This window comes from Pseudokineococcus sp. 5B2Z-1, assembly GCF_037482305.1.
In the GTDB taxonomy this organism is placed as follows: domain Bacteria; phylum Actinomycetota; class Actinomycetes; order Actinomycetales; family Quadrisphaeraceae; genus Pseudokineococcus.
The window spans coordinates 126,207-181,010 of record NZ_JBBHZG010000006.1 but is presented as its reverse complement, the minus strand read 5'-3'; the positions used below and the strand labels follow the sequence as shown (position 1 = coordinate 181,010).

Here is a 54,804-nt window from a genome sequence, read left to right as displayed (position 1 = left end):
CCGCCGCGGCGGAGCTGGCGGTCGCGCTGGTGGTGCCGCTGCGGCGGGCGCAGGACCTGGTCGCCGAGGCCCTGGCGGTGACGACCCGGCTGCCGGTGACCCTGGCGGCGCTGGAGGCGGGGCGGATCGACCCGCAGCGCTCCCGCCTGGTCGCCGACGAGACCGTCGCCCTGTCCCCGGTGCACGCCGCGAAGGTCGACGCGGCCCTGGCCGGCGACCTGGGCCCCCTCACCCTCCCCNCTGGAGGCGGGGCGGATCGACCCGCAGCGCTCCCGCCTGGTCGCCGACGAGACCGTCGCCCTGTCCCCGGTGCACGCCGCGAAGGTCGACGCGGCCCTGGCCGGCGACCTGGGCCCCCTCACCCTCCCCGCGCTGCGGGCGCGGGTGCGTCACCTCGTCGCGACGACCGACCCCGAGGCGGTGCGCCGGCGGGTGCGGCGCGCGACCTGCGCCCGCGGGGTGCGCCTGCTCCCCGTCGAGGACGGCATGGCCCAGCTGGTCGCGACGGGCCCGGTGCTGGACCTCGCGTGCGTGTTCGAGCGGCTGACCACCACCGCCCGCGCCCGCGCCGGGGAGCACGGGCGCACCGACCCGCACGCCGCGACCACCGCCGGCCTGGACCCCCTCGCCCTGGGTGACGGTGCCACCGCGGGGCTGCCGGACCGGCGCGGGATCGACGCGCGCCGCTTCGACGCCCTCGTCGACCTCGCCACCACCACCGACCTCACCGCCACCGACCTGCCCGCCGGCGCTCACGCCGCTGCCGGTGCTGCCGCCCGCGCGGACGCGAACGCCAGTGCGGGGACGGCTCCGGCCTCGACGACGGGGGTGGCGCGGGCGCGCAGCCCTCACGGCCCGCAGGTCACCGTGGCCCTGACCAGCCTCCTCGGCCTGGACGACGACCCCGCCCAGCACCCCACCCTCGGACCCGTCCCGACCGTGGCCGTCGCCGAGCTCCTCGCCGCCGGGCACCGCTTCCGCCGCGCCCTGACCGCACCGGTCACCGGCTACCTCGTCGGCCTCGACGGCCACCTGATGACCCTCGACCCCACCACCACGGCCGCGCCGCTACCCGGTCTGTCGGGCAAGGGCCCCCGGAGCACACCCGCCCGACGGGGCCGCACGACGGCGATCACCGTGCGCGTCGACACCCCCGACGCCCTCGATGACCATGCGTCGTCGCTACGGGGAGTCACCGGCGTCGGCGCCGCCACCCACCGACCCCGCCGAGACCGCACCCGCACGCGCGGCCGCGGCCGCAGCCGCAGCCGCAGCCGCAGCCGCGGTCGCGCCTGCAGACGCGGTCGCGGCCGCGACGGCAGAGGCGCGGGCAGCCGGGGACTCGCCGCCGCTCCCGCCGCCGCCCTCCCCGTCCGGGCTGGTGACGGGCTTCTCGCCGACCTCGCGGCACACCTCGCTGCGCCGCGCCGCCCGATGCTCCGGCTGCTCCTACGCCGCCGCCACCGGCGGACCCGGCCCCTACACGCCCACCGAGGCCTGCGCTCGCTGGGTCCGCACCCGCTCACCCCGCTGCCAGGCCCCCGGCTGCCGCACGCCCGCCACCCGCTGCGACCTCGACCACCGCACCCCCCACGCCACCGGCGGACCGACCTGCCCCTGCAACCTCGACGTCCTCTGCCGCCGCCACCACCTCGCCGAGCACCACCACGGATGGACCGCCGTCCCGACCTCCGACGACCCCACCGACCCGTCCCTCACCTGGACCACCCCGCTCGGCCAGGTCGTCCACGTCCCCGCCCAGCCCCTCCTGCCCCGACCCGCACCCCGCACCACCGACGACGACACCCGGAAGCAGACGCCGGCCGACGACGCGGCCGCCGCCGCCCTCGAGGACCACCTCCTCGGCGGACCCCGCTACCCCACCCGCGACAGCGCCGCCCACGACCTCGAGCGCCTCCACGCCGAGCTCGCCCGCCAGCTGCACGAGCTCGACCGAGACGACGCGGGGCACGTCCAGCCAGGCGACGGTCGGTCCGTCGACGGCCGGGGAGGTCCCGCCGGCGTCTCGGACGCCCCCGCTGACGGCTCAGGAGGCGCCGCCGACGGGGCGGGCGGGAGCGGGGGCTGGGACGACGACGGCGCCCCGCCCTTCTGACCAGGGGCGCGGGGCCGCCCCGGGTGCTGGCCCGACCCGGGTACTGGGCGGCGCCCCGGGTGCTGGGCCGACTCGCGTGCTGGCCCGACCTGGGTGCTGGGCCGCCCCGGCGCCGGGCTGACCAGGCCTGCCGCCTCGGAGGGGCGCGACGAGGTCGGCGTCCGAGCCTGGGGTCAGACCTTGCGGAGCCGCACCCGCCGCACGGTGTGGTCGGCGTCCTTGGTGAGGACGAGCGAAGCGCGCCCGCGCGTCGGGAGCACGTTCTCGACGAGGTTCGGCTCGTTGACGGCGCCCCAGATCTCCAGGGCGAGGGCCTCCGCCTGCTCGTCGGAGAGCCCGGCGAAGCGGCGGAAGTAGGACTCGGGCCGGCTGAAGGCCGTCTCCCGCAGACGCAGGAAGCGCTGGACGTACCAGCTGCGGACGTCGGTGGTGCGGGCGTCGACGTAGATGGTGAAGTCGAAGAAGTCGCTGACGGCGAGCCCCTGCCGGCCGTCGGCGCGGGGCCGGGCCGGCTGCAGGACGTTGAGCCCCTCGACGAGGAGCACGTCCGGCCGGCGGACGACGACCTCGGCGCCGGGCACGATGTCGTAGACGAGGTGGCTGTAGAGCGGGGCCCGGACCTCCTCCGCCCCCGACTTCACGGCCTGGACGAAGCGCAGGAGCGCCCGCCGGTCGTAGGACTCCGGGAAGCCCTTGCGCTGCAAGAGCCCTCGCCGCTCGAGCTCGGCGTTGGGGTGCAGGAAGCCGTCGGTGGTGACGAGCTCGACGCGCGGGGTCCCCGGCCACCGGGCGAGGAGCTCGCGCAGGACGCGCGCCGTCGTCGACTTCCCGACCGCCACCGAGCCGGCGACCCCCACGACGAAGGGCGTCGGGGCCGTGCGCTCGCCGAGGAACTCGGCCCGCGCCGCGTGCAGCGAGCGCGCCGCGCCCACGTACAGCTGCACGAGCCGCGAGAGCGGCAGGTAGACCTCCTCCACCTCGGCGAGGTCGATCGGCTCGCCGAGCCCCCGCAGGCTCTCGAGGTCCTCCTGCGTCAGCCGCAGGGGGGTGGCCGGCGCGAGGGCGCTCCAGGCGTCCCGGTCGAGCTCGACGTAGGGGGAGGAGTCGGCGGCCACGGGCGCCGATGGTGCCAGCCGGGGCCGGCGCTCCCCGCACGCGCACCGGTCACCCGGGTGCGTCGGGCGCCGGGGCGACGGGCGGTCGCACCTACGCTGGCGGCCATGTGCGGGATCGTGGGCTACGTCGGAGCGCCGGGCAGCGGGGGGGCGCTGGACGTCGTCGTCGACGGTCTCGCCCGGCTGGAGTACCGCGGCTACGACTCGGCGGGCGTCGCGCTGGCCGGGCCGGGCGGGCTCGCCACGCGCAAGAAGGCCGGCAAGCTGGCCAACCTCCGGGCCCTGCTCGAGGCCGCCCCGCTGGAGCCGGCGTCCACGGGCATCGGCCACACCCGGTGGGCCACCCACGGCGGTCCCACCGACGCCAACGCCCACCCCCACCTCGCGGGCAGCGGCGACGACGAGGTCGCCGTCATCCACAACGGCATCATCGAGAACTTCGCCGCGCTGCGCGCCGAGCTCGAGGCGAAGGGCGTCGAGCTGGCCTCCGAGACCGACACCGAGGTCGCCGCCCACGTCCTCGCCGGTCACGTCGCGGCCGTCCGCGGCGAAGGCCTCGACGGCGGGGACGCCCTCGCGGAGGCGCTGCGCCGCACGTGCCGCCGCCTCGAGGGGGCCTTCACCCTCCTCGCCGTCCGCTCCGGCGACCCGAGCACCGTCGTGGGCGCCCGACGGAGCTCCCCGCTCGTCGTCGGCCTCGGCGAGGGCGAGACCTTCCTCGGCTCCGACGTCGCCGCCTTCATCGGCCGCACGCGCGACGCCCTCGCCCTCGGGCAGGACGAGGTCGTCACCATCACGGCGGACGGGGCCACGATCACGACCTTCGACGGCGAGCCCGTCGAGGGCTCGCCCTTCCACGTCGACTGGGACGTGGAGGCCGCCGAGAAGGGCGGCTACCCGTCCTTCATGGCCAAGGAGATCGACGAGCAGCCCCGTGCGGTCGCCGACACCCTCCTCGGCCGCAGCGACGCCGAGGGCCGGCTCGTCCTCGACGAGGTCCGCATCCCGACCGAGGAGCTCGCCGCGGTCGACAAGGTCGTCGTCATCTCCTGCGGCACGTCCTCGTACGCGGGGCAGGTGGCCAAGTACGCCGTCGAGCACTGGTGCCGGATCCCCGTGGAGGTCGAGTACGCCCACGAGTTCCGCTACCGCGACCCCGTCGTGGACGAGCGGACCCTCGTCGTCTCCATCTCCCAGTCGGGCGAGACGATGGACACGCTCATGGCCGTGCGCCACGCCCGCGAGCTCGGTGCGCGCACGGTGTCGATCTGCAACACCAACGGCGCGACCATCCCGCGCGAGTCCGACGCCGTCCTCTACACGCACGCGGGCCCGGAGATCGCCGTCGCCTCGACGAAGGCCTTCCTCGCGCAGATCACGGCGTGCTACCTGCTCGGCCTCTACCTCGGCGCGCTGCGGGGCACGGCGTCGCCCGAGCTCGTCAAGGAGGTCCTGGAGGACCTCCACGCCATGCCCGCGAAGGTGCAGGAGGTCCTCGACGGGCTCGAGCGCGTCCGCGAGATCGCCCGCTTCATGGCCGACTCCCGGTCCGTCCTCTTCCTCGGGCGCCACGTCGGCTACCCGGTGGCGCTCGAGGGCGCCCTCAAGCTCAAGGAGCTGGCCTACATCCACGCCGAGGGCTTCGCCGCGGGAGAGCTCAAGCACGGCCCCATCGCGCTCATCGACGCCGGGCAGCCCGTCTTCGTCGTCGTCCCGCCGCCGAGCAGCCCGCACGGCCTCCACGGCAAGGTCGTCTCCAACATCCAGGAGATCCGGGCGCGCGGCGCCCGCACCCTCGTCATCGCCGAGGAGGGCGACGAGGGCGTCGTCCCCTTCGCGGAGGAGGTCATCCGCGTCCCGGCGTGCCCGCCGCTGCTCATGCCGCTGCTGACCGTCGTGCCGCTGCAGGTCTTCGCCGCCGAGCTGGCCGCGGCCAAGGGCCTCGACGTCGACCAGCCGCGCAACCTGGCCAAGTCCGTCACCGTCGAGTGAGCCGGTCGTGACGGCGGGCGGCCTCCCCCTCGGCGGTGCACCCGGCGCCGGACCGGGTGGCGGGGGCGTCGTCGGCGGCGGGGGTGTCGTGGGGGTGGGCGTCGACGTCGTCGGCGTCGAGCGCTTCACCGCGGTGATGGACCGCGGGGGGGCCGCGCTGCGCGCGCGCCTCTTCGACCCCGACGAGGCCGACCTGCCCGCGCGCTCGCTGGCCGCGCGCTTCGCCGCCAAGGAGGCCCTCGCCAAGGCCCTCGGCGCGCCGCCGGGGATGCGGTGGCGGGACGCGCGCGTGCACCGTGGCGAGCACGGCGCGCCGTGGGTGGAGATGCGCGGCACCGTCGCCGAGCGGGCGGCCGCCCTGGGGGTCGGGGCCGTGCACGTGTCCCTCTCCCACGACGCCGGCATCGCGACGGCCTTCGTCGTCGCCGAGCGCGTCCTCGGCGCCCCGCCGCGCCTCCCCTCGACGCCGGCGCCCTCGACGCCCGACGTCCCTCCGGGCCGCCCGGACCCGACGCGCGCCGACCCGACGCGCGCTCACCCGGCCCCCCCGGACCCGAGCCACCCGGACCCGACGCACCCGTCCTGAGCGGCGGGGCCCGGCGGCAGTGGGCCCTCGCCCCGCCCTCGCCCGCCCCCTCCTCACCCCTCCGCCGTCGACCCGCAGGAGCCCCGATGACCAGCGCCCACGACGTCGAGGCGGTCCGTGCCGCCGAGCAGGCGGCCGCCGCCGGCCTCCCCGGAGGGCTCGCGACCCTCGTCGAGCGCGCCTCCGCGGCGCTGGCCGGCGTCGTCGGCTCCGAGCTGCGCGCCGCGGCCGGGCGGGTCTACGGCTCCCGCGCGGTGCTCCTCGTCGGCTCGGGGACCAACGGCGGCGACGCGCTGCACGCGGGGGCCCTGCTGGCGCGCCGCGGCGCTTCCGTGACGGCGCTGCTCGCCGCGGACTCGTCCCATGAACCGCGCGCCCACGGGCCCGGCCTCGCCGCCCTGCGCGCCGCGGGCGGGCGCGTCGTCGAGGACGGCGCGGGCGAGGCGGGCCTGGCCGCCGTCGCGGCGGCGGACGTCGTCGTCGACGGCCTGCTCGGCGTCGGCGGCCGTCCCGGCCTGCGCGGGGCCGCGGCGGCGCTCGCGGGAGCGGCGGCCCGCTCCTCCGCGCGCGTCGTCGCGGTCGACGTGCCCAGCGGCGTCGACGTCACCACCGGCGCCCTGCCGCCCGCGCCGACGTCCGCGTCCGCGTCCGCGCCCGCGTCCGGGTCTGGGTCTGCGCCTGGGGATGGGTCTGCGTCTGGGGCTGCGACCGGGGGCGAGGGGAGCGGGACGGCCGCGGCGGTCCGCGCCGACGTCACCGTCACCTTCGGCACGGCCAAGCCCGCCCTCCTGCTGCCCCCGGCGTCGGCGCTCGCCGGGCGCGTCGTGGTGGTGCCGATCGGCCTCGGCGACCTGGGCGACCCGGTCGTCGAGCGCCTGGGGGCGCGCGAGCTCGCCGACCTCTGGCCGCGCCCGGACGGGGAGAGCGACAAGTACTCCCGCGGCGTGCTCGGCGTCGTCGCGGGCGGCGCCACCTTCACCGGCGCGGCGGTGCTCTCGACGGGCGCCGCCGTGCGCGCCGGCGCGGGCATGGTGCGCTACCTCGGCCCGACACCTCCGACCGACCTCGTGCGCGCCCGCTGGCCCGAGGTCGTGCCCGGTCCCGGCCGCGTGCAGGCCTGGCTGCTCGGCCCGGGCGTCGACCCCGACGACGAGGGCCAGGGCGAGCACGTCCGCGAGGCGCTCGCCCAGGACGTGCCGTGCGTCGTCGACGCCGGTGCGCTGCCCGCGCTCGTCACCGCCCTCGACGAGGGGGAGCGGGGGAGCGGGGGCACGCTCGTCGTCCCGCACGCCGGAGAGCTCGCCCGCCTCCTCGGCCTCCTGGGGCACGACTGCACCCGGGCGGACGTGCAGGAGCGCCCCCTCGAGCACGCCCGGCGCGCGGCGGACGCGTCCGGCGTCGTGGTGCTGCTCAAGGGCTCCACGACGCTCGTCGTCGACCCGGAGGGGGAGGGCGGGGGCCCGCGCCCGCCGGTGCGGGCGCAGGCCGACGGCACGCCGTGGCTCGCGACGGCCGGCAGCGGCGACGTGCTGGCGGGCGTCGTCGGCGCGCTCGCCGCGCTCGGGCTGGCGCCCCGCGACGCCGGGGCCGTCGGCGCCGCCGTCCACGGGCTCGCGGCGCACGCCGCGTCCGGGGGCGGCCCCCTGCACGCCGAGGCGGTGCTGCACGCGCTGCCCGAGGTCCTCACCGCGCTCCTCGTCGACGTGCCGCGGGGCTGAGGCCCAGGTGCCCGGCTCTCGGCGCCTGCTGGGGGCTGCCGGCCCCGGGTGCCTGCCGGGCGGGCGGGCCGCGCGGTGCGAGACTGGCCGGTGATGACGACCCCCGCTGCCGCTGCGACCGCGCCGGCCGACGACCTCGGCGACGCCCTGCCCGCGCGCGCGGTCGTCGACCTCGACGCCGTCGCCGCCAACGCGGACGTCCTGCGGGAGCGCGCCGCGGGGGCGGCCGTCATGGCCGTCGTCAAGGCCGACGGCTACGGGCACGGGATGGTGGCGTGCGCCCGCGCCGCCCTGGCCGGGGGCGCCACGTGGCTCGGCGTCGCCCACCTGGCGGAGGCCCTCGAGCTGCGCGCCGCCGGTGTCACCGCCCCCGTCCTCGCCTGGCTCGTCGTGCCCGGGCAGGACCTCGCGCCCGCGGTCGCGGCCGACGTCGACCTCTCGGCCTCGGCCGTCTGGGCGGTGGAGGCCGTCGTCGACGCGGCGCGCCGCACCGGGCGGACCGCGCGGGTCCACCTCAAGGTCGACACCGGGCTGTCCCGGGGCGGGGCGACGGCGCGGGACTGGCCCGACGTCGTGCGCGCCGCCGCGGCCGCCCAGGCCGAGGGCGCCCTCGAGGTCGTCGCCGTGTGGTCCCACCTGGCCTCCGCCGACGACGAGGCCTCCGACGCGCTGACGCTCGCGCAGGTGGATCGCCTCCACGACGCGGCCCGAGTGGCGGCGCGCCTCGGCGTCCGCCCCCCGCTGCGCCACCTCGCGGCGTCCTCGGGGCTGCTCGCCCACCCCGCCGCGCGCCTCGACCTCGTCCGCCCCGGCGTCGCCGTCTACGGCGTCTCGCCCGCCCCGGAGCGCTTCTCGTCCACCGACCTCGGGCTCGTGCCCGCGATGTCGCTGCGCGCGCGCCTCGCCCTGGTCAAGGAGGTCGGCCCGGGCGAGGGCGTCTCCTACGGCCACCACCACGTGACGGCGGGCCGCACGCGCCTCGCGCTCGTGCCGCTCGGCTACGGCGACGGGCTGCCCCGCCACGCCAGCGGGCGGGGCCCGGTGGCCCTGCGCGGGCGCCGGTACGCCGTCGCGGGCCGCGTCTGCATGGACCAGGTCGTCCTCGACCTCGGCGACGACGCCGCCGCCCGGGCGGCCCGCGCCGGCGACGAGGTCGAGGTCTTCGGCACGGGCGCGGACGGCGGCCCCACCGCCCAGGACTGGGCTGACGCCGCCGGCACCATCGCCTACGAGGTCGTCACCCGCATCGGCGCCCGGGTGCCGCGGGTCCACGTGGGCACCGCCGGCGTCGTCGGGCGCGGGGGCCGCTCGTGAGCCCCCTCGGCCTGCCCGGCGCCGCCGGTGCGGCGGGAGGGCTGCGCCTGCTCGCCCTCGGGGCCGGCCTCGCGGCCGCGGGCGCCGGCGCCGCCCTCGGGCTCGGCGCCGAGCGCCTCGTCGTCGGGCGCCCCCTCCTGCCCCTGCCCGGCGCCCGGCCCCCGCGGCGCGAGGTGCCGCTCGGCTCGTTGAGCGGCCGCCCCCTCGTCGTCCGCGCCGGTGACGGCACCGAGCTGCACGTCGAGGTCGACGAGCTCCCCGAGGAGGAGCGCGCCGCCGCCGCCGCCGAGCACCGGCCCACCGTCGTCCTCAGCCACGGGTACGGGCTCAACCTCGACTTCTGGCACGTGCAGCGCCTCGCCCTGCGCGGCCGGTACCGGCTCGTCCTGTGGGACCAGCGCGGCCACGGGCGCTCCGAGCGCGGCCCCCGCGGCTCCGCGACGATCGACCAGGTCGGCGAGGACCTCGCCGACGTCCTCGCCGCCACCTGCCCCGAGGGGCCGCTCGTGCTGCTCGGGCACTCGATGGGCGGCATGGCCGTCATGGCGCTCGCCGCCCGGTCGCCCGAGCTCGTCGCGGAGCGCGTCGTCGGGACGGCGCTCGTCAGCACGAGCGCGGGCGGCATGTCCGCCAACGACTACGGGTTCGCGGCCCTCGCCCCGGCCCTGCGCCGCGTCGCGCCCACGGCGCTCGGGCTGCTGGCGCGGCGGTCCGGCCTCGTCGAGCGGACCCGCACCCTCGGCGGCGACCTCGAGACGCTGCTGGTGCGGCACTGGTCCTACGCCTCGGACGTGCCCCAGGACGTCGTCGACTTCACCGCGCAGATGATCGCCGGCACGAGCGTCGAGGTCATCGACGACTTCTTCCCCGCCTTCGACCGCCACGACAAGGCCGAGGCGCTCAGCGCGCTGGCCGGCGGGGAGGTGCTCGTCCTCGTCGGCGACCACGACCTGCTGACGCCGCCCTCCCACAGCGAGGAGATCGTCCGGCGGCTGCCCGGCGCCGAGCACGTCGTCGTCCGCGACGCCGGGCACCTCGTGCCGCTCGAGCACCCCGAGCTGGTGCAGGACGCCGTCGAGCACCTGCTGGCGCGCGCCGCCCGCGTCGTCGCGCACGACCGGGCGCAGCCGGCGGGCCTCGTGCCGCCGGCGGCGGAGGGCGCGTGAGCGAGGTCCGCGTCGAGCTGGGAACGGCGGAGGAGACGCGCGCCCTCGGCCGCCGGCTCGGCGCGCTCGTGCGCGGCGGCGACCTCCTCGTGCTCTCCGGCGACCTCGGGGCGGGCAAGACGACGCTCACCCAGGCGCTCGCCGAGGGCCTCGGCGTCCGGGGGCCCGTGACGTCGCCGACCTTCGTCATCGCCCGCGTCCACCCCTCGCTCGTCGGCGGTCCCGCGCTCGTCCACGTCGACGCCTACCGCCTCGGCGACGCCCTCGAGCTCGACGACCTCGACCTCGACGCCGACCTCGAGGCGTCCGTCGTCGTCGTCGAGTGGGGGCGCGGCCTCGTCGAGCACCTCGCCGGGGACCGGCTCGAGGTCGACCTGCACCGCGAGGACGCCGACGCGGCGGCCGGGGTCGACGGGGCCAGGGTCGACGGGGCCGGGGAGGTCGACGAGCACCGCACCGCCGTGCTGCGCGGGGTCGGGCCGCGCTGGGGCGCGCTCGCCGACCAGCTCAGCCACCGCTGAGCGGCCGGGCGGCCCACACGGTGCCCTGACGGTCGTCGTCCGTCAGCCGCCGGCGCGCCCGCGCCGCTCCAGCGCCGCGACGTCCCGCCCGAACGAGACGGCGAGCAGCGCCAGCGCCGCGGCGCACGCCGCCGCCGCCGGCGGCACGGGCACGACGGGCACGAGCGCGGTGACGAGCACCGCCGCCTGCGCGGCCGCCACGGCGCGGCGGAAGAGGCTGTAGGAGAGCGGCCGCCGCAGGCGGGGCCGCAGCCGCCCGGCGACGACGAACGCGTAGCGCATCAGGCCGACACCGAGGACCCACCACCCCACGACCGGGCCGAGCGCCACGGACAGCACGAGCAGCAGCGCGGCGTCGACCTCCATGTCGAGCCGGGCGCCCGCGGCGGTGGCCGTCCCCGTGCGGCGGGCGACCGCGCCGTCGACGGCGTCGAGCAGCACCGCCGGGGCGGCCAGCGCCAGCAGCCACCACGACCGCGGCGGCAGGTCGCCGAGCAGCGCCAGGACGACGACGGTCGCGCTCCCGCCGACGAGGACGGTGCGGCCGAGGGTGACCCGGTCCGCCGGCCCGCTCCAGCGGTCGTGCCGCGAGCCGACCGCCACCGCCGCGGCGCCCACCAGGCCCACGCCCGCCAGCACGGCGAGGTGGGCGCTCGCGGCCATGCCGCCGAGCACCACGAGCCCGGTGCACAGCACGACCGAGACCGCCGCGGCCAGGGCGCCGTCGCGCACCGCGGTCGCCGGGGCGCCGCCCCGTCCGCGAGGGTCGTCGCGCCGTGCCGTCCCGCGGCCCTGGGCGCCGGGGGAGCTCCCGCGTAGGGTCACCGCACCATGGTCACGTCCGGTCACGCCCCGGCGCCAGACCCCGGCCGGGCCGGGGCGGCACCACCCTCCGTGCCCGCCGCCGGTGAGGCGCCGGCCCGGGCGGGCGGGCGCGCGACCGGGCCGCCGTCCGCGTCCCCGCCGCCCGGTGCGCGGGGTGTCGCGACGGCGTACTGGACCACCGGCCCGGGCGCGGGCGAGCTCCGCAGCGAGCCGCTGCGCGCCCCGGGCGACGGCGAGGCGCTCGTGGAGACGCTGCACACGGGCGTCAGCCGGGGCAGCGAGCTGCTCGTCCACCGCGGCGGGGTGCCCGCGCGGGTGGCGGACCTCATGCGTGCGCCGTTCGGCGTCGGCGACCTGCGGGCACCGACGCCCGAGGCGCCCGTCAAGTACGGGTACCTCGCCGTCGGCGTCGTCGCCGAGGGGCCGCCGGACCTGCTGGGGCGCACCGTCTTCTGCCTCCACCCGCACCAGGACCGCTTCGTGGTGCCGGCCGCCGCGCTCGTGCCGGTGCCGGGCGGCGTCCCTGCCCGCCGCGCCGTCCTCGCCGGTGCGGTCGAGACCGCCCTCAACGCCCTCTGGGACGCCGCCCCGCGCCTCGGGGACCGCGTCGCCGTCGTCGGCGCCGGGATGATCGGCTGCTCGGTGGCGGCGCTGCTGCGCTCCTTCCCCCTCGGGCGGCTGCAGGTGCTCGAGCCCGACCCCGCGCGCGCCGCGGTGGCCGCCTCGCTCGGCGTCGAGGTCGTCGCGCCCGCGGACGCCGCCGACGGCTGCGACCTCGTCGTGCACTGCTCGGCCACCGGCGCCGGGCTGTCGCGCGGCCTCGAGCTGCTCGGCGACGAGGGCGAGCTCGTGGAGCTCTCCTGGTACGGCGACCGGGACGTCTCCGTCGCCCTCGGCGCCGACTTCCACGCCCGCCGCCTCGTCGTCCGCGCCAGCCAGGTCGGCGCCGTCTCGGCGTCCCGCCGCGCGCGCCGCACCACCCGCGAGCGGCTGGCGCTGGCCCTCGAGCTGCTGCGCGACGACGCGCTCGACGCCCTCGTGCCGGTCTCGGTGCCGCTCGCGGACCTGCCGGCCGCCCTCGTCGCCCTGGCGACCGGGGAGCTGGACGCGCCGTGCCTCGTCGTCGACCACCCCCTCGCCGACCCGGAGGACCGACCGGCATGACCCCGCCCCCGCAGAGCCCCGGGACGACGTTCTCGGTCGTCGTCGAGGACCACGTGATGGTCGCCCACTCCCTGCCGCACCCGGCCTTCGGCCCGGCGCAGGGCAAGCACGGCGCGACGTACGACGTCGCCGCCACCTTCTGGCGCGACGGGCTCGACGCCACCGGCGTCGTCCTCGACATCGGGGCCGCGACGGCGGCGCTGCGCGCCGTCCTCGCCGACCTCGACTACCGCGACCTCGACGAGCACCCGGCCTTCGCGGGCCTCCTCACGACCACCGAGGTGGTGGCCCGCCACGTCGCCGAGGCGCTCCTGGCGGCGCCGGCCCTGGCGCCGCACGTCGAGGACCTCCTGCGGCTCGACGTCGTCCTGCGCGAGACGCCCCGGGCGGCCGCGGGCGTCAGCGTCGACCTCGTGGCCCGGCGCGCCGGGGGAGCGGCGTGACGGGCCTGCGGCTCGTCGCCCCCGCTCCCGCACCCGGGGGCGGCGCGGGACGCGGAGCCGCGGCCGAGAGCGGCGGCAGCGCCTACGACCGCCGGCTCGTCGACGCCCTCGGCGACCTCGGCGTCGACGCGCGCCTCGTCCCGGTGCCGGGGGACTGGCCCGAGGGCGGCGCGGAGGACCGCGAGCGCCTCCTCGCGGCGGTGCTCGACGCCTCGGCGGAGAGCGTCGTCCTCGTCGACGGGCTCGTGGGCTCCGGCGCCCCCGACGTGCTCGAGCGGGCGCGGGACGCCGGGGTGCGCGCGCACCTGCTCGTGCACCTGCCCCTGCACGAGGAGACGGGCCTCGCGCCCGCCCGCGCCGAGCACCTCGCGGAGCTGGAGGCGCGGGCGCTCGCGGCCGTCGCCGGCGTCGTCGCGCCCAGCGCCTGGCTCGCCGCCCGCCTGCCGCGGGCGGCGGGCGGCGCCGCACCGCCCGTCGTCGTCGCCCGCCCGGGGACGGACCCCGCCACGCCCGCCGCCGGGTCGAGCCCGCCGTTCCTGCTCCACCTGGCGGCGGTGGTGCCGCGCAAGGCCCAGGACGTCGTCGTCGCCGCGCTGGCCCGCCTCACCGACCTCCCGTGGACCGCCGGGCTCGTCGGCGACGACCGGCGCGACCCGGCGTACACGGCCCGCGTGCAGGCCGCCGTCGAGGCGCACGGGCTGGCCGACCGGGTCGCCGTCACGGGGGCCGTGGGCGGCGCGGCCCTGGACGCGGTGCGGCACGCCGCCGACCTCCTCCTCCTGCCCAGCCGGGCCGAGCCCTGGGGCATGGCCGTCGCGGAGGGGCTGGCCCGCGGCGTGCCGGCCGTCGTCGCCGCGGGCACGGGCGCCGCCGAGGTGCTGGGCGTCGGCGAGGGGGGCGTCGGCGAGGGGGACGCCCGCGAGGGGGGCGCCGAGGAGGACGCGGACCTGCCCGGCGCCCTCGTCCCGGCGGGCGACGCCGTCGCCCTCGAGCACGCCCTGCGGCGCCTGCTCACCGGAGCCGACGACCCGGCGGGACCTCTGGGGCGCGCCCGCGCGGCGGCTCGTCGACGCGGGGCCGAGCTGCCGGGCTGGGAGGCGACGGCCCGCGCCGTCGTCGACGGGCTGGGGCTGGCGCCGTGACGAGCGACGACGACGACGACGACGGCGACGGCGCGAGCGACGACGACGTCCCGCACGGCGACGACGTCGCGGCGGGCGGCGCGCCGCTCGAGCGGCCCGTGCCCGCGGACTGGCTGGCGCTGCGGGAACCCGCGGACGCCCGCGCGCGCGACGAGGCCGCCGAGGCGCTGCTCGGACCGCTCGCCGAGGCGCTGACAGGATCCCTCGCCGCGGCGCCGGCCGAGCGCGCCGGACCGGAGGGCGCCGGCCGTGACGGCGGGGCGGAGGCGGGCCGGGCGCCGGGCGCGGGCGGGCCGCACGTGCTCGACGTCGGGGCGGGCACCGGCGCGGGCGCCCGCTGGCTCGCGTCCCGCCTGCGCGCACGCCTGGGCCGGGGCGCGCGGTGGACGCTCCTCGACCACGACGCGGACCTCCTCGCGCGCGCGGGCGCCGCGCCGGGCGCGACCGGCCACGGGGCGCGCCGCGTGCTGGGCGACCTGCACCGCGCCGCCGACCTCCTGCGCGGGACGGGCGCGCCGGGCGAGGGCGCGACCGACGGCGCCGGACGGCCGGACCTCGTCACGGCGACGGCGCTGCTGGACCTCCTGCGCCCCGTCGAGGTCGAGGTGCTCGCGGGAGCGGTCGTCGACGCCGGCGTCCCGCTGCTCGTGGCGCTGACCGTCACCGGCGAGGTGCAGCTCGACCCCCCGGACCCGCTGGACGCCGAGCTGGCCGCGGCCTTCGACGCGCACCAGCGCCGGGGCGGGCGCCTCGGCCCGGACGCCGTCGCGCCCGTCGTCGAGCGGCTGCGGTCCGCGGGCCTGGAGGTCCTCACCGCGTCCTCGCCGTGGCGCCTCGGGACGGCTTCGCCGTCGGGCGGCGGCGGCGACGCCGACCTGCTCGCCGCCTGGGCGCGCGGGCGGGCCGAGGCCGCCGTCGAGCACGACGGCGCCCTCGCCGCCCCGGCGGCGCGGTGGTCGCGCGCCCGGGAGGAGCAGGCGCGCGCGGGCGCGCTCGGCGCCGTCGTCGGCCACGTGGACCTCCTCGCGCTGCCCGGCGCCGCGCGCGGCGGCTGACGTGGCGGCCGCGCCCGGGTCCTCCCCGCGCGACCGACCGGTCGGCGTCCCCCCGGGCGTTCCCGGGGGAGGAGCCGTCCGCCGTCCGCACGGCCGCCCGGTGCTCCGGGCGCTCGCGCGGCCGGCGCTCCGGGCGCTCGCACGGGTCGTGCTCGGCGCCGCCCTCCTCGTGGCGGTCCTGCTCGTCGTCGGCCGCGAGCCCGCCGCGGACGCCGCCGGCGTGCTGCGGCCACCGCTCGTGCTGGCCGCGCTCGCCCTGGGCCTCGCCGCCACGACGGCGCAGGCCCTGCGCTGGCGCGCCGTGGTCCGCGCCTTCCCCGGCGCGGCCGTCCTGGCGCGCCGCCGCGCGGTCGCCGAGTACCTCCGGGCGCAGGCGCTCGACGTCCTCGTGCCGGGCGGCGTCGCCGGCAGCGCCGCCCGCGCGGTGCGCGGGCGCGGGGGCGGTCCCGGGGGGACGCGGGCCAGCGCCGCGGCCGTCGTCAGCGAGCGGGCGGTCGGCGTCGGGGTGCTCCTGGCCGCGGGCGCCGCGGTGCTGGCGACCCGGGACGCCGCCGCCGCGGTCCTGGCCGCCGTCGTCGCCGTCGTGGCCCTCGCCGTCGCCGCGCCGGCGCTGCGACGGCTGGGCCCGCGCGCCGGGACGGCCGTCGTTGGGTGGTCCGTGCTGGGCCTGGCCCCGCTGCTGCTGCTGTTCGTCCTCGCCGCGGACGAGGTGCTGCCGCACCTGCGGCCGGGGGCGCTGCTCCTGCTCGCCACCGCGGCGCTCGCCGGCATGGCCGTGCCCGCGGGCGTCGGCGGCTTCGGCCCGCGGGAGGCGGCGACGGCGTCGGCGGCCGCGCTCGCCGGCCTGCCCGCCGCCGACGGCGCGACGGCGGCCCTCGCCTACGGCCTCCTCGTCCTCGTCGCGGCCGCGCCCGGCGCCGTCCTCCTCGGCGTGGACGTCGTCACCGCCGGGCGTGCGACCCGCGGACGCCCGGAGCCGTCCCCGGGTCCTCAGCAGTCCCGGGGCCCTGAGGCGTCGTCGGGGGCCGGGCCGGCCTAGGCGTCCCGGGCCGGGGGCGTCGGGCCGGACCGCACCGCCGCCAGGTCGAGCTCGAGGCAGGAGTCCTCGCCCAGCGCGTAGCGGCGGGCGGGCGGGCGCAGGGCGTCCGCGAGCCGGTCCGCGCCGGCGAAGCGCAGCCCCGGCACGCCGTCGCCCACGAGCAGGGGCGCCGTCGTCACGAGGAGGCGGTCGAGGACGCCCGCGGCGAGGAACGCGGACACCGTGCGTCCTCCGCCCTCGACGAGGACGCGGCCCAGGCCGCGGGAGGCGAGGGCCGCCAGCACCGCCGCGGGGGCGAAGGCGCCGCCCGGGGCGGGCAGGCGGACCACCTCCACGTGCGGGCGCAGCGCCGACGCGTCGGCGCCCCCGGCGGGCGGGGTCGCGGGGGGATGGTGCGCGGGGGGCCGGTGCGCGGGGGGCCGGTGCGAGGGGGGCCGGGACGGGGCCTCGCCGGGCTGGAGGTCCTCGGCGACGCACCACAGGACGGGCGGCCCCTCCGCGAGCAGGCGGGCCGTGCGCGGCACGCGGGCCCGCGGGTCGAGGAGGACGCGCACGGGCGAGGGCCCCCTGACGCTCCGGACGGTGAGCCGGCAGTCGTCGGCCGCCACGGTCGAGGCGCCCACGACGACGGCGTCGACGAGCGCCCGCAGCCGGTGCAGGTGGCGCCGGTCCTCCTCCCCGGTGACGTGCCGGGCGTCCCCGGTGCGCGCCGCGACGAAGCCGTCGAGGCTCTGCCCGAGCTGGGCCAGCACCAGCCGCGGGCCGGCCGCGACGAGCGGGCCGTAGCGCGCCAGCAGCTCGGCGTCCTCCCCGCCGCGGGCGACCTCCGCGGGAGGCACGCGGCCGTCCAGCAGGGCGCGCCACACGGTCCCGTCGTCGTCCTCGTCGGGCGCGGGCGCGGCGTCGTCCTCGTCGGGCACGGCGTCGCCGACGCGGGTCGTCGGGCGGGAGCTCTGGGCACCGGCGGTGGTCTCCACCGGCGTCGTCGCCTCGGGCACGGCCCGGACCCTAGCCGCCGAGCCCACCACCCCCTCGGCGCCGACGCCGCGTCCCTCGCGGTCGTCGCCGCGCCCGAGCCGGCGGTCCCCGGGCGCGAGGTCCGGTCCTCCCGGCCCGGCCACCTACCCTGGTGGGGTGCTGCTGGCCCTCGACACCTCCGCCGTCGCGAGCGCGGCGGTGCTGGCGGACGGGCGGGTGCTGGCGGCCCGCACCTCCGGCGACGCACGGCGGCACGCCGAGCTCCTCCAGCCGATGGTCGAGGAGGTCCTCGCCGAGGCCGGTGCGTCGCGGCGCGACCTCGCGGGCGTGGCCGTCGGCGTGGGGCCCGGCCCCTACACGGGGCTCCGCGTCGGCCTGGCCGCCGCCCAGGTGCTCGGTCTCGCCCTCGGCCTGCCCGTGCACGGCGTCCGCAGTCCCGACGCCCTGGCCCGGGCCTGCGCCGACGCCCTCGTCGCGGCCGGTCGCCCCCTGCCCGCGCGCTTCGGCGTCGCGACGGACGCCCGCCGCCGCGAGGTCCACTGGGCCGTCTACGAGACGACCGGCGGGGACGGGGAGCAGGGCGCCGGGAGGGGCGCGACGGCGCTGCGCCTCGTGGACGGCCCGGGCGTCGCCGCCGCGGCCGACGTCGCCGGGCGCGCCCCCGCCTGGGCGGGACGCGGCGTCCACCTCTACGGCGAGCACCTGCCGGCCCTGCCGGGGGTCGAGGACCTCCTCGACCCGGCGGCCGCGGCCCTCGGCCTCGTGGCCGCCGACGCGCTCGCCGGGCGCGGCCACCTCGGCCTCGTGCCCGTGGAGCCGCTCTACCTGCGCCGCCCCGACGCCGTCGCCACGGCCGACCGTCCGGCGCCGTCCCCGCGCCGTCCGCCGACCGCCGCCGGCGCGGTGCGGTGAGCCCGTCCACGGCGCCCGCCGCCGTCGACCTCGCCGCCGTCGCGCCCGAGTCGGGTGCCAGCGACCCGGTCCGCCTCGCGCGCCTGCGCTGGTGGGACGTCGCGGACGTCGCGGCCCTCGAGGCCGACCTCTTCGGGCCGACGGCCTGGAGCGCGGAGCTCTTCTGGTCCGAGCTGGCGGCCCCCGGCCGCGGCGCCTGGGTGGCCCGCACGGCCGACGGGGCGCTCGCCGGCTACGCGGTCGCGGCCGCCGCCGGCGCCGACGCGGACGTGCAGACCATCGCCACCGCCCCGTGGGCGCGCGGCCGCGGGCTCGGGGACGCCCTCCTCGCGGCGTGCGAGCAGCACGCGGCCGCCCTCGGCGCGACCGCGCTGCTGCTCGAGGTCGACGCCGGGAACGCCCCGGCGCGGCGCCTGTACGCCCGCCACGGCTTCGAGCAGCTGGCCCGGCGCCGCGACTACTACGGCCCCGGCGCCGACGCCCTCGTGCTGCGCCGCCGCACGACCCCGCCGCCCACCCCCTCCACCGACGAGCCCGACGCCGCCGACGACACCGATCCCGGAGCCCGCCCCGCATGAGCCCCGCCCTCCTCGACGCGGCCCCCGCCGTCCTGGCCGCCACGTCGGTCGACGACGCCGTCGGCGGTCTCACCGGTCTGTCCGGCGCGCTGGCGCGCTTCATCGCCGCCATCGGCGAGCCCGGCGTCTTCGTCGCGACCGTCCTCGAGACGGTCGTGCCCCCCGTGCCGAGCGAGGTCACCCTGCCGCTGGCCGGCTTCATCGCCGCGCAGGGCGGCATGGACCTCGTGCTCGCGCTGGCGGCCGCCACGCTCGGCTCCCTCGTCGGGGCCCTCGCGCTCTACGCCGCCGGCCGGGCGCTCGGCGAGCGGCGCGCCGTCGCCGTCATGGCGCGCATCCCCCTCGTCGACCGCGAGGAGGTCGAGCACGCCGTCGGCTGGTTCCACCGCCACGGCGGCGCGTCGGTGTTCTTCGGCCGCCTCGTGCCGGGCGTGCGCAGCCTCGTCTCCATCCCTGCGGGGACCACGCGCATGCCGCTGCTGCGCTTCTGCCTCCTCACGGCCGCGGGCTCCCTGCTCTGGAACGCCCTGCTCGTCGGCGGGGGGTACGCCCTCGGGTCGCAGTTCGAGCGCGTCGAGGAGTACGCCCAGTACCTCGACTACGCGTTCATCGCCGTGCTGGCCGTGCTCCTCGCCCTGTTCGTCCGCAGCCGCGTGCGGCGGGCCCGCGCCCGCGGCGACGTGAAGGAGGCCCTGTGAGCGGAGGGAGGACGGTGGGCGAGGAGGCTCCTGCGAGCGCCGAGGTCGTGGGGACCGCGTCCCGGGCCCGTCTGCTGCAGCCCGGCCGCCCACCGGCGCCCGGGGTGGAGCCGCTCGTCCTCGGGATCGAGACGTCCTGCGACGAGACGGGTGTCGGCCTCGTGCGCGGCACGACCCTGCTCGCCGACGCCGTCGCGAGCAGCGTCGAGGAGCACGCCCGCTTCGGCGGCGTCGTGCCCGAGGTCGCGAGCCGGGCGCACCTCGAGGCGATGGTCCCGACGCTCCGCCGCGCCTGCGAGGACGCCGGCGTCACGCTCGCCGACGTGGACGCCGTCGCGGTGACCGCCGGGCCCGGGCTCGCCGGCGCCCTCCTCGTCGGCGTCGGCGCCGCCAAGGCCCTCGCCTGGGCGCTCGACGTGCCGCTCTACGGCGTCAACCACCTCGACGCCCACGTCGCGGTGTGCGCCCTCGACGGCGGGCCGCTGCCGACGCCGTGCGGCGCGCTGCTCGTCTCCGGCGGGCACACCTCCCTGCTCCACGTCGTCGACGTCGCGAGCGACGTGCGCCTGCTCGGCGAGACGGTCGACGACGCGGCGGGGGAGGCCTTCGACAAGACCGCCCGCCTGCTGGGGCTGCCCTACCCGGGCGGGCCGGCCATCAGCGCCGCCGCGGCGGACGGGGACCCGCGGGCCGTCGCCTTCCCGCGGGGCCTGACGTCGGCCCGCGACCTCGAGCGCCACCGCTTCGACTTCTCCTTCTCCGGCCTCAAGACGGCCGTCGCCCGCTGGGTGCGGGCCTGCGAGGCGTCGGGCCGCCCGGTGCCGGTGGCCGACGTCGCGGCCTCCTTCCAGGAGGCCGTCTGCGACGTCCTCACCCGCAAGGCCGTCGACGCGTGCCGCGCGCACGGCCTCGAGACGCTCCTGCTGGGCGGCGGGGTGTCGGCCAACGGGCGGCTGCGCGAGCTGCTCGCCGAGCGGTGCGCGGAGGCCGGCGTCGCGCTGCGCGTGCCCCGGCTGCGGCTGTGCACCGACAACGGCGCGATGGTCGCCGCTCTCGGGGCGCAGGTCGTCGCGCGCGGGCTCCCGCCGTCGGGGCCGGGGCTGGGCGGGGACTCCTCGCTGCCGGTCGGGACGGTGCTCGTCGCGGGCTGAGCGCACCCGGGGGCCAGGCCCTCTCAGGCGGCGGGGCGGGGCAGCGCCCGGCACAGCAGCGCGCTCTGGCGCCCCGCGACCCGGGTGAGCACGACGACGGCCTCGTGCGGGCCCTCGAGCCGGCCGAGGCGGCGGCGCAGCTCCTCGGGCTCCACGGCGGTGCCGCGCTTCTTGACGACGAGGCGGCCGACGCCCCGCTCGCGCAGGCGCGCGCGCAGCGGCTTGAGGCCGAAGGGGAGCACCTCGTCGACGGCGTAGCCCGTCGCCGACGGCAGCTCGAGGTGCCGGTCGGCCGTGACGTAGGCGATCGAGGGGTCGACGAGCCGGCCGTCGAGGGCCGCCACGACGGCGCCGACGAGCCCGGCCCGCACGACGGCGCCGTCGGGCTCGTAGAGGTACCCGCCCACGGGGCCGACGGGCGGGGCGCCGCCGGCGAAGGGGTCGTGCGCGTCGTCGACGACGGCCGCGGCGCCGCCGCGGACGACGACGGCGCTGCGCCGCACGCCCGGGCGGGCCAGCGCCGGCGACCACAGCGCCGCCTCGACGACGTCGCCGTCGACCGACGTCCACTGGCACTCCCAGGGCGTCGCCGCGCCAGCGTCACCGACCGGGCCACCGAGAGGGCCGCCGCCCGGGCCGCCGACCGGACCGGGGACGAGGTCGTGGTCGATGCCCGGCGCCGTCTTCACCCCCACGGGCAGGCGCTGCGCCAGGTCGACGGCGAAGGACAGCGGCGGGCTCGCCCGCCGCGGGTCGAGGACCCGGCGCCCGCCGGCGTCGCGGCGCGCCGGGTCGAGCCAGGCGCCGTCGACGCCCGTGAGGTCGGTGGCCGCGACGTCCTCGCAGCGCACCTCGCTGCCGGGGAAGCGCCGCAGGTTCGCCGCCGCCACCGCGGCCGTGGGCTCGTCGCGGTCGACGGCGAGGACGTCGACGCCGAGCCCGGCCAGCGCCAGGGCGTCCCCGCCGAGGCCGCACCCGAGGTCCGCCACCCGGCCCAGCCCCGCGGCGGCGAAGCGGCGCGCGTGCCGGGCGGCCACCTCGAGCCGGGTGGCCTGCTCGAGACCGGCCGCCGTGAAGAGCATGTCGTCGGCGAAGGGCCCGAACTTGGCGCGCGCCCGGGCGCGCAGGCGGCTCTGGGTGAGGGCGCCCGCCACGAGCACGGGGTCGTGGCCGGCCGCGCGCAGCCGCTGCCCGAGCGCGAGGGCGCCCTCGTCGTCGTAGGGCGGCAGGGAGGCCAGCAGGGCCTGGCCGGCGGGGGAGAGCACCGCCGCGAGGCCGGCGACGGCGGGGTCGTCCACGGCGGCGATGGTGGCACGGGCGGCGACCTCGGGACCCGCCGCCGCGGCCGCCTCCCGGGAGCGGGTGCAGGGCTGGCACTCGGATTGACCGAGTGCTAACCCCGCCCTAGAGTCGCGGTCGGCGAGACGGCAGGACCGGCCGACCCCCGCGACGGCGGACGGCTCCAGCCCGCACCGCCTGCCCCCGTCACGTGAACCACCACGAAGGAGAGGTCCGCACAGTGTCGGTCTCCATCAAGCCGCTCGAGGACCGCATCGTCGTCAAGGCCGTCGAGGCCGAGCAGACGACCGCGTCGGGTCTGGTCATCCCGGACACCGCGAAGGAGAAGCCCCAGGAGGGCGAGGTCCTCGCGGTGGGCCCGGGCCGCGTCGACGACAACGGCCAGCGCGTGCCGGTCGACGTCAAGGTCGGCGAGAAGGTCATCTACTCCAAGTACGGCGGCACCGAGGTCAAGTACGGCGGTGAGGACCTGCTCATCCTCTCCGCGCGCGACGTCCTCGCCGTCGTCGGCTGACACCAGCCCCCGGCACGACGGCGCACCGCGGCCCCGCTCGGGCCGCGCGCCCGCACGACCGCCCCGGCGGACCGGTCCGCCGGTCCCCGGGGCGACGTGCGTCCGGGGCCCCGCACGACAGCCGACGGGCGACGGGCCCCGAGCGCGACCGCGCCGCACCGCACGACTCTCCCGCGGGCTCCAGCGCGAGCCCCGACCAGGACGGAGCACCATGGCCAAGACCCTGCAGTTCGACGACGAGGCCCGCCGCGCGCTCGAGCGCGGCGTCGACGCCCTCGCCGACGCCGTGAAGGTGACGCTCGGCCCCCGCGGCCGCAACGTCGTCATCGACAAGCAGTGGGGCGCACCCACCATCACCAACGACGGCGTGACGATCGCCCGCGAGGTGGAGCTCGAGGACCCGTACGAGAACCTCGGCGCCCAGCTCGCCAAGGAGGTCGCCACCAAGACCAACGACATCGCGGGCGACGGCACGACGACCGCGACCGTCCTCGCCCAGGCGCTCGTCCACGAGGGCCTGCGCAACGTCGCCGCCGGCGCCGCCCCGGGCGCCCTCAAGCGGGGCATGGACGCGGCCGTCACGGCCGTCGGCGACGCGCTGCGCGGCGCCGCCCGCGACGTCGAGGGCAAGGACGAGATCGCCCACGTCGCCGCGATCTCCAGCCAGGACCGCACCATCGGCGAGCTCATCGCCGAGGCGTTCGACAAGGTCGGCAAGGACGGCGTCATCACCGTCGAGGAGTCGACGACGGCGGCCATGGACCTCGAGTTCACCGAGGGCATGCAGCTCGACAAGGGCTACATCTCGCCGTACTTCGTCACGGACAACGAGCGCATGGAGGCCGTCCTCGAGGACGCCCACGTGCTCGTCCACACCGGCAAGATCAGCGCCGTGCAGGACCTCCTGCCGCTGCTGGAGAAGGTGCTGGAGACCTCCAAGCCGCTCTTCGTCGTGGCCGAGGACGTCGACGGCGAGGCCCTCTCGACCCTCGTCGTCAACAAGATCCGCGGCACCTTCACGGCCGCCGCGATCAAGGCTCCCGGCTTCGGCGACCGCCGCAAGGCGATGCTCGAGGACCTCGCCGTCCTCACCGGCGCCCAGGTCGTCACCCCCGACGTCGGCCTCAAGCTCGACCAGGTCGGCCTCGAGGTGCTCGGCACGGCCCGCCGCGTCGTCGTCACGAAGGACGACACGACGATCGTCGACGGCGGAGGCTCGCGCGAGGACATCGACGCGCGCGCCGGCCAGATCCGCTCCGAGATCGAGCGCACCGACTCCGACTGGGACCGCGAGAAGCTGCAGGAGCGGCTCGCCAAGCTCGGCGGCGGCGTCTGCGTCATCAAGGTCGGCGCGGCCACCGAGGTCGAGCTCAAGGAGAAGAAGCACCGCATCGAGGACGCCGTCTCGGCGACCCGCGCGGCCATCGAGGAGGGCATCGTCGCCGGCGGCGGCTCCGCCCTCGTCCAGGCGGCGTCCGTGCTCGAGGGCGACCTCGGCCGCACGGGCGACGAGGCCGTGGGCGTCGGCATCGTCCGGCGCGCCGTCGACCAGCCGCTGCGCTGGATCGCCGAGAACGCCGGCATGAACGGCTACGTCGTCGTCGACCGCGTCCGCACCCTCGGGGGCGGGCAGGGCCTCAACGCGGCGACGGGCGAGTACGAGGACCTCGTGCCCGCCGGCGTCATCGACCCGGTGAAGGTGACCCGCTCGGCGCTCGTCAACGCCGCGTCGATCGCCTCGATGGTCCTCACCACCGAGACGCTCGTCGTGGAGAAGAAGGAGCCCGTCGAGGAGGCCGTCGGGCACGGCCACGGACACGGCCACTGACCGGCTCGACGTGAGCAGCCGGCGCTGACGAGCGCCACCCCGTCCGCCCGCCGGCGGACGCACTGCGAGCGCGGCGCACGAGGGCCCCGGGCGATCCCGCCCGGGGCCCTCGTGCGTCTGCTGCCCGTGCGTCTGCCGCCCGTGGGTCCGCTGCCCGCGGGTCTGCCGCGGGGACACGGCGCTGCCGCCCCGCGTCGACAGCGTCCCCGGACGCGCGAGAGCGCCCCCGGACGCGCGAGAGCCCCGCACCCGGTGGGTGCGGGGCTCTCGTCGCGTCGCGCCGGGGGCCGGGCTGGGATCAGCTGGCGAGGGGCAGGACCCGCGTGGCGCCGCGGCGGCGCGCGTACTCGGCCTCGCGCTCGTCCTCGGTCATGCCGCCCCACACGCCGTAGGGCTCGCGGACGGCGAGGGCGTGCTCCTTGCACTGCTGCACCACGGGGCAGGCGGCGCAGATCGCCTTGGCGGCGTTGTCGCGGTTGCGGCGGCTCGGGCCGCGCTCGCCCTCGGGGTGGAAGAAGAGGGTGTCGTCCGCCTCGCGGCACGCGCCCTGCATCTGCCACTCCCAGAGGTCGGCGACGGGGCCGGGGAGGCGCGAGATCTCAGCCATGGGAGCTCCTGGGGTGTCGTGCCCCCGAGGGGGCTGCCGTGGTGGCTCCGTGCTGGGCCGACCGTGGCGCGATGTCGATGGCGTGGACGCTACAACCGATCCAGAAGTTGTTCAAGGACCTGTTCGAGGCGCACGGGAGTTGTTCACCCGACGGCCAGCGGTCGTCCAGGAGCGCGTCGGGAGGGCGCGCCGACTGGCTCGGCGGGGCGCGCGCGGCCAGAGTGAGCACGTGCCCTCCCACGCCCCCGTCCCGGCCCGCGACCGGCGGGCGCCCGGTGACGACGGCGCGGGCGGCGGGGGCGCGCCCGCACCGGCCCGACGGGAGGGGGTCCCGGCGGTGCCTGCCCGCGACGACGAGGGACCGGTGGACCGGCGCCCCGGGCACGACGAGCAGGACGAGCCCTCGACGGGCGCGGGGACGGACCCAGCAGCGGACCCGGCAGCGGTCGCGGCCCCGACGCTCAAGGTCGCCGCCGTGGCGCGCCGCCTCGGGGTCGCCCCCGCGACCCTGCGCACCTGGGCCCGTCGCTACGACCTCGGGCCCTCCGCGCACACGGCGGGCGCCCACCGCCAGTACAGCCTCGAGGACCTCGAGCGGCTCATGGTCATGCGGCGCATGACGCTGGAGGGCTACTCGCCGGCGGAGGCCGCCCGCGTGGCCGTCCAGAGCGCCCGCGCGACGTCGGCCGCGCCGTCCGCGCACGACCCGTCGTCCTCCGCCCCCGCGCAGGCCCCCTCGCAGACCTCCGCACAGGCTGATCCGCGCCCACCTGGCGGGTCCCGCGTCCACGACCCCTCGGGCACCCCGGTGGCCCCTGCTCGCGGCGAGGCGCCGGCCCCGCGGGGCGCCACCCCGTCGGTGCGCTCCCTGGCGCGCGCGGCGATGGCGCTGCAGGCGGGGGAGTGCCAGCGGCTCCTCGAGGCGCACATGGCCGTGGGGGGCGTCGTCGAGGCCTGGACGGCGCTCGTGCGCCCGGTGCTCGAGGCCCTGTCCGACCGGGTCGGCGCCGTGGCCCCGGGCCGCTCGCCCGTCGCGCTGCTGGAGGCGGCCCTCCTCGCCGCCCTGCGCGCCGCCGTCGAGGCGGAGCCGGCGGGAGGCCCCGCGGTGCTCGTCCTGCGGCCGTGCGCCCCCGGGGGCGGCGGCGGGGCCTCCGCGGGCGGCGCCACGGGCGACCTGCTGTCGCACGTCGTCGCCGCCGCCCTCCGCGAGGAGGGCGCCGCGGCGGCGGTGCTGCCGGGCGCCCACGCCGCCGAGCGCGTCGCCGCCGTGGGCGAGCAGCTCGACGCGGCCGTCCTCGTGGTGGTGGCGGACGCCGCCGTCGACGCGGCCGCCGCCGAGGAGACGGCCCGCCTCGTCGACCCCGCGGGCGCGCGCGTCGTCCTGGCCGGGCGCGGGTGGGCCGCCCCGCTGCCCGCGCCCGTCGTGGCGGACCTCGGCGACGTCGCCGCGACCGCGCTCGCCTGACGGGCACGGGCCGCCACCGGGCCGTCCGGGCGACCCGGACGCGCCGGGACCAGTCCGGCGGCGCGCCGGCGCCGAACGCTGTGGACGACGACAGCGGGAGGCGCGGTGCACGAGGTTCCCTCAGGAGACGGCGCTCCCGTGCCGATCACCAGGGCGAAGCGGCCGCACACCCGCGGTCAGACCACCCGGAGGTTCAGCGTGTCCACCGTGCTCGTCTGCGACGACGTCCTGCCCGTGCGGGAGGCGCTGCGCCGCCAGGTCGGCTCCGTGCCGGGCGTCACCCGGACGGCCGGTGCCGCCGGCGGCGGCGCCGCCGCCCGGACCGCCCCCGGCGGCCCGCCGGACGTCGTCCTCATGTCCTGCTCGCACCCGCGGGCGGCCGAGCACATCCGCTCCTGGATGCAGGCCCGGCCCCAGACGGCCGTCATCGCGGTCGTCGCCCCGGGCGACGGCGACACGGCGGGCGCCGCCATGGCCGCCGGCGCGTGCGCCGTCCTCGTCCGCGAGCCGAGCACGCCCGAGCTGACGGCCGTCCTCCACCACGCCATGTCGGTGAGCGACGCCCGCCGGGCGGCCGTCGCCGCGACGGCCCAGGAGGACGTGCCGGTGCTCACCGAGCGCGAGCAGCAGGTCCTCGCCGGCATGAGCCGCGGCCGCAGCAACGGCGAGATCGGCAAGGAGCTCTTCCTCTCGGAGGACACGGTCAAGACCCACGCGCGCCGGCTGTTCCGCAAGCTCGGCGCCGCGGACCGCGCGCACGCGGTCGCCATCGGCTTCCGCGCCGGCCTCGTGCGCTGAGCCCGGCCTCCCGCGGGCGCAGGGGGCTCGCGGGGGCCGGGCTCGTGCAGGGGGCGAGGTGCGCCCGGGAGGTGCGCCCGGGAGGTGCGCCCGGGAGAGCGCCGGGGGAGGCGCCGGCAGGGGCGCGCGCGAGGGGCGTCGGGGAGGGGCGCGGGCGGTCGTACCATCGCTGCACGCAGCGTCGCGTCCGCAGCCGTCCCCCGTCCCCAGGGAGCCCCCGCCGTGCCGGACATGCCCGCCGACCCCTTCGCCCGCACGGGCCTCACCTACGACGACGTGCTGCTCCTGCCCGCGGAGAGCGACGTCATCCCCAGCGAGGCCGACACGACCACGCGGGTGTCGCGCCGGGTCGAGGTCCGGGTGCCGCTGCTGTCGTCGGCGATGGACACGGTGACCGAGGCGCGGATGGCGATCGCCATGGCCCGCCAGGGCGGCCTCGGCGTGCTGCACCGCAACCTCTCGATCGAGGACCAGGCCGACCAGGTCGACCTCGTCAAGCGCTCCGAGGCCGGGATGATCACCAAGCCGGTGACGACGTCGCCCGGCGCGACGCTCGCCGAGGTGGACGCGGCGTGCGCGCGCTACCGCGTCTCGGGCCTGCCGGTCGTCGACGACGCCGGCGTGCTCGTCGGCATCGTCACCAACCGCGACCTGCGCTGGGAGCCCGACCACAGCCGCGCCGTCGCCGACGTCATGACGCCGATGCCGCTCGTCACGGCGCCCGTCGGCGCCGACCGCGAGACCGCGATGCGGCTGCTGCGCGAGCACAAGGTCGAGAAGCTGCCGATCGTCGACGCCGACGGCCGCCTGCGCGGGCTCATCACCGTCAAGGACTTCACCAAGGCCGAGCAGTACCCGCTCGCCACCAAGGACGAGCGCGGCCGCCTGCGCGTGGCCGCGGCCGTCGGCTTCTTCGACGACGCCTGGCAGCGCTCCATGGCGCTGGTCGACGCCGGCGTGGACGTCCTCGTCGTCGACACCGCCCACGGGCACAGCCGCGGGGTCGCCGACATGGTCGCCCGCCTCAAGGCCGAGCCCGCCGCGGCGCACGTCGACGTCGTCGGCGGCAACGTCGCGACGCGCGAGGGCGCCCAGGCGCTCGTCGACGCCGGCGCCGACGGCGTCAAGGTCGGCGTGGGCCCCGGCTCCATCTGCACGACCCGCGTCGTCGCGGGCGTCGGCGTCCCGCAGGTCAGCGCCATCTGGGAGGCGGCGCAGGCGTGCCGCCCCGCGGGCGTGCCGCTCATCGGCGACGGCGGCCTGCAGCACTCCGGCGACATCGCCAAGGCCCTCGTCGCGGGCGCCGACGCCGTCATGCTCGGCTCGCTCCTGGCCGGCTGCGACGAGAGCCCGGGCGACCTCGTCTTCATCGGCGGCAAGCAGTACAAGGGCTACCGCGGCATGGGCTCGCTCGGGGCGGCGCAGAAGCGCGGCCGGGCGCGCTCCTACTCCAAGGACCGCTACTTCCAGGGCGACGTCGACGACGACGCCTTCATCCCCGAGGGGATCGAGGGGCAGGTGCCCTACCGCGGCCCGCTGTCCGCCGTGGCGCACCAGCTCGTCGGCGGCCTGCGGCAGTCGATGTTCTACACGGGCGCCCGCTCCGTGCCGGAGCTGCGCGCCCGCGGCCGCTTCACGCGCATCACGCCCGCGGGCCTCAAGGAGAGCCACCCGCACGACGTGCAGATGACGGTCGAGGCGCCCAACTACGGGCGCCGCTGAGGCCCTCGCGCACCGCGGGCCGCGGCCGCGGGCCCGCGGTGGCCGGGCGGCGGCGTCGTCGGCCGTCGGCGGTCGCCACTAGCCTGCGCGGGTGGCTGAGATCGAGATCGGACGCGGCAAGCGGGCGCGGCGCACCTACTCCTTCGACGACGTCGCCGTCGTCCCGAGCCGGCGCACCCGCGACCCGGAGGACGTCTCCACGTCCTGGCAGATCGACGCGTACCAGTTCGAGGTCCCGGTGCTGTCGGCCCCGATGGACTCGGTGACCTCGCCCGCCACCGCGGTGGCGCTGGGGCGCCTGGGGGGCCTCGGCGTGCTCGACCTCGAGGGCCTGTGGACCCGCTACGCGGACCCGGAGCCGCTGCTCGAGGAGATCGCCTCGCTGGCCGACGGCGACGCCACGCGGCGGATGCAGGAGCTCTACTCCCGCGACATCGACCCCGACCTCGTCGCCCAGCGCCTGCGCGAGGTCCGCGAGGCCGGCGTCACCGTCGCCGGGGCCCTGAGCCCGCAGCGCACGCAGCAGCTGTGGAAGACCGTCGTCGACGCCGGCGTCGACCTCTTCGTCATCCGCGGCACCACGGTCTCGGCCGAGCACGTCTCCTCGCGCAGCGAGCCGCTCAACCTCAAGAGGTTCATCTACGAGCTCGACGTGCCCGTCGTCGTGGGCGGCGCCGCCTCGCACACCGCCGCCCTGCACCTCATGCGCACGGGCGCCGCGGGCGTCCTCGTCGGCTTCGGCGGGGGAGCGGCCAGCACCACCCGCACGACCCTCGGCATCCACCCGCCCATGGCCAGCGCCGTCGCCGACGTCGCGGGGGCGCGCCGCGACTACCTCGACGAGTCCGGCGGCCGGTACGTGCACGTCATCGCCGACGGCGGCGTCGGCCGCTCGGGCGACCTCGTCAAGGCCATCGCCTGCGGGGCGGACGCCGTCATGCTCGGCGCCGCGCTCGCGCGCGCCGAGGAGGCCCCGGGCCGCGGCTGGCACTGGGGCCCGGAGGCCCACCACAGCGAGCTGCCGCGCGGCGAGCGGGTGCGCGTGGGCACGGCCGCGCCGCTGGCCGAGATCCTCTCCGGGCCGGGGCGCACGGCCGACGGCACCACCAACCTCGTCGGCGCCCTGCGCCGCGCCATGGCGACCACGGGGTACTCCGACCTCAAGGAGATGCAGCGCTGCGAGGTCGTCGTCAGCCCCTACCAGCCGGGCTGACCGCCGGTCGGCACGGGCGGGCTGGCAGGCTGGCCGCATGAGCAGCGCTGCCGACGACGCCCCCACCTCCCCGGCCGGCCCGTCCGGCGGCTGGTCGCCCGACCGGGTCGGCGACCAGTCCGGGCGCACGGCCCTCGTCACGGGCGCCAACAGCGGCCTGGGGCTCGAGGTGTCGGCCGTCCTCGCCGCCGCGGGTGCCCGCGTGGTCATGACGGCGCGGTCCCGGGAGAAGGGGGACGCCGCCCTCGAGCAGGTGCGGCGCCGCGCGCCGGGCGCGCAGGTGGAGCTCCAGCTGCTCGACCTGGCGTCGCTGCGCAGCGTCGCCGACCTCGCCACCCGCATGACGGCGAGCCTCGGGTCCCACGGGCTCGACCTGCTCGTCAACAACGCCGGCGTCATGGCGGTGCCCCGCTCGACCACCGAGGACGGGTTCGAGCTGCAGCTCGGCACGAACTTCCTCGGCCACTTCGCCCTCACCGGCCGCCTGCTCGGCCCGCTCCTGCAGAGCGAGTCCGCGGGCCGGCGGCCGCGCGTCGTCAGCCTGTCGAGCATGGCGCACCGCTTCGGGCGGATCACGCCCGACGACCTCATGCGCGAGAAGCGCTACGGGGCGTGGAGCGCCTACGGGCAGTCCAAGCTGGCCGACCTCATGTTCGCGCTCGAGCTGGACCGGCGCGCCGAGCGGGCCGGGCGCGAGCTCGTCAGCGTCGCCGCCCACCCGGGCATCTCGGCCACCAACCTCTTCACCGGCGGCCCCCTCGGGCGGCTGCCCTCACCGGTGCGCTACGCGCTCGGGCGCGTCGGCGAGCTCGTCATGCAGAGCCCGGAGGCGGGCGCCTGGCCGGTGCTGCGCGCGGCGACGGCGCCCGACGTCGTCGGCGGGGAGTACTACGGGCCCGCCGGCGCCGGCGAGCGCAGCGGCCCGCCCGTGCGCGTCGGCACCTCCGCGGGCGCGCAGGACGTCGACGTGGCCCGCTGGCTGTGGGAGGAGGCCGTGCGCCTCACCGGCGTCGGCTTCCACGAGCTCGACCCCGCCTGAGCCGGGCGGCATCGCCTCGACGTCGGCTTCCCGTCGCCGGGCCCCCGCGCCGCTCTCCCACCCGGTCCGCCGGCTCCTCCAGCCCCGTCCGGCCTCCCGGCCGGCGCCCAGACGGGCGCCGTACCGTGGTGGGGTGCGCCCGACCGAGACCCGCGGACCCGCGGGCGTCGTCCGGACGGCGCTGCGCCCGCGGATGCTCGCCCTGCTGGCCCTCGCGCTGGGGCTCGCGGTCGTCTTCGCCGAGCTGGGGTCCTGGCAGCTCGGCCGGGCGCGCACCGGGCAGCAGGCGCCGCCCGAGCGCGCGGTGGTGCCGCTGCAGCAGGTGCTCGCCCCCCAGGAGGCCCTGTCCGCCGAGGCCGTGGCCGGGCCCGTCGCCGTCCGCGGCACCTGGGCGGACGTACCGCAGCAGCTCGTCGTCGGCCGCGCGGCCGACGGGTCGCCGGGCGACGGCGCCTGGGTCCTCGCCGCCGTCGAGGTCCCGGACGCCGACCCCGCACCTGCCGACCCCGCACCTGCCGACGCCGCACCTGCCGACGGGGCTGCCGCCGACCCCGCCGCCGGGGAGCAGGCAGCGGCGCCGGGGGACGGCGGCGCCCTGCTGCCTGTCGTCCGCGGATGGGTGCCCGACCCCGACGACGCCGCGGGCGTGCCGCCCGCCCCGACGGGCACCGCCGACCTCGTCGGCGAGCTCGCCGTCTCCGAGGACCCGCGGGGGCTCGTCGGGCTGCCGGCGGGCCGGCTGGCCGCGGCCAGCTCGGCAGACCTCCTCAACGTCTGGGACGGGCGCGTCTACGCCGGGTACCTCGTGCCGGACGCCCAGGCGCAAGAGGCCCTGGCGCAGTCCGCCCCGTCGCCGGGCGTCCAGGTCGTCCCGCCGCCGGAGCGGGAGAGCGGCACCAACCTGCAGAACGTCTCGTACGCCTTCCAGTGGTGGGTCTTCGCCGCCTTCGCCGTGCTCATGTGGCTGCGCGTCGTGCACGACGTCCGCCGCCGCGCGCTCGAGCGCGCCGAGGACGAGGCCGAGGAGCGGGCGGCTGCGCAGCCGGGAGCCTCCGCCGGCGCCGCCGACCCGGAGGGCGGCCCCGACCCGGGGGGCGCTCCCGAGCCGAGCAGCGCCCCCGACCCCGGCGACCTCGACCACCCCGCCGCCGACCACCCCGCCGCCGACCACCCCGCCGACCGCCGCGCCCAGGAGGCCTCCCGGTGAGCACCGGACGACCCACCCCGCCCGCCCCCACGGGCGCCCGCGCCCGCCGCCTGCGCGAGGCCAGCCTCGGCCCGGCGCTCACGCGCTACCGGGTCATGGCGATCGTCACCGGCGTCTTCCTCCTCGTCGTCACCGTGCAGCTCGTGGTCCGCGAGGTCTTCGGGCCGGAGATCCTCGGCAGCTGGGTCGCCATCGCCCACGGCTGGATCTACATCGTCTACCTCGTGACGGTCGTCGACATGTGGTCGCGCCTGCGGTGGGGGCCGGCCCGCCTGGCGGGGCTCGTGCTGGCGGGCGTCGTGCCCTTCGTCTCCTTCGTCGTCGAGCACCGCGTCACGCGCGAGGTCCGCGCCCTGCTGCGCCAGCTGGCCCAGCAGCGCGACGGCGCCTGACCGGCACCCTGTGCCGAGCGGCGGCGGCGCCGTCGCCGGCGGCCACTAGCCTGGCGCGCGTGAGCGAGCCCACCCGTGAGGCCACCGGCGACCCGAGCGCCGCCGACCCGGGCGCCCCGGGCCCCGACGACGCCCCCAGCGCGCAGCAGGCCGAGCCGCTGGCGCCGGCCGGCACGCCCGAGCCGGGCGCGGCCGTCGCCGCCGGCGCGCCCCCGGACGGCCTGCCGGCGGGGGAGCGCACCGCCCGCCCTGTGCTCGTCGTCGACTACGGCGCCCAGTACGCCCAGCTCATCGCCCGCCGCGTGCGCGAGGCCGACTCCTACTCCGAGGTCGTGCCGGCGTCCTCGAGCGTCGAGGAGCTGCTCGCCCGCGACCCCGCGGCCATCGTCCTGTCCGGCGGGCCGGCGTCGGTCTACGCCGAGGGCGCCCCGCTCGTCGACGCCGGCCTCTTCGAGGCGGGCGTGCCCGTCCTCGGCATCTGCTACGGGTTCCAGGCCATGGCCAAGGCGCTCGGCGGCGACGTCGCGCGCACCGGCCTGCGCGAGTACGGCGGCACCGACGCCGCGCTGGAGCCCGTGGAGGAGACCCCGGCCGCCCGCCGCAGCGTCCTGCTCGACGGGCAGCCGGCCACGCAGAGCGTGTGGATGAGCCACGGGGACGCCGTCCGCAGCGCCCCGCCCGGCTTCACCGTCACCGCCTCGACGCCCGGCGCCCCCGTCGCGGCCTTCGAGGACCACGAGCGCCGCCTCTACGGCGTCCAGTGGCACCCCGAGGTCAAGCACTCGACGTTCGGCCAGCAGGTCATCGAGAACTTCCTGCGCGGCGTCGACGTGCCGGCCGACTGGACGACCGAGGGCGTCATCGACGAGCAGGTCGAGCGCATCCGGGCCCAGGTCGGCTCGGCCCGCGTCGTCTGCGGCCTGTCCGGCGGGGTCGACTCGGCCGTCGCGGCCGCCCTCGTGCACCGCGCCGTCGGTGACCAGCTCACGTGCGTCTTCGTCGACCACGGCCTCCTGCGCGCCGGCGAGGCCGAGCAGGTCGAGCGCGACTACGTCGAGGCCACCGGCATCGACCTCGTCGTCGTCGACGCCGCCGACGCCTTCCTGCGCGCGCTCGCCGGGGTCACCGACCCGGAGGAGAAGCGCAAGGCCATCGGCCGCGAGTTCATCCGCGCCTTCGAGGGGGCGGCCGCCGACCTCGTCGCGAAGGCCGGCGAGCAGGGCGAGGAGGTGCGCTTCCTCGTGCAGGGCACGCTCTACCCGGACGTCGTCGAGTCCGGTGGCGCGGTCCACGGCGGCACGAGCTCGACCGCGACCATCAAGAGCCACCACAACGTCGGCGGGCTGCCCGACGACCTGCAGTTCGAGCTCGTCGAGCCGCTGCGGACCCTCTTCAAGGACGAGGTGCGCGCCGTCGGCGCGGAGCTGGGGCTGCCCGACGCCATCGTGTGGCGCCAGCCCTTCCCGGGCCCGGGCCTCGGCATCCGCATCATCGGGGAGGTCACGCGCGAGCGGCTCGAGACGCTGCGCGCGGCGGACGCGGTCGTGCGGGAGGAGCTCACCGAGGCCGGCCTCGACCGCTCGATCTGGCAGTGCCCCGTCGTCCTGCTCGCCGACGTGCGCTCGGTCGGCGTCCAGGGGGACGGGCGCACCTACGGCCACCCCGTCGTGCTGCGGCCCGTGAGCTCCGACGACGCCATGACCGCCGACTGGTCGCGGCTTCCGCACGACCTGCTCGCACGCATCTCCACGCGCATCACCAACGAGGTCGACGAGGTCAACCGCGTGGTGCTCGACGTCACGAGCAAGCCGCCTGGCACCATCGAGTGGGAGTGACCACCCGGTGACGAGCACGGCGCCGGTACCGGCGGGAGGGGAGCGCCGGTGCCGGTGAGGCCCGTCCCGGCGGCGGCCGGCGTCCCGGACGAGCCGCTCGCGGCGCCCGCGGCGGCGCCCCGCCGAGCGCCCCGGGCATGGCGCTACGTCGTGCCCGCCGCCGTCGCCGTGGCCGCCGAGGTGGTCGCGGCCGCCGCGGGCGACCTGCAGGGCTCGGGGGCGCAGCGCGCCGTCCAGGTGGCGTGCGCCGTCGTGCTGGCCCTCGCCCTGGTGGCCCTCGTGCGGGCGGCGTCCGCCGGGCTGTCGGCGGCGGCGGGCCGCCGCGGCGGGGAGGCCGCCGCGGTGCCCGTGCAGAACGCGGTGCTCGCCGTCGGCGCGGTGCTCTCGGTGCTGCTCGTGCTCGACGCGCTGCAGGTGCCGCTGCGCGCGCTGCTGCTCGGCGGCGCCCTCACCGGCGTCGTGCTGGGCATCGCGCTGCAGCAGGTGCTCGGCAACGTCTTCGCCGGACTGGTGCTCCTGCTCACGCGGCCCTACGGCACGGGCGACCTCCTGCGGCTGCGCGGCGGGACGACGGGCGGCCTGCTCGAGGGCCGCGTCGTCGGCGCGACGCTCACCCACCTCGTGCTGCGCACGACCGAGGGGGTGGTCCGCGTGCCCAACGCCGGCGTGCTCGGCGCGGTCATCGGGCCGTCGGCCCCGGACGGGCCGCTGCCGCCCGTCGACGACCCGGTGGCGCGGGGGGCCGCGCGGGGCAGCGACGACGAGGCGGCGGACGGGGAGCCGGCGGAGGCGCAGGAGCAGCGGCCGCACGGGCGCGCCGCACCGGCTGCGGGCTAGCCGCGCCGTCCGGGGACGTCCGGTGAGGACGACGCCGCCGGTGCGTCCGGCTCGTTCCCGACGCCGCCCGCCGCCCGGCGGGCGGCCACCGGGTCGCCGTCGACGACGGCGCGCAGCACGCCCTCCAGGCCCGGTCCGAAGGGGGCCTCGCCCGGCGCGAGCGCCAGGGCCAGCCGCGCCAGGGTCGGGGAGTCGGCCGCCTCCACGACGAGCGCCGCCGCCGTCGCCGGCACGCCCTGCGAGCCGGCCCCCTCGAGCGCACCCGCCAGCGCGGCGCGCTGGTCGGCGCCCGCCCGGTCGGCGGCGAGCGCGGCGACGGCGCCGAGGACGGCGGCGCGCGCGTCCGCCAGGTCGCGCTCGTCGGGGCCGTGGGCGGCGAGGGCCGCGTCCAGCTCGGAGGCCGCGCTCGCCTCCCGCAGGACGGCGCCCTCGCCGTGCCGGACGTCGACGACGCCCCGGACCTCGAGCGCGACGAGCGCCTGCGCCAGCGTGGCGCGGCTCACGCCCAGCTGCTCCGCGAGGAGCCGCTCGGGCGGCAGCCGCTCGCCGGGGGAGAGCCCCTGGGCCTCGATGAAGGCGGTGATGTGGTCGGCGAGCTGCTCGTAGAGCCGCGGGCGGCGCAGGCGGGAGAGCGCCGCCGCCGGGGCCCGGGCCGCGCGGGGGCGTCCGGGGGCGGGTCCGTCCTCGGGTGCCACGAGCACCTCCTCGGGGAGCGCCGGTCGTTGACACCAGCATCGCTGGACAAGAGGCTAGGCCACTGCGCCACCCCGGAGGGCGTGATCCACCCACCGTCGTTCACCGTCGAACCGAGGTGCTCTGCCCGTGTCCGCTGACCTCATCGGCCTGCTCGTGCTGGCCGCCGTCTTCCTCGTGGCCACGATCCGGCCCATCAACATGGGCGCCCTGGCGCTCGTGGCCGCCTTCGTCGTCGGCACGACCGTCTTCGGCGTCGACGCCGACGGGGTGCTCGGCGGCTTCCCGGCGAGCCTCTTCGTCATCCTCGTCGGCGTCACCTACCTCTTCGCGCTGGCGAAGAACAACGGCACGGTCGACTGGCTCGTCCACGCCGCGGTGCGCGCCGTGGGCGGCCGCGTCTCCCTCATCCCGTGGGCGATGTTCGTCGTCGCGGGCGCCATCACGGCCATCGGCGCCGTGACCCCGGCCGCCGTGGCGATCATCGCCCCGGTCGCCATGTCCTTCGCCGTGCGCAACCGGATCAACCCGGTCCTCATGGGCTTCATGGTCGTCCAGGGCGCGACCGCGGGGAGCTTCAGCCCCATCGGCGTCTTCGGCGTCATCACCAACGGCGTGGTCCGGACCAACGACTTCGAGCCCTTCCCGCTGCAGCTCTTCCTCGGCAGCCTCGTCACGGCCGTCGTCATGTGCGTCATCGCCTACCTCGTCTACCGCAACCGGGACCTCGACGGCGGTCGCCTGGACCGGTCGGCGGTCCAGGCCGACCTGTCCTCCTCGGCCATGGCGGCGAGCGGCGCCGCGACGCGCACGCCGGTGACCGGCACGCCGCAGGCGCTCGTCGAGCGCGGCGAGCGGCTGCGCTCCAGCGGCGGGCGCCGCGACGAGGCCGACGCCGGCGCCGACGACACCCCGGCGCCCCAGCTCGACGCCCAGCGGGGCCTGACCCTCGCGGGCCTCGTGCTCCTCGCCGTCCTCGCGCTCGTCTTCCGCCTCGACGTGGGCTTCACCGCCCTCGCCGTGGCGGTGGTGCTCACCCTCGTCTTCCCCGGGTCGGCCAAGGGCGCGGTGGACAAGGTGAGCTGGGGCACCGTCCTGCTCATCGGCGGGATCGTCACCTACGTCAACCTGCTCGACGAGCAGGGCACCATCGACCGCTTCGGCGACTCCGTGGCGGGCTTCGGCACGCCCCTGCTGGCGGCGCTCATCATCTGCTTCATCGGCGCGGTCGTGTCGGCCTTCGCCTCGACGACCGGCATCCTCGGCACCCTCATCCCGCTGTCCGTGCCGTTCCTGCTCGCCGGCGAGGTCGGCACGGTCGGCCTCGTCGTCGCCCTCGCCATCTCGAGCTCGGTCGTCGACTGCAGCCCCTTCTCGACGAACGGCGCGCTCGTCGTCGCGAACTCCGAGCCGGCCATGCGCGACAAGATCTTCCGCTCGCTCATGGTGCTGGGCATGGGCCTCGTCGTCGTCGCGCCGCTCGTGACCTGGCTCGTGCTCATCGTCCCGACGTCCTGACCACCACAGGCCCCCTCGGAGGACCCCGTGCCCGACCCCGCCGGCCCGCTCGCCGGGACCCTCGTCGTCGACCTCACCCGCGCGCTCGCCGGGCCGCACGCCGGCATGGTGCTGGCCGACCTCGGCGCCCGCGTCGTCAAGGTCGAGACCCCCGGCGGCGGCGACGACACCCGCGGCTGGGGGCCGCCCTTCGTCGCGCCGGAGGGCGGCCCCGGTGACGGGAGCGACCGGCAGTCGACGTACTTCATGTCGTGCAACCGCGGCAAGGAGTCCGTCGCGCTCGACCTCAAGTCCGACGACGGACGGCGCTACCTCACCGCCCTCGTGGAGCGGGCCGACGTGCTGCTGGAGAACTTCCGCACCGGCGTGCTCGACCGGCTCGGCTTCGGCACGGAGCGCCTCCTCGAGCTCAACCCCCGGCTCGTCGTGCTCTCCATCACGGGCTTCGGCCACGACGGGCCCGAGGGCGGGCGCGCCGGCTACGACCAGATCGCCCAGGGCGAGGCCGGGCTCATGTCGATCACCGGGTCCGGACCGGACGACCCCCAGCGCGTCGGCACGCCGATCGCCGACCTCCTCGCCGGCATGACCGGCGTGCACGGGGTCCTCGCCGCGCTGCTCGAGCGTGAGCGCACCGGGCGCGGCCAGGTGGTGCGGACGTCGCTGCTGGCCTCGGTCGTCGGCGTCCACGCCTTCCAGGGCACGAAGTGGACGGTCGCGGGGGAGGTGGGGCGCGCGCAGGGCAACCACCACCCGTCCATCAGCCCCTACGGGCTGTTCCGCTGCGCGGACGGCTCGGTGCAGATCGCCGTCGGCAGCGAGGGGCTCTGGAAGCGCTTCTGCGACGGCTTCGGCCTCGACCCGGCGCTCGAGGGCTTCGCCACGAACCCCGAGCGGGTGGCCCGCCGCGAGGAGGTCGTCACGCTCGTCGAGGAGGTCTTCGCGTCCTGGTCGGCGCCCGACCTGCTGGCGCGGCTCGCCGAGATCGGCGTCCCCGCCGGGAAGGTCCGCACGATGGACGAGGTCTACACCTGGGAGCAGACCGCCAGCCAGGGTCTGCTCGTCGACGTCGACCACGCGACGCTGGGCACGGTCACGCTCCCCGGCCCGCCGCTGCGCTTCTTCGACGCCGACGGCGCGGAGACGACCCGGCGCGAGCACCGCGCGCCGCCGCTGCTCGACGGGGACGGCGACGCCGTCCGGGCCTGGTTGGACGGGAAGAGCCCCGACGGCGACGCGCACCGCGAGCAGGGCGCGTGAGCCCAGCCGGGGGCACCGACCGGCCGGGCGCCGACGCCCGGCCCCCGCGGCGCGGCGGGCGCGAGCTCCTCGAGCTCGTGCTCGACGAGGGCACGTACCGCTCGTGGGACGCGCCGCCGGCGCAGCCGCGCAGCACCCCCGCCTACGACGCCGAGCGGGCCCGCGCCGCCGAGCGCTCGGGCGTCGACGAGGCCGTCGTCACGGGCGAGGGGCACCTGCGCGGGCGGCGGGTCGCCGTCGTCGCCGGCGAGTTCGGCTTCCTCGCCGGCTCCATCGGCGTCGCGGCGGCCGACCGGCTCGTCGAGGCCGTCGAGCGCGCCACGGCCGAGGGCCTGCCGCTGCTCGCCGCGCCGTCGTCGGGGGGCACGCGCATGCAGGAGGGCACGGTCGCCTTCCTCACCATGGTGAAGATCTCCGCGGCCGTGGCGGCGCACAAGGCCGCCGGCCTGCCCTACCTCGCCTACCTGCGCCACCCCACGACCGGCGGCGTCTTCGCCTCGTGGGGCAGCCAGGCGCACGTGACGGTCGCCGAGCCCGGCGCCCTCGTCGGCTTCCTCGGGCCGCGGGTCTACGAGGCGCTGTACGACCAGCCGTTCCCGGCGGGCGTGCAGACGGCCGAGAACCTCCACGCGCACGGCCTCGTCGACGCCGTCGTCCCCCACGAGCGGCTCGCCGACGTCGCGGACCGGGCGCTCAGCGTCCTCCAGGCCCCGGCGCCCACCGGCGCGCCCGTGCTCGAGGCGGACGACGCCGTGCCGGCCGCCGAGGTGGCGCGGCTGCCCGACGTGCCCGCCTGGGAGTCGGTGGTCCTCTCGCGGCGCGGCGACCGCCCCGGCATCCGGCGCCTGCTGCGCTACGGCGCCCGCGACGTCGTCCCGCTGCACGGCACGGGCGCCGGGGAGAGCGACCCCGGCCTGCTGCTCGCGCTCGCCCGCCTCGGCGGCGCGGCGTGCGTGCTCCTCGGGCAGGACAGGCGGGGACAGACGCCGGACGCGCCGCTCGGTCCCGCCGCGCTGCGGGCCGCGCGCCGGGGCATGGCGCTCGCCGACCAGCTGGACCTGCCGCTCGTCACCGTCATCGACACCCCCGGCGCGGCCCTGTCGGTGGAGGCCGAGGAGGGCGGGCTCGCCGGGGAGATCGCCCGGTGCCTCGCCGAGCTCGCCACGCTCCGGACGCCCGTCGTCAGCGTGCTGCTCGGGCAGGGCACCGGGGGAGGGGCGCTCGCCCTCGTGCCGGCGGACCGGGTCGTCGCCGCCCAGCACGCCTGGCTCTCCCCGCTGCCGCCCGAGGGCGCGAGCGCCATCGTCCACCGCGACGTCGACCACGCCGCGGAGATGGCCGAGCAGCAGGGGGTGCGCGCGGCCGACCTCGTGCGCGACGGCGTCGTCGACGTCGTCGTCCCCGAGCGGCCCCACGCCGGCGCGGAGCCCGAGGAGTTCTGCCGCCGGGTGGCCCGCGTCGTCGAGGCCGAGATCGCCCGGCTCGCCGCCGTGCCCGTCGAGGAGCGCCTCGCGGCGCGGCACGAGCGGTACCGGCGCCTGGGGCGCAGCGTCTGAGTCGCCGGGACTAGTCTCCCTCGAGACGCCGACCGAAGGAGTCCGTCCATGACGCCAGCAGCAGAGACTCTTCTCGACCGCCTGGCTCAAGCTCCGGACGTCGTCACCGACCCTGAGCTGCCCGTCGAGTCCGTCCGGGGCGAGATCCGAGACGGGCCGAGCGGGTCCTCGCTGTACGTCCTGGTCAACATCGCTGGGACGGGTGGCGCGGACTGGGACCTTGATGCCGCCTACCGCGTCCGGCAGAGGGTCCGGCAGAGAGTCGCGGACCTCGAGTTCGAGGGTGACGTCGTCGTGGTCCTGGCGTCGGGTGACCCGGATGACGCGCCATCCGACGAGGACGACGTGTGACTGCACGTCCTCTCGTGCCCCAGGAGTTGCTGCGACAGGCCGAGCGGCTCGTCGGTCTGAACGCGAAAGCAGGGCGTCCTCGAACGGTCGACCTGCGGTCCGGGGTCTCACGTGCCTACTACGCGGTCTTCCACGAGATGACTCGTCGTGCAGCGCAGATGCTGGTGGACGGAGACATCGCAGGTGCGCCGACAGATGACGCGCTCCGCACCGCCCGTTGGTCCGCCCACACGGACGTCCGTGCCCTCGCTGAAGCGGTCCTGGGTCGTGCCGGTCCCGTTCCTCTGAAAGACCTGCTCGCCTCGTCGCACGAGGACCTCGTGCGGGCATGTGAGAGCTTCGTCACGCTGCAGGGTCTGCGCCACCTGGCGGACGACGAGCACTCCTACGACCTCGATCGCAGGAGTGCCAGAGCGGTCGTCCGCGACGCGGACGACGCGCTCGAGCGCCTCGGCTCGCTGCGCCGTGGGGTCGACCCGACCTACGCGCGCTTCCTGCGTCTCGCGGGCGGTTCGGTCAGGATCGCGAAGACTCGCTAGCCGGCGCCGACGACGGCGAGCGCCTCGCGGGCGATCTGCAGCTCCTCGGCGGTGGGGACGACGAGCACCGTGACCGGCGACCAGTCCGGCGAGATGCGCCGCGCGTCGCCCGAGCGGGTCGCGTTGCGCTCCTCGTCGAGGACGACGCCGAAGCCCTCGAGCCCGGTGAGCGCCCGGCGGCGCACCTCGGCGCTGTTCTCCCCGACGCCGGCGGTGAGCACGACGGCGTCGAGGCGGCCCATCGCGAAGGCGTAGGCCCCGAGGTAGTGCCGGACGCGGTGCGCCAGGACGTCGAGGGCGAGGTCGGCGTCGGCGTCCCCGCCGGCGGCGCGCTCGACGACCTCGCGGACGTCCGAGGCGCCCGTCAGCCCCTGCAGGCCGCTGCCGCGGTTGAGCGTCCGGTCGAGCTCGTCGACCGACAGGCCGCCCTCGCGGAGCAGGTGGAGCAGCGCACCCGGGTCCACGTCGCCGGGGCGCGTGCCCATGACGAGGCCCTCGAGCGGGGTGAGGCCCATCGACGTCTCCACGCTGCGGCCGCCGAGGACGGCCGTCGCCGACGCCCCGTTGCCGAGGTGGAGGACGACCATGGCGACGTCCTCGGCGGGGCGTCCGAGCAGCTCGGCGGCGCGGGGGACGACCGAGGCGACCGACGTGCCGTGGAAGCCGTAGCGGCGCACGCCGGTGCGCCGGGCCAGGTCGCGGTCGAGGGCGTAGGTGTGGGCGGCGGGCGCCACGGTCGCGTGGAAGGCCGTGTCGAAGACCGCGACGTGCGGCACGTCGGGCACGGCGCGCCGCGCGACGCGGATGCCCTCGAGGTTCGCGGGGTTGTGCAGCGGCGCCAGCGAGGAGAGCTCGTCGACGGCGCGCTCGAGGTCGTCGTCGACGAGCGCGGGGGCGGAGAAGCGGTCCCCGCCGTGGACCACGCGGTGGCCGACGGCGACGAGGCCCGCCGCGCCGAGGTCCGGGCCGTGCTCGGCGAAGGCGCCGACGACGGCGTCGAGGGCGGCCGTGTGGTCGGGCACGTCGACGCCGGTCTCCACGCGGCCGCCGGGGCCGTCGTGGCGCAGGCGCCCGCCGCCCGCGCCGATGCGCTCCACGAGGCCCGCCGCCAGGGAGCGGCCCGAGCCGTCGTCCGCGACCTCGACGAGCTCGTACTTGACGCTCGAGGACCCCGAGTTGAGGACGAGCACCACGCCGCTCACGCGCCCACCTCCTGCTCCCGCTCCTGCTGGGCCTGGACCTGGGCCTGCACGGCCGTGATGACGACGGTGCTGACGATGTCGCGCACGAGCGCCCCCCGGGAGAGGTCGTTGACCGGCCGCCGCAGCCCCTGCAGCACCGGGCCGATCGCCACGGCGCCGGCGCTGCGCTGGACCGCCTTGTAGGTCGTGTTGCCCGTGTTGAGGTCGGGGAAGACGAAGACCGTGGCCCGCCCGGCGACCGCCGAGTCCGGCAGCTTGGTGCGGGCCACGCCGACGTCGACGGCGGCGTCGTACTGGATGGGCCCCTCCACCGAGAGGTCGGGGCGCCGCTCCCGCACGAGCGCGGTGGCGCGGCGGACCTTCTCGACGCCGGCGCCCGAGCCCGACCCGCCCGTCGAGTAGCTCATCATCGCCACCCGCGGCTCGACGCCGAAGGCCTCGGCGGTGTCGGCGCTGCTCGCGGCGATGTCCGCCAGAGCGTCGGCGTCGGGGTCGGGGTTGACGGCGCAGTCGCCGTAGACGAGCACGCGGTCCGGCAGGCACATGAGGAAGACGCTCGAGACGACGTCGCGCCCCGGGGCCGTCTTGATGACCTCGAAGGCGGGGCGCAGCGTCTCGGCCGTCGTGTGGACGGCGCCGGAGACCATCCCGTCGGCGTCGCCGAGGTGGACCATCAGCGTGCCGAAGCGCGTGACGTCGGTGAGCAGCTCCTCCGCCGCCTCGGGCGTGACGCCCTTGTGGGCGCGCAGCCGCGCGTACTCCTGGGCGTAGCGGGTGCGGTCCGGGGACGCCCGGGGGTCCACGACCCGCGCACCCGCCACGTCGGCACCGACCTCCTCGGCGAGGGAGAGGACCTCCTCCTCGGGGCCCAGCAGCACGAGGTCGACGACGCCGTCCCGCAGCAGCTCGGCGGCGGCCAGGAGGACGCGCGGCTCGAGCCCCTCGGGCAGCACCACCCGCACGCGGGAGCTGCGGGCCCGCTCGAGCAGCTCGGCGGCGAAGGCCCGGGGGGTGACGACGTCGACGACCGCCTCGTCGGCGAGCGCGACGAGGCGCGCGCCGTCGACGTGGGCGGCGAAGAGGTCGCGCGCGGCGCGCACCTGCTCGCGGGCGCGCTCGGTGCCCCGCGAGAGGCGGCCGCGCACGGCGAGGAGCCGGGCGGCGGTCTCGACGGTGCCGAGGTCGGTGCTCACGACGGGCAGGTCGCCCCCGAGGCCCTCGCCCAGGCCCTCGAGCAGGGTCGTCACGACGGGCGGGAGGGCGAAGCCGCCGGTGAGGACGACGCCCGCGAGGCGCGGCAGCGTCGTCGAGGCGTGCGCCGTCATGAGGCCGAGCACGACCTCGCTGCGGTCGCCCGGGACGATGACGACGGCCCGCTCCTCGAGGTGCTCCAGCGCGTGGGGCATCGACATGGCGGCGACGACGAGGCCGCCGGCGCGCTCGTCGAGGGCCGCGTCGGGGCCGAGGACGAGGCGCCCGTCGCAGGCGGCCACGAGGTCGCGCACGCCGACGGAGGTGAGGAGGCGGTCCTCGGGGAGGGCGAAGGCCGGCACGAGCGGCGGGTCGTCGCGCCGGCCGGGCTGCTCGAGCGCGGCGACGACGTCGGCGAGGCCGTCGGGGTCCGCGCGGGAGGCGACGACGCCGAGCACCTGGGCGTGCTGGGCGACGACCTCGTCGCGGGCGACGTCGGCGACGGCGCGCACCTCGCGCGGGCTGCGGCCGAGCGCCTTGACGACGAGGAGCACGGGGGTGCCGAGGTCGGCGGCCAGGCGCGCGTTGAGCGCCAGCTCGGTGGGGCCGGCGACGTCGGTGTAGTCGCTGCCGAGGACCATGACCTCGTCGCAGCGGGCCGCGAGCGCCCGGTACCGCGCGACGACCTCGTCGAGCGCGGCGTCGGCGTCGTCGCGCACGTCCTCGTAGCCCACGCCGACGCTCGCGGCGTAGGTCTCGTCGTCGACCTCGCCGCCGTCCGCGAGCTCGGACAGGAGCACGTCGAGGACGTCGTCGCGGCCGGCGTCGGCGCGCACGAGCGGTCGGAAGACGCCGACCCGCCGGCCCTCGCGGGCCCGCAGGGCCGCGAGCACGCCGAGCGCGACGGTCGACTTGCGCGTCTCGCCCTCGACGGAGGCGATGTAGAGGCTGCCCACCCGCCCGACGCTAGGGGGTCGGCCGCGGGGCTGCAGGCGCAGCACGGCCGGTCGGGACGCGAGCGTGCCCGGCGCGAGGACGACGGTCCCGCCGTGCGGGCGGTCAGCCCCCGGCGCCGACGGTGAGCCGGTGGTCGGCGCCGCCCGCGCGGACGCAGTCGACGAGGACCTCGCCGGCGTCGACCACGGCGCCGTCCCAGACGACTGACCGGACGAGCTCGCCCTCGACGCGGGCGCCCGCGCCCACGACGCTGCGCCCGCCGGAGGCCGCGAGGTTCGCGGCGAGGTAGCGCCGGGGCGTGCCGCAGTCGACCGCGGCCTGGTCGGTGGCGTGCAGCTCGAGGCGCCCGGCGTCGCGCTCGGCGCGCCACAGCACCTCGAACAGCCCGCTCGGGCGGGGCGCGAGGTCGCGCACGAGGCGCCAGGGCAGCGCGCAGGCGCCGACGTACCGGACAGCGGGGCCCTCCTCGCCCGGAGGGCCCAGGGGGTCGCCGCCGTCCCCGCTCGCGGGGTCGACGGGAGCGACGAGGAGCCGGCAGCGCTCGCCGTCCCACCCGTCGAGGAGGCCGTCGAGGCCCGCGGGCAGCCAGGCGTCGGCGTTGGTGAGGACGACGTCGCGCCCGTCGAGCCAGCCGCGCAGGGCGCCCAGCGCCCCGGCCGTCCCGAGGGCCTCGGGCGCCTCGCGGGCCAGGTGCGCCCGCGGCCCGCCGGGGCCGCGCGCCACGAAGGCCTCCACCTGGTCGGCGTGGGCGTGCGCGTTGACGGCGAGGTGCTCCCGCGCGGCTGCCGCCGCGCCGGGCAGCGCGTCGGCCAGCCGGTCGAGGGCGTGCTCGAGCAGCGGTCGCCCGCCGACGGGGCACAGGGCCTTGGGCCGCAGGTCGGTGAGCGGCCGCAGGCGCGTGCCCGCGCCGGCGGCCAGCACGACCCCGGCCCGGTCGGCCACCACGGGGCTCAGCCCCGGTGCGGGCGCCCGGGCTCCCCGGCGGCCGCCAGCACCTCGCCGTCGTAGCAGCCGGGCTGCTCGGCGCGGCGGAGGAGGTCGACGATCTCGCGGGTGGAGTCGTCCGCCTCGCCGACGTCGGCGAGCGCCACCCAACGGTGGTCCTGGGCCTCGCCGCCGACCCGCACCTGCGGCCGCTCGTCGACGCGCAGGCGGTAGATGACGTCGACCCGGCGGACCCGGGCGTTGACCTGCGTGGCCACGGGCAGGCCCACCCGCACGCGCAGCCCCGTCTCCTCGCGGACCTCGCGCTCGACGCCCTCGGCCGGGCGCTCGCCGCGGTCGAGCAGGCCGCCGGGGAGGCTGAGGCCCTGGCGGTGCGGCTGGCGCAGGAAGAGGACCGCGCCGTCGTGCTCGATCGCGACGACCGCGCCCACGGTGAAGCCGGGCGTGCCGGCGCGGACGAGCCCGCGCCGCAGCGGGGCGGGCAGGCGCCGGAAGACCCCGAGCAGGAGCGGGTACGCGCGGCGCCGCAGCCGGGCGGGGGCGGACGCCGTCGCGTGCTCGGGAGCCATGCGGCGAGCGTAGGTGCCGGGCACGACGTCCCGCCCCTGGCGTAGCGTCCCGGGCCGTGGACGGGGCGGCCGGGCGGACCGACGAGGAGGCCGTGCGCCGCCAGCGCGTGGCGGCCTACGTGCTGTGCCGGCGGGGGGAGGCGGTCCTGCTGTCGCGGCTGTCGCCGGGGACGCCGCGGCCCGGCCTGTGGTCGCTGCCCGGCGGCGGGCTCGAGCACGGCGAGCACCCGCGCGAGGGCGCGCGCCGCGAGGCGCACGAGGAGACGGGCCTCGACGTCGTCGTCGGGGACGTCCTCGACGTCGGCTCCTCGCACTTCACCGGCCGGGCCCCCGACGGGCGCCTCGAGGACTTCCACGGCATCTCGCTCGTCTTCGCCGGCGAGACCGACGACGAGCGCGAGCCCGTCGTCCTCGACGTCGGCGGGACCTCGGACGCGGCGGCGTGGGTGCCCCTGGCCGACCTCGCGAGCGGCGCGGTCGGCGTCACCGAGGTGGTGCGGCTGGCGCTCGCCGCGGGCTGACGGCGCGGCTGCGGGGGAGCACCGCCGTCGGCTCCGGTGCGTACCCTCGGGAGCGCCATGAGCACCCTCTTCGACGACCTGCCCCTGCCGGGCCTGCGACCGCGGGGGAGCACCCCGCCCGGCGCCGCCACGGCGGCCGGCGGCGTGCGCGAGCGGCTGCTCGCGGGCCGCTCCGGCGCCCCCGCGAGCCCGTCCGAGGGCGACGGGCTGCCGGGCACGGATCGGGGCACCGGCCCGGGGTCGGCCCGTGCGCTGGCGCTGCTCGAGGGGCTCAACCCGCCGCAGCGGGAGGCCGTGCTCCACTCCGGCGGCCCGCTGCTGCTCGTCGCCGGCGCCGGGTCGGGCAAGACGCGCGTGCTCACGCACCGCATCGCGCACCTGCTCGCCGCGCGGGGGGTGCGGCCCGGCGAGGTGCTCGCCATCACCTTCACCAACAAGGCCGCCGCGGAGATGCGCGAGCGCGTCGAGGCGCTCGTCGGGCCCGCCGCGCGGGCCATGTGGGTCTCGACCTTCCACTCCGCGTGCGTGCGGATCCTGCGGCGCGAGGCGCAGGCGGTCGGCCTGCGCAGCAGCTTCTCCATCTACGACGCGGCCGACAGCCAGCGGCTCATGGCGCTCGTGTGCCGCGAGCTCGACCTGGACCCCAAGCGGCACCCGCCGCGGTCCTTCACCGCGCAGGTGTCCAACCTCAAGAACGAGCTCGTCGACGACGAGACGTACGCCTCCCGCGTCGCGGCCGAGGGGACGCCCGCCGAGAAGGTGCTCGCCGAGGCGTACCGGCTCTACACGGCCCGGCTGCGGCAGGCCAACGCCCTCGACTTCGACGACATCATCATGCTCACCGTCAACGTGCTGCAGGCCTTCCCGGACGTCGCGCAGGCCTACCGGCGGCGCTTCCGCCACGTCCTCGTCGACGAGTACCAGGACACCAACCACGCCCAGTACGTCCTCGTGCGCGAGCTCGTCGGCGGGGCGGTGCACGGGGCCGACGCCGAGCGCGCGGAGGGCGGAGGAGGAGACGGCTCCGACGCGGCCCTGCCGCCGTCGGAGCTCACGGTCGTCGGCGACGCCGACCAGTCGATCTACGCCTTCCGGGGCGCCTCGATCCGCAACATCGAGGAGTTCGAGAGCGACTACCCCGACGCGACGACGATCCTGCTCGAGCAGAACTACCGCTCGACGCAGACGATCCTCACCGCCGCCAACACCGTCATCGCCCGCAACCCCGACCGCCGTCCCAAGAACCTCTGGACGGCGTCGGGGCAGGGCGAGCCGGTCGTCGGGTACGTCGCCGACACCGAGCACGACGAGGCCGCGTTCATCGCCGAGGAGGTGGACCGGCTCCACGACGAGGCGGGCCTGCGCTACGGCGACGTCGCCGTCTTCTACCGGACCAACGCCCAGTCCCGGGCGCTGGAGGAGGTGCTCGTCCGCACGGGCGTGCCCTACAAGGTCGTCGGCGGCACCCGCTTCTACGAGCGGCGGGAGGTCAAGGACGCGCTCGCCTACCTGCGCGTGCTGGCCAACCCCACCGACACGGTCAACCTGCGGCGGATCCTCAACGTGCCGAAGCGGGGCATCGGCGAGCGCGCCGAGGCGACGATCGCCGCGCTCGCCGAGCGCGAGCGCCTCCCCTTCGCCGCCGCGCTGGGCCGCGCCGAGGACGCCCCCGGCATCGCCACGCGGAGCCTCACCGCCGTCACGCGCTTCCGGGAGCTGCTCGAGGAGCTGCGGACCGTCGTCGAGGGCGGCGCCGGGCCGGCCGCCGTCCTCGAGGCCGTGCTCGACCGCACGGGCTACGTGGACGAGCTGCGGCGCAGCGGCGACCCGCAGGACGAGTCGCGCGTGGAGAACCTCGCCGAGCTCGTCGCCGTCGCGGGCGAGTACGAGACGGCGAACCCCGAGGGCTCGCTCGGCGACTTCCTCGAGCAGGTCTCGCTCGTGGCCGACGCCGACGAGATCCCCGACGAGCCGGGGGAGGGGGCGCACCCGGACGACGTCGCCGCGGCGCGCGAGGCCGCCGAGCAGGGCGTCGTCACGCTCATGACGCTGCACACGGCGAAGGGGCTGGAGTTCCCCGTCGTCTTCCTCACGGGCATGGAGGAGGGGGTCTTCCCGCACCAGCGCTCGCTCGCCGACCCGACCGAGCTCGCCGAGGAGCGCCGCCTGGCCTACGTCGGCCTCACGCGGGCCCGCGAGCGGCTGTACCTCTCGCGCGCCGCGGTCCGGACGGCGTGGGGCCAGCCGCAGTACAACCCGGCGAGCCGCTTCCTCGACGACGTGCCCCCCGACCTCCTGCAGTGGCGCCGCGGGGCCTCGAGCGCCGTCGCGCCGTCCTCGACGCCCGCGGTCGCGCGGCTCGCGCAGCGGCCCGGCGTGCGCTCGCCCGGCAACCGCGAGGTCGTCCACCTGGAGGGCGGCGACCGCGTCACGCACGACGCCTTCGGGCTCGGGACGGTCGTGCGGGTCGACGGCTCGGGCGACAAGGCCGTGGCGCACGTCGACTTCGGCGACCAGGGCGTCAAGCGCCTGCTGCTGCGGTACGCGCCGGTCGAGAAGCTCTGACGCGGGCGGGTCCACCGCCCGCTCCCGCCCGCTCCCGCGGGGCGATGTGTGGCCATGTGGCCCTGGTGCAGCGCCCGCGGGGGTGACGTGTGGCCATGTCCCCCTTCCGCCCCGCTCTCGCGGGGCGACGTGTGGCCATGTCGTCCTGAGGCAGCGCCCGCGGGGGTGACGTGTGGCCATGTGGCCCTCGCGACCTGTTCGGGGGGCGATGTGTGGCCATGTGGCCCTCGCGCCTCGGGCAGTGGGGGCGATGCGTGGCCATGTCGCCCCTCACGGCGAGGAGCACGGGGTCGCCCGCCGACGCGCGGTCGCGGGCTGGTGTCCGACCGACGTCCACAGCCGCCGGGCACCGGCTCCTCGTCCACCGACGACCGTGGGCAGGTCGCGTGCGCCGGCGAGGGCGCGAGCCTCGGCGCGTGCTGCAGCGACGACGTCTCCCACGCGTCTTCAAGGGCTCCACGGCCGTCCGGGAGGGGTGGTTGACGCCGAAGCAGCTGCGCGGACCCCTCGTGCAGCGACTGCTGCCCGGCGTCTACGCCCTCGCCGAGGTGCCGCGCACGCACCAGCTGAGGTGCGAGGCGGCCGCTCTGGTCCTGCCTCCCGCGGCCATGATCACCGGTGCGTCCCTGGCCACGGTCCGTGGGCTGCCTCTCCTGCTCGCCGACGACGACGTCGAGGTCGTGCTCCCCGAGTCGGCGTACCGCTGCCGGGTGAGGGGCGTGCGGCAGCGCCGGGTGGTCGTCCCCCTCGCCGCCCCGGAGGGATCGGTCGGCTCGACGCCGTGCGCCCCACCGCTGCGGATGGCGCTCGACCTCTCCCTGGGTCTGCCTCGGGACGAGGCGGTCGTGCGGCTCGACGCGGTGGCGCACGCCGGACTGGTCGATCTCGACGACGTCCGTCGAGGTCTCTCCGTGCACCGGGAGCGGGGAGTGGTGGCCGCCCGCGCGGCCGCCGACCTGGCGGACGCCCGCGCCGCGTCACCGCCCGAGACCCGTCTGAGGCTCCTCCTGCAGGACGCTGGTCTGGACGTCACCCCGCAGGTGGTCGTGCGGACGGCGGACGGGGCGTTCGTCGCGCGCGTCGACCTCGCTGTCGACGGCACGCGGGTGGCCGTCGAGTACGACGGCGCCTGGCACGGGCACCCGGAGCAGCTCGCCCGGGACAGAGCGCGGTCCAACGCGCTCCAGGGCGTCGGCTGGAGCGTCGTGCACGTGACCGCGGACATGCTCCGCGAACCCGCGCTGGTCGTCGCCGCCGTCCGCAGCGCCGTCCAGCGCGGTCGACGCTCGTCCCGCTGAGCGGTCCGTCACCGCTCCGCCGACGTCGTGCGGCTCGCCGGGGCCTGGCAGCACCTCTGCCGCCAGGAGGGCCCCATGCGCCGGGCGAGGTGGCCACACGTGGTCCTGCACGGGCGGCGCGGAGGGCGATATGGCCACACGTCGCCTCGCCGAGGCGGGTCGGGAGGGCGATATGGCCACACGTCGCCTCGCCGAGGCGGGCCGGGAGGGCGATATGGCCACACGTCGCCTCGCGGGGGCGGGCCTGGGGGCGATATGGCCACACGTCACCCTCCGGGGTGGGGGTGACGCGCCCCCGGACGGGTGGCGCCGGTGACGGACCGGTCACGGTCGGGGTGTCGCGGTCCGCGGGAACCGCCGCGGCTGCTTGACCGTTGTAGCGTCCCGCTCGGTGCCGCCTCCCCCGAGCTGGTGCCTCGACCGACGAAGGAGTCCGCGTCCATGGCCAGCTTCCTCGACAGGTCCCGCACCGTCGCGGGACCGGGGTACTCGCGGTGGCTCATCCCGCCCGCCGCGCTCGCCGTCCACCTCTCGATCGGGCAGGTGTACGCGACCAGCGTCTACAAGTCCTCGCTCGTCGAGACCTTCGGCACGAGCCTGACGTCGATCGGCGTCATCTTCTCGATCGCCATCGTCATGCTCGGCCTGTCGGCCGCCGTCCTCGGCAAGTGGGTCGACCACGGCGGCCCCCGGAAGGCCATGTTCACGGCCGCCTGCTTCTGGGCCGCCGGCTTCCTCGTCGCGGCGCTCGGCATCTCGACGACCCAGCTGTGGCTCGTCTACCTGGGCTACGGCGTCCTCGGCGGCATCGGCCTCGGCATCGGCTACATCTCGCCGGTCTCGACGCTCATCAAGTGGTTCCCGGACCGTCCGGGCCTCGCGACCGGCATGGCGATCATGGGCTTCGGCGGCGGCGCGCTCATCGCGAGCCCGCTGTCGAACCAGCTCCTGCGGGCGTACGACGCGGACTTCGACGGGACGGCCGGCTCCGTGGCCAGCGGCTCCGCGGTGGCGCAGCTCTTCGTCACGCTCGGGATCGTCTACTTCATCGCCATGATGTACGGCGCCTTCACCATCCGCGTCGCGCCGCCGGGCTACGCGCCCCCCGGCTGGGACCCGTCGACCAGGAAGCAGTCCGCTCTCGTGACGACGGCGTCGGTCTCGGCGAACAACGCCATCCGCACCCCGCAGTTCTGGCTGCTGTGGATCCTGCTCTTCTGCAACGTCACGGCGGGCATCGGCATCCTCGAGCAGGCCGCGCCGATGATCCAGGACTTCTTCCGCGACGGCAGCACCACCGCGATCTCCGCGGTCGCCGCCGGCGGCTTCGTCGGGCTGCTCTCCCTGGGCAACATGGCCGGCCGCTTCGTCTGGTCCTCGACGTCCGACGTCATCGGCCGCAAGCGCATCTACATGGTCTACCTCGGCGTCGGCGCGGTCCTCTACGTGCTGCTGGCCCTCGTCGGCCAGACCGCGACGGCGCTCTTCGTCCTGCTGGCGCTCGTCATCATCTCCTTCTACGGCGGCGGCTTCGCGACGATGCCGGCCTACCTGCGCGACCTCTTCGGCACCTACGAGGTGGGCGCCATCCACGGCCGCGTCCTCACCGCGTGGTCGGCCGCCGGCGTCGCCGGGCCGCTCATCGTCAACGGCTTCCTCGACGCGCAGGGGGAGCCCGGCCAGCTCGTGGCCGGTGACTACCGCCCCGCGCTGCTGACGATGGTCGTGCTGCTCGTCATCGGCTTCGTGGCCAACCTGCTCATCAAGCCCGTGGCCGAGCGCTTCCACGAGCCGGCCGACCAGGCGGCGCCCGCGCCCGCCGCCGCCCGCTGACCCGACCGCCACCAGGAGACCGCCAATGTCCAGCACCGCCGCCGAGCCGGAGCGCGAGAGCGCCGGCCGCAACGACCCGTCCGCGGGCGTCCAGAAGGCCCTGCTCGGGATCGGGTGGACGCTCGTCGGCGTCCCGCTCGTCTACGGGCTCGTCCAGACCCTGCGCCGCGTGGTCACGCTCTTCACCGGCTGAGCGCCGCACCCCCGCGACGGCGGGTCGTCCCTGCGGGGGCGGCCCGCCGTCGTCGTCCGGTGGGAGGGGACGAGCCGGGCGAGCCGGGCGGGGGCCCGGAGCCGCCGCCGGCCGCCGCCGCGTCGGGCGGGCGTGCGCAGCGCCGATAGGGTCGCCCGCGGTGCCGCCGACCGGCGGCGGCAGACCCCGAGGTGAGGATCGCTGGTGGACCTCTTCGAGTACCAGGCCCGGGACGTCTTCGAGCGGCACGGCGTCCCCGTGCTGCGCGGGGTCGTCGCGACGACGCCGCAGGAGGCGCGCGACGCGGCGGAGCAGCTGGGCGGCGGCGTGGTCGTCGTCAAGGCGCAGGTCAAGACGGGCGGCCGCGGCAAGGCCGGCGGCGTCAAGGTCGCGAAGGGCCCCGAGGAGGCGCAGGCGCACGCCGAGGCGATCCTCGGCATGGACATCAAGGGCCACGTCGTGCACCGCGTGATGGTCGCCGAGGGCGCCGCCATCGCCGAGGAGTACTACTTCTCGATCCTCCTCGACCGCTCCGAGCGCCGGCTGCTGGCCATGGCGTCCGTCGAGGGCGGCGTCGAGATCGAGCAGCTCGCGGTCGAGCGCCCCGAGGCCCTCGCCCGGGTGCCCGTCGACGCCCGCACGGGCGTCGACCGCGCCAAGGCCGAGGAGATCGCGGACGCCGCCGGCTTCGGCGCCGACGTGCGCGAGCAGGTCGTCGAGGCCTTCCAGAGGCTGTGGGACGTCTACCGCGAGGAGGACGCCACGCTCGTCGAGGTCAACCCCCTCGTGCGCACCGAGGGCGGCGACGTCATCGCCCTCGACGGCAAGGTGACGCTCGACGAGAACGCCTCCTTCCGCCACGAGGACCACGCCGAGCTGGAGGACGCCGCGGCGGCCGACCCCCTCGAGGCGAAGGCCGCGGCCAAGGGCCTCAACTACGTCAAGCTCGACGGCGAGGTCGGCATCATCGGCAACGGCGCGGGCCTCGTCATGAGCACGCTCGACGTCGTCGCCTACGCCGGCGAGGCGCACGGCGTGAGGCCGGCGAACTTCCTCGACATCGGCGGCGGCGCCTCGGCCCAGGTCATGGCGGACGGCCTCGACGTCATCCTCGGCGACGAGCAGGTGCGCAGCGTCTTCGTCAACGTCTTCGGCGGCATCACCGCCTGCGACGCCGTGGCGAACGGCATCGTCTCGGCGCTGGAGATCCTCGGGGACCAGGCCACCAAGCCCCTCGTCGTGCGCCTCGACGGCAACAACGTCGTCGAGGGGCGGCGCATCCTCGACGAGGCGGCCCACCCGCTCGTGACCCTCGTCGACACCATGGACGGGGCCGCCGCGAAGGCGGCCGAGCTCGCGGCTGCGAAGTAAGGACGGCACTGACATGGCGATCTTCCTCGACGACAGCAGCAAGGTCCTCGTCCAGGGCATGACCGGCTCCGAGGGCACCAAGCACACGACGCGCATGCTCGCCTCGGGCACGCAGGTCGTCGGCGGCGTCAACCCCCGCAAGGCCGGCACGTCGCAGGACTTCACCTTCACGACGACCGACGGCGAGGAGCGCACCGCCTCGGTGCCCGTCTTCGGCTCCGTGGCCGAGGCCATGGCCGAGACGGGGGCGAACACCTCGGTGCTCTTCGTGCCGCCCGCCTTCACGCGGGCCGCGGTGGTGGAGGCCGTCGACGCGGGCATCCCGCTGGCCATCGTCATCACCGAGGGCGTCCCGGTGAAGGACACGGCCGAGTTCTACGCCTACGCGGCCGAGAAGGGCACGACCCGCCTGGTCGGCCCGAACTGCCCGGGCGTCATCAGTCCCGGCAAGGCCAACGCCGGCATCATCCCGGCCGACATCACCGGCCCCGGACGCATCGGCCTGGTCTCGAAGTCCGGCACGCTGACGTACCAGATGATGTACGAGCTGCGGGACCTGGGCTTCTCCACCGCCGTGGGCATCGGCGGCGACCCGGTCATCGGGACGACGCACATCGACGCCCTCGCGGCCTTCGAGGCCGACCCCGAGACCGACGCCGTCGTCATGATCGGCGAGATCGGCGGGGACGCCGAGGAGCGCGCGGCCGCGTACATCCGCGACCACGTGACGAAGCCGGTCGTCGGCTACGTCGCCGGCTTCACGGCCCCCGAGGGCAAGACGATGGGCCACGCCGGCGCCATCGTCTCCGGCTCCGCCGGCACCGCCCAGGCGAAGAAGGAGGCCCTCGAGGCCGCCGGCGTCAAGGTCGGCAAGACCCCCTCGGAGACGGCGCGGCTGCTGCGCGAGGTGCTCCCCGCCTGAGCGGTTCCGCTCCCGCGAGCGCCCGTCACCCCCGGGGGGTGACGGGCGCTC

The 54,804-nt window shown here is 77.7% G+C and carries 49 protein-coding genes and 1 pseudogene; 39 read left to right on the top strand and 11 right to left on the bottom strand.

Annotated features, from left to right (window positions below):
- On the bottom strand, positions 1–185 hold a 185-nt coding region (locus tag WDV85_RS14910; protein WP_339571371.1), incomplete at its 3' end, for a hypothetical protein.
- A gap of 1,196 nt (positions 186–1,381) precedes the next feature.
- Between WDV85_RS14910 and WDV85_RS14905 the strand changes: the two genes are divergently transcribed.
- Complete coding sequence (locus WDV85_RS14905) at positions 1,382–2,116, top strand: HNH endonuclease signature motif containing protein (RefSeq protein ID WP_339571370.1); 735 nt, start codon at positions 1,382–1,384, stop codon at positions 2,114–2,116.
- A 173-nt stretch (positions 2,117–2,289) separates the two neighbouring features.
- On the opposite strand, the gene coaA is transcribed toward WDV85_RS14905, so the two are convergent.
- Positions 2,290–3,249 carry a type I pantothenate kinase gene (gene coaA / locus WDV85_RS14900; protein ID WP_171202493.1) on the bottom strand — a complete coding sequence of 320 codons (960 nt, stop codon included), beginning with the start codon at positions 3,247–3,249 and terminating at the stop codon, positions 2,290–2,292.
- An 87-nt stretch (positions 3,250–3,336) separates the two neighbouring features.
- Here coaA and glmS point away from each other — a divergent pair, with 87 nt between their 5' ends.
- From glmS to tsaE, 6 genes and pseudogenes are all read left to right on the top strand, one after another.
- Positions 3,337–5,223 (top strand): glutamine--fructose-6-phosphate transaminase (isomerizing), encoded by a 1,887-nt coding sequence (glmS, locus tag WDV85_RS14895; protein WP_339571369.1) that lies wholly within the window; start codon positions 3,337–3,339, stop codon positions 5,221–5,223.
- Positions 5,224–5,311: 88 nt separating this feature from the next.
- A pseudogene (locus tag WDV85_RS14890) lies at positions 5,312–5,656 on the top strand (holo-ACP synthase); the annotation flags it as partial.
- Between the two features lie 239 nt (positions 5,657–5,895).
- A complete protein-coding gene (locus WDV85_RS14885) occupies positions 5,896–7,527 on the top strand; it encodes a bifunctional ADP-dependent NAD(P)H-hydrate dehydratase/NAD(P)H-hydrate epimerase (protein ID WP_339571367.1) in 1,632 nt (543 codons plus the stop codon).
- Positions 7,528–7,620: 93 nt separating this feature from the next.
- The gene (gene alr / locus WDV85_RS14880) at positions 7,621–8,841 is read left to right on the top strand and encodes an alanine racemase (protein WP_339571366.1); all 1,221 of its coding nucleotides are present in this window, start codon (positions 7,621–7,623) and stop codon (positions 8,839–8,841) included.
- Entirely contained in the window at positions 8,838–10,007 is a 1,170-nt protein-coding gene (locus tag WDV85_RS14875; protein ID WP_339571365.1) for an alpha/beta fold hydrolase, read from the top strand. Before alr ends, WDV85_RS14875 begins: the two co-directional genes overlap by 4 nt.
- Positions 10,004–10,528, top strand: coding sequence for a tRNA (adenosine(37)-N6)-threonylcarbamoyltransferase complex ATPase subunit type 1 TsaE (gene tsaE, locus WDV85_RS14870; protein ID WP_339571364.1), 525 nt, complete (start codon positions 10,004–10,006; stop codon positions 10,526–10,528). Before WDV85_RS14875 ends, tsaE begins: the two co-directional genes overlap by 4 nt.
- Before the next feature lie 42 nt (positions 10,529–10,570).
- On the opposite strand, the gene WDV85_RS14865 is transcribed toward tsaE, so the two are convergent.
- Entirely contained in the window at positions 10,571–11,353 is a 783-nt protein-coding gene (locus tag WDV85_RS14865; RefSeq protein WP_339571363.1) for a CDP-alcohol phosphatidyltransferase family protein, read from the bottom strand.
- Between the two features lie 69 nt (positions 11,354–11,422).
- Here WDV85_RS14865 and WDV85_RS14860 point away from each other — a divergent pair, with 69 nt between their 5' ends.
- The 5 genes from WDV85_RS14860 to WDV85_RS14840 all read left to right on the top strand — a co-directional run bounded on the left by WDV85_RS14860 (position 11,423) and on the right by WDV85_RS14840 (position 16,196).
- The gene (locus WDV85_RS14860; protein ID WP_339571362.1) at positions 11,423–12,517 is read left to right on the top strand and encodes a zinc-dependent alcohol dehydrogenase; all 1,095 of its coding nucleotides are present in this window, start codon (positions 11,423–11,425) and stop codon (positions 12,515–12,517) included.
- Entirely contained in the window at positions 12,514–12,960 is a 447-nt protein-coding gene (locus WDV85_RS14855) for a 6-pyruvoyl trahydropterin synthase family protein (protein ID WP_298801380.1), read from the top strand. The genes WDV85_RS14860 and WDV85_RS14855 overlap by 4 nt, the downstream gene beginning before the upstream one ends.
- Positions 12,957–14,102 carry a glycosyltransferase gene (locus WDV85_RS14850; protein ID WP_339571361.1) on the top strand — a complete coding sequence of 382 codons (1,146 nt, stop codon included), beginning with the start codon at positions 12,957–12,959 and terminating at the stop codon, positions 14,100–14,102. Before WDV85_RS14855 ends, WDV85_RS14850 begins: the two co-directional genes overlap by 4 nt.
- Positions 14,099–15,157 carry a class I SAM-dependent methyltransferase gene (locus WDV85_RS14845; protein WP_339571360.1) on the top strand — a complete coding sequence of 353 codons (1,059 nt, stop codon included), beginning with the start codon at positions 14,099–14,101 and terminating at the stop codon, positions 15,155–15,157. The genes WDV85_RS14850 and WDV85_RS14845 overlap by 4 nt, the downstream gene beginning before the upstream one ends.
- Positions 15,158–15,257: 100 nt before the next feature.
- Positions 15,258–16,196 carry a lysylphosphatidylglycerol synthase domain-containing protein gene (locus tag WDV85_RS14840; RefSeq protein WP_339571359.1) on the top strand — a complete coding sequence of 313 codons (939 nt, stop codon included), beginning with the start codon at positions 15,258–15,260 and terminating at the stop codon, positions 16,194–16,196.
- Here the strand turns inward: WDV85_RS14840 and WDV85_RS14835 are convergent.
- Complete coding sequence (locus WDV85_RS14835; RefSeq protein ID WP_445263356.1) at positions 16,193–17,035, bottom strand: RibD family protein; 843 nt, start codon at positions 17,033–17,035, stop codon at positions 16,193–16,195. The two genes, WDV85_RS14840 and WDV85_RS14835, sit on opposite strands and share 4 nt — an antisense overlap.
- 295 nt (positions 17,036–17,330) lie before the next feature.
- Here WDV85_RS14835 and tsaB point away from each other — a divergent pair, with 295 nt between their 5' ends.
- From tsaB to tsaD, 4 genes are all read left to right on the top strand, one after another.
- Entirely contained in the window at positions 17,331–18,086 is a 756-nt protein-coding gene (gene tsaB, locus WDV85_RS14830) for a tRNA (adenosine(37)-N6)-threonylcarbamoyltransferase complex dimerization subunit type 1 TsaB (RefSeq protein WP_339571357.1), read from the top strand.
- Entirely contained in the window at positions 18,083–18,664 is a 582-nt protein-coding gene (locus WDV85_RS14825; RefSeq protein WP_339571356.1) for a GNAT family N-acetyltransferase, read from the top strand. The genes tsaB and WDV85_RS14825 overlap by 4 nt, the downstream gene beginning before the upstream one ends.
- A complete protein-coding gene (locus WDV85_RS14820) occupies positions 18,661–19,362 on the top strand; it encodes a DedA family protein (RefSeq protein WP_339571355.1) in 702 nt (233 codons plus the stop codon). Before WDV85_RS14825 ends, WDV85_RS14820 begins: the two co-directional genes overlap by 4 nt.
- 104 nt (positions 19,363–19,466) lie before the next feature.
- Positions 19,467–20,513: a tRNA (adenosine(37)-N6)-threonylcarbamoyltransferase complex transferase subunit TsaD gene (gene tsaD / locus WDV85_RS14815; RefSeq protein WP_445263355.1), complete on the top strand. Its 1,047-nt coding sequence runs from the start codon at positions 19,467–19,469 to the stop codon at positions 20,511–20,513.
- Positions 20,514–20,536: 23 nt separating this feature from the next.
- Here the strand turns inward: tsaD and WDV85_RS14810 are convergent, their stop codons facing one another.
- A complete protein-coding gene (locus WDV85_RS14810) occupies positions 20,537–21,811 on the bottom strand; it encodes a class I SAM-dependent methyltransferase (protein ID WP_339571353.1) in 1,275 nt (424 codons plus the stop codon).
- Between the two features lie 221 nt (positions 21,812–22,032).
- Here WDV85_RS14810 and groES point away from each other — a divergent pair, with 221 nt between their 5' ends.
- Complete coding sequence (groES, locus tag WDV85_RS14805) at positions 22,033–22,326, top strand: co-chaperone GroES (protein WP_171203546.1); 294 nt, start codon at positions 22,033–22,035, stop codon at positions 22,324–22,326.
- A gap of 211 nt (positions 22,327–22,537) precedes the next feature.
- On the top strand, positions 22,538–24,154 hold the full coding sequence (gene groL / locus WDV85_RS14800; protein ID WP_339571352.1) for a chaperonin GroEL: 1,617 nt from the start codon (positions 22,538–22,540) through the stop codon (positions 24,152–24,154).
- A 298-nt stretch (positions 24,155–24,452) separates the two neighbouring features.
- Here groL and WDV85_RS14795 read toward each other — a convergent pair whose 3' ends face one another.
- On the bottom strand, positions 24,453–24,761 hold the full coding sequence (locus WDV85_RS14795) for a WhiB family transcriptional regulator (RefSeq protein ID WP_171204460.1): 309 nt from the start codon (positions 24,759–24,761) through the stop codon (positions 24,453–24,455).
- A gap of 364 nt (positions 24,762–25,125) precedes the next feature.
- Here WDV85_RS14795 and WDV85_RS14790 point away from each other — a divergent pair, with 364 nt between their 5' ends.
- The 9 genes from WDV85_RS14790 (at position 25,126) to WDV85_RS14750 (ending at position 35,269) form a co-directional block, all read left to right on the top strand.
- A complete protein-coding gene (locus tag WDV85_RS14790; RefSeq protein WP_339571351.1) occupies positions 25,126–26,226 on the top strand; it encodes a MerR family transcriptional regulator in 1,101 nt (366 codons plus the stop codon).
- Between the two features lie 198 nt (positions 26,227–26,424).
- Positions 26,425–27,024: a LuxR C-terminal-related transcriptional regulator gene (locus tag WDV85_RS14785; RefSeq protein ID WP_171203457.1), complete on the top strand. Its 600-nt coding sequence runs from the start codon at positions 26,425–26,427 to the stop codon at positions 27,022–27,024.
- Positions 27,025–27,255: 231 nt separating this feature from the next.
- Entirely contained in the window at positions 27,256–28,746 is a 1,491-nt protein-coding gene (gene guaB, locus WDV85_RS14780; protein WP_339571350.1) for an IMP dehydrogenase, read from the top strand.
- Between the two features lie 91 nt (positions 28,747–28,837).
- Positions 28,838–29,959, top strand: a complete 1,122-nt coding sequence (locus tag WDV85_RS14775; RefSeq protein ID WP_339571349.1) for a GuaB3 family IMP dehydrogenase-related protein — start codon at positions 28,838–28,840, stop codon at positions 29,957–29,959.
- A 37-nt stretch (positions 29,960–29,996) separates the two neighbouring features.
- Positions 29,997–30,998, top strand: coding sequence for an oxidoreductase (locus tag WDV85_RS14770; RefSeq protein ID WP_339571348.1), 1,002 nt, complete (start codon positions 29,997–29,999; stop codon positions 30,996–30,998).
- 133 nt (positions 30,999–31,131) lie between these two features.
- The gene (locus WDV85_RS14765) at positions 31,132–32,205 is read left to right on the top strand and encodes an SURF1 family protein (RefSeq protein WP_339571347.1); all 1,074 of its coding nucleotides are present in this window, start codon (positions 31,132–31,134) and stop codon (positions 32,203–32,205) included.
- A complete protein-coding gene (locus WDV85_RS14760; RefSeq protein ID WP_339571346.1) occupies positions 32,202–32,597 on the top strand; it encodes a DUF3817 domain-containing protein in 396 nt (131 codons plus the stop codon). Before WDV85_RS14765 ends, WDV85_RS14760 begins: the two co-directional genes overlap by 4 nt.
- A gap of 221 nt (positions 32,598–32,818) precedes the next feature.
- Positions 32,819–34,432: a glutamine-hydrolyzing GMP synthase gene (gene guaA / locus WDV85_RS14755; protein WP_445263354.1), complete on the top strand. Its 1,614-nt coding sequence runs from the start codon at positions 32,819–32,821 to the stop codon at positions 34,430–34,432.
- A 48-nt stretch (positions 34,433–34,480) separates the two neighbouring features.
- Positions 34,481–35,269, top strand: coding sequence for a mechanosensitive ion channel family protein (locus WDV85_RS14750; RefSeq protein WP_339571344.1), 789 nt, complete (start codon positions 34,481–34,483; stop codon positions 35,267–35,269).
- On the opposite strand, the gene WDV85_RS14745 is transcribed toward WDV85_RS14750, so the two are convergent.
- A complete protein-coding gene (locus WDV85_RS14745) occupies positions 35,266–35,964 on the bottom strand; it encodes a FadR/GntR family transcriptional regulator (RefSeq protein ID WP_339571343.1) in 699 nt (232 codons plus the stop codon). The genes WDV85_RS14750 and WDV85_RS14745 overlap by 4 nt on opposite strands.
- Before the next feature lie 127 nt (positions 35,965–36,091).
- On the opposite strand from WDV85_RS14745, the gene WDV85_RS14740 reads away from it, so the two are divergent.
- From WDV85_RS14740 to WDV85_RS14720, 5 genes are all read left to right on the top strand, one after another.
- Positions 36,092–37,480 carry an SLC13 family permease gene (locus WDV85_RS14740; RefSeq protein ID WP_339571342.1) on the top strand — a complete coding sequence of 463 codons (1,389 nt, stop codon included), beginning with the start codon at positions 36,092–36,094 and terminating at the stop codon, positions 37,478–37,480.
- 27 nt (positions 37,481–37,507) lie between these two features.
- Entirely contained in the window at positions 37,508–38,740 is a 1,233-nt protein-coding gene (locus WDV85_RS14735; protein WP_339571341.1) for a CaiB/BaiF CoA transferase family protein, read from the top strand.
- 77 nt (positions 38,741–38,817) lie between these two features.
- On the top strand, positions 38,818–40,296 hold the full coding sequence (locus WDV85_RS14730) for a carboxyl transferase domain-containing protein (protein WP_445263353.1): 1,479 nt from the start codon (positions 38,818–38,820) through the stop codon (positions 40,294–40,296).
- A 48-nt stretch (positions 40,297–40,344) separates the two neighbouring features.
- Entirely contained in the window at positions 40,345–40,647 is a 303-nt protein-coding gene (locus tag WDV85_RS14725; RefSeq protein ID WP_339571339.1) for a hypothetical protein, read from the top strand.
- Positions 40,648–40,661: 14 nt separating this feature from the next.
- A complete protein-coding gene (locus WDV85_RS14720) occupies positions 40,662–41,186 on the top strand; it encodes a hypothetical protein (protein WP_339571338.1) in 525 nt (174 codons plus the stop codon).
- Here WDV85_RS14720 and WDV85_RS14715 read toward each other — a convergent pair.
- The 4 genes from WDV85_RS14715 to WDV85_RS14700 form a co-directional block, all read right to left on the bottom strand.
- Positions 41,183–42,388, bottom strand: a complete 1,206-nt coding sequence (locus WDV85_RS14715; RefSeq protein WP_339571337.1) for an acetate/propionate family kinase — start codon at positions 42,386–42,388, stop codon at positions 41,183–41,185. The genes WDV85_RS14720 and WDV85_RS14715 overlap by 4 nt on opposite strands.
- A complete protein-coding gene (gene pta, locus WDV85_RS14710) occupies positions 42,385–44,535 on the bottom strand; it encodes a phosphate acetyltransferase (protein ID WP_339571336.1) in 2,151 nt (716 codons plus the stop codon). Before pta ends, WDV85_RS14715 begins: the two co-directional genes overlap by 4 nt.
- Positions 44,536–44,638: 103 nt before the next feature.
- Complete coding sequence (locus WDV85_RS14705; protein ID WP_339571335.1) at positions 44,639–45,481, bottom strand: nucleotidyltransferase family protein; 843 nt, start codon at positions 45,479–45,481, stop codon at positions 44,639–44,641.
- A 5-nt stretch (positions 45,482–45,486) separates the two neighbouring features.
- Complete coding sequence (locus WDV85_RS14700; protein ID WP_339571334.1) at positions 45,487–46,050, bottom strand: NUDIX hydrolase; 564 nt, start codon at positions 46,048–46,050, stop codon at positions 45,487–45,489.
- Between the two features lie 56 nt (positions 46,051–46,106).
- Here WDV85_RS14700 and WDV85_RS14695 point away from each other — a divergent pair, with 56 nt between their 5' ends.
- From WDV85_RS14695 to sucD, 7 genes are all read left to right on the top strand, one after another.
- Positions 46,107–46,571 carry an NUDIX hydrolase gene (locus WDV85_RS14695; RefSeq protein WP_171202972.1) on the top strand — a complete coding sequence of 155 codons (465 nt, stop codon included), beginning with the start codon at positions 46,107–46,109 and terminating at the stop codon, positions 46,569–46,571.
- 57 nt (positions 46,572–46,628) lie between these two features.
- Positions 46,629–49,136: a DNA helicase PcrA gene (gene pcrA / locus WDV85_RS14690; protein ID WP_339571333.1), complete on the top strand. Its 2,508-nt coding sequence runs from the start codon at positions 46,629–46,631 to the stop codon at positions 49,134–49,136.
- A 416-nt stretch (positions 49,137–49,552) separates the two neighbouring features.
- The gene (locus WDV85_RS14685) at positions 49,553–50,434 is read left to right on the top strand and encodes an endonuclease domain-containing protein (protein ID WP_339571332.1); all 882 of its coding nucleotides are present in this window, start codon (positions 49,553–49,555) and stop codon (positions 50,432–50,434) included.
- A gap of 441 nt (positions 50,435–50,875) precedes the next feature.
- Positions 50,876–52,267 carry an OFA family MFS transporter gene (locus WDV85_RS14680; RefSeq protein WP_339571331.1) on the top strand — a complete coding sequence of 464 codons (1,392 nt, stop codon included), beginning with the start codon at positions 50,876–50,878 and terminating at the stop codon, positions 52,265–52,267.
- Positions 52,268–52,292: 25 nt separating this feature from the next.
- Positions 52,293–52,460 (top strand): MFS transporter small subunit, encoded by a 168-nt coding sequence (locus WDV85_RS14675; protein ID WP_339571330.1) that lies wholly within the window; start codon positions 52,293–52,295, stop codon positions 52,458–52,460.
- Positions 52,461–52,664: 204 nt separating this feature from the next.
- Complete coding sequence (sucC, locus tag WDV85_RS14670) at positions 52,665–53,831, top strand: ADP-forming succinate--CoA ligase subunit beta (protein WP_339571329.1); 1,167 nt, start codon at positions 52,665–52,667, stop codon at positions 53,829–53,831.
- Between the two features lie 13 nt (positions 53,832–53,844).
- On the top strand, positions 53,845–54,753 hold the full coding sequence (gene sucD, locus WDV85_RS14665) for a succinate--CoA ligase subunit alpha (protein ID WP_339571328.1): 909 nt from the start codon (positions 53,845–53,847) through the stop codon (positions 54,751–54,753).
- Positions 54,754–54,804 lie beyond the last annotated feature (51 nt).

Excerpts from the sequence above, each read along its gene's own strand:
- glmS (WP_339571369.1), top strand. The coding sequence starts at position 3,337 with ATGTGCGGGATCGTGGGCTACGTCGGAGCGCCGGGCAGCGGGGGGGCG.
- WDV85_RS14885 (WP_339571367.1), top strand. The coding sequence starts at position 5,896 with ATGACCAGCGCCCACGACGTCGAGGCGGTCCGTGCCGCCGAGCAGGCG.
- alr (WP_339571366.1), top strand. The coding sequence starts at position 7,621 with ATGACGACCCCCGCTGCCGCTGCGACCGCGCCGGCCGACGACCTCGGC.
- WDV85_RS14855 (WP_298801380.1), top strand. The coding sequence starts at position 12,514 with ATGACCCCGCCCCCGCAGAGCCCCGGGACGACGTTCTCGGTCGTCGTC.
- WDV85_RS14820 (WP_339571355.1), top strand. The coding sequence starts at position 18,661 with ATGAGCCCCGCCCTCCTCGACGCGGCCCCCGCCGTCCTGGCCGCCACG.
- groL (WP_339571352.1), top strand. The coding sequence starts at position 22,538 with ATGGCCAAGACCCTGCAGTTCGACGACGAGGCCCGCCGCGCGCTCGAG.
- WDV85_RS14795 (WP_171204460.1), bottom strand. The coding sequence starts at position 24,761 with ATGGCTGAGATCTCGCGCCTCCCCGGCCCCGTCGCCGACCTCTGGGAG.
- guaB (WP_339571350.1), top strand. The coding sequence starts at position 27,256 with ATGCCCGCCGACCCCTTCGCCCGCACGGGCCTCACCTACGACGACGTG.
- WDV85_RS14770 (WP_339571348.1), top strand. The coding sequence starts at position 29,997 with ATGAGCAGCGCTGCCGACGACGCCCCCACCTCCCCGGCCGGCCCGTCC.
- WDV85_RS14725 (WP_339571339.1), top strand. The coding sequence starts at position 40,345 with ATGACGCCAGCAGCAGAGACTCTTCTCGACCGCCTGGCTCAAGCTCCG.
- WDV85_RS14700 (WP_339571334.1), bottom strand. The coding sequence starts at position 46,050 with ATGGCTCCCGAGCACGCGACGGCGTCCGCCCCCGCCCGGCTGCGGCGC.
- pcrA (WP_339571333.1), top strand. The coding sequence starts at position 46,629 with ATGAGCACCCTCTTCGACGACCTGCCCCTGCCGGGCCTGCGACCGCGG.
- WDV85_RS14680 (WP_339571331.1), top strand. The coding sequence starts at position 50,876 with ATGGCCAGCTTCCTCGACAGGTCCCGCACCGTCGCGGGACCGGGGTAC.
- WDV85_RS14675 (WP_339571330.1), top strand. The coding sequence starts at position 52,293 with ATGTCCAGCACCGCCGCCGAGCCGGAGCGCGAGAGCGCCGGCCGCAAC.
- sucD (WP_339571328.1), top strand. The coding sequence starts at position 53,845 with ATGGCGATCTTCCTCGACGACAGCAGCAAGGTCCTCGTCCAGGGCATG.